Here is a 54927-nt window from a genome sequence, read left to right as displayed (position 1 = left end):
TGATCGGCAGGAATGCCATACAAATGAGTTTCCGTGACCGTCTCCTCTGTCGCCTGCCCCTCTTTATTGACCGGCTTAAATATAGCTCCTTCAAAAACTCCCCTAGGGTAGGCTTTCTTATCAAAGTATTCATCCAAAGGCAAATTTCCACCTTCGCTTCCGTTATTTCTCATATCTTCTTCCGGCAAAATGAAGATATCATGCTCTCCAGCCACGTATTCCACTAATAGCTTTGAACGGTCATACATTGGGCTGGCCACAACCTCAACGGTCGTTCCCCCTTCCCCCAGCTTCTGCTGCAGCTTTTGCTCAAGCTCTTGGCTAACGGATGTCGGGTCCCCCTGATTATCAATAATAAAGATGGAAAATGTCGTGCTTTCATCCTGTCCGCAGCCTGCCGCCACGAGTAAAAATGCCAACACACCGAACAGCTTGAACAGCCTCTTCATCTATGTACCTCCCTTTTCCCATGCATCCAATATAGCACAGGTTGTGAATGCAAAAAAAGAAGACCCCGGAGGGTCCTCGTAATAACTTGTCGCTATGTACTCCGACTGTGGCCGACATAAGCGTAACAAGATTTCATATATTCGTTAATCTTAAGATCGAGTTCACAGCTAATTTCAATCACCTGATTAGAAGTAAAAGGATTCCCCTGCTCAAATATGCGCACCATTTGATCCCGCAAGGAACAGATTTCATCCTCCAGGGGGTTACTGCTTGTATTCCGAATCAGCGGGCTATACTCAGTGCAAGACAAGAACTTCCCCTCCCAGAAATCTACTCCCGATACCAAAATGGATTATATCATATTATTGGAAAAAGAAAAGAACTAAATGGTTTTTTATTCAAAAAAATCAAAGCTTAACCTTCGGCCCTCAGCTTGTGCACAAAATTCCCGATCCGTTCCAAAGCCTCCGTCAGTTGAGCAACCGATGTTGCATAGGAGCACCGCATATATCCTTCGCCACCCAGACCGAATACATTTCCGGGCACGGCGGCGACTTTCGCCTCATAAAGCAGCCTTTCGGCAAACTGATCCGAGCTTAACCCAGTGGACTGAATACTCGGAAACACATAAAAAGCCCCCTGCGGTTCATGACAATCCAGTCCCATGTCCCTGAAGCCCTGCACCATCAGACGGCGGCGCTGGTTGTACGCATCGACCATTCGGTCCTTCTCGCCCATTCCGTTCCGCAACGCCTCCAATGCGGCCACCTGCCCCATAGAAGGTGCGCACATGACGGTGTATTGATGGATTTTAAGCATGGCGGAAATGATATCCCGATGCCCGCATGTATAGCCGATTCTCCAGCCGGTCATCGCAAAGGCTTTGGAGAAGCCGCTAACGAGAATCGTACGATCCATCATTCCCGGTATTGCCGCAAAGCTGACATGATTCTGATTATAGGTGAGTTCAGCGTAGATTTCGTCTGAAATCACGATCAGATCATGCTTTTCAACCACCTTCGCAATGGGAAGCCAATCCTCGTAGGTCATCGTTGCACCTGTCGGATTGCTGGGATAGCAGAGAATCAGCACCTTGGAGCGGGGCGTTATTTTCGCCTCCAGCGCTTCCGCCGTCAGTTTGAAGTCATTGTCTGCGAAGGTTTCAATACCTACCGCAACACCACCACCAATGGCCGTAATCGGCGAGTAGGAAATATAACAAGGCTCCGGAATCAGAATTTCATCCCCGGGTGTAATGAGCGCCCGCAGAGCAAGATCAATGGCTTCACTGCCACCGACCGTTACAATCATCTCATCCTGCGGATTATAATGTACGGAAAACCGTTCGCTCAAATAACCGCTGAGCGCCTCGCGGAGCTCCGGCATGCCCGCGTTGGACGTATAGCTTGTAAATCCCCGTTCCAGAGAATACACACAGGCCTCACGCATATGCCAAGGTGTTGTAAAATCAGGCTCACCCACACCCAATGTAATAATATCTTTATTACTTCCGACGAGATCGAAAAACTTCCGAATGCCTGAGGCCGGGATGTCACGGACCAAGGGTGCCAGATAAGAACTCATGGATCTGGTGTCGGCATTCGGAGCTTGTTCTTGGTTAAGTGTCATGGGAGTCGCTTCCTTTACGGCGAAATCATAAGACGGTTATCTTCTTCCTTATCCTCAAAGATAATGCCGTCTTGCTTGTATTTTTTAAGTGTAAAGTTCGTTTTGGTCGATAATACGGAGTCAATCGGGGACAGCTTCTCCGATACAAAATTGGCTACTTCGCGCAGATTTCTGCCCTCTACCTCGACCAGCAGATCGTAAGCTCCAGACATCAAATAGACCGATTTCACCTGTGGATACAGATAAATACGCTCCGCAATGCCTTCAAAGCCTCTGCCCCGTTCCGGCGTAATCTGAACCTCGATCAACGCGGTGACCTTCTCGTCATCAACCTTGTCCCAATTGACGACCGCTGCATATTTCACGATCACATGCTTATCTTCCAGCTCTTGAATGGCCGCTTTGACATCCTCCTCGGCAGTGCCGAGCATGGTCGCCAGCAGAGCGGGCGTACGTCTGGCATCCTCTTTCAGAAGCTCCAGCACTTTTAATTTTGTCTCATTCAACTCTGTCATGCAAAGACCTCCAGCGTGTTTTCGCGGACGATGACTGAATTCATGTCAGGTCTGCGGAAAAGATAATACTTATATTACATCAATTTATAACAAGTGCATAGTAAGAAGATAGACCACGATTAACGGAAGCTTTTCTCGCGATTAAAGAGTACTTCAGCTTCACTGGAAATTTGTATATTCTTTAATCTTAAGAAAAACGCCACAGTTATTCCGATGCCGGCTTCCACTCTGCCGATTTCATCATGCCCCGCACGAAGAACCAGCCGATTACAGGGGCCGTCCCCAGGCCGATCATCAGCCATGTAATAACGTGTGGCATGCGGCTGACAGAAAGCACACCGATAAAAATAAAGGTGCCCAGCAGCCGGCCTGACATGAGACACAGCTCTCGCAATACAACAAGCTCGACCCGTTTCGCAACGTCATGATCCGTCATCCCCATTAGATCAAAGCCAAGTGTGGTGATGGGAATTATATATAACGGGATAAACAAGGACGTCCCGATGCCCATGAACAGCAGCGTACCGTACTGGACCTTCCACAACAAAGGGAACAGGACCATAACCAGCAGCAGCGCGCCCAGCAGCATGCCTGCGGAACGGTAGCGCGGCCGCAGCCATCTGCCAGCCGCCCAGAAGCTGACAAGCGATACCGCAGACGTAATCAACGAAAATTGCCCGAGCTTCCACTCCTGCTTGGTTGCCGCAAAGACGAGCAGAATGATGAGAAAGGAGAATACCCCTTCACGGATTCCTTGGGCGGCAAGCGCCAAAGAGAGTGGCCTCCAGGAGCTTTTCCTGTCATTAAGCCTGTTCCACGGCTCTGCCCAATCGTATTTCCCTTCAACCTTACGTTTCTTGAGGAAGAAGCTGAGGATCACCCCGACGGTATACACCGCAAGTGAAATACTGAAGATGATACGGTAACCTGTGTCATTTTCCATGCTTGCTATAATCCAAGCCGAGAGCCACGGACCGACGATACCCGTCAAAGATCCGAGCAAACCCACCCAGCCGTTAAATCGATCCCTATTGTCGCTGTTCGTCACCTCAAAATATACAACGTTAAAAGCAAGCCAGAACAGACCGAGCGCAATACCCAACAGTAAGCCGAGCGGCCAAATAAAATGGACAGCTCTGGGCCCGGACCATAGCACAAGCAGATAAAAGATCCCAGACAGGGCGGTACCTACGCGGAGCGCATTCATTTTATTATGCTCCTTTATCCATTTGCCCCCGATCCAGAAGGTCAGCCCCAGCGCCAACTGCTGGCTAACGGTAAACCAGCCGATCATAGCATAATCCGGTTTGGCTTTCCACAGGTATACGTTGAGAAACGTGCCTGACAACGCTCCTGCAAATACAAACAGCCCATTCATGCCAAGCAGTAGAATGGACTGTTTATTCAAGCTCGATTTCAACAGAGTCCCCCCTCTAACCGAAATCCGCCCTACGGGCTTTCCGTTAACATGCCCCAAAATGCATAAAACATGTCAGGAGGGCTGCTGTCTTTTATTTACGACCGGAACCCAGCGTATGCATCAGCCGGAGCCTGTCATCCTCGGCTAGACTTTGTTGTACCTGAAAACATCCGGTGCATACGTAAAGGTTCAAGGTAAAGGGCGCTTCAAGGACGGGTTTTCCGAGCACAGCCGGTACAGAAGGTATAAATGTATCTACCGTAACGGTTCTTGTTCCGGTCAACAGCATGTATTCGCGGCAATGCGGACACTCAGGCACCTCTTCCTGGCTGTCCAGCACTTTTTCGACACCCTCTTCATAGGCAAGCAGGTCTTCCCCGCCTTCTTCATATTTCTGCAACGTATGCAGGACCGGAAGCTTGTGAAGATCTTCCCCCTGCCAGGGAAATATCTCCTCATCCTGCACTTCCGTATCATCCTGATCATCCAGTTGACGGTCACGCGAAGTTCCATCCTCATCTTCGCCAATATCGACCGTTAACGTCCGGTACCCCTTCAACTCATTATGACAGTAGGGACACTCTTCTTCCGGGCCCAGCTCCTCATCCCAAACGATTTCCGTTTGGCACCAAGGACAAATGGTTTTTTCCATATCCATATCCTCCATTTCATTGCAATTAAAACTGTAAATTAACCGACACTGGCACCGATGACATATGACAGCGAGACGGAAATGATCATGGAAAACAAACCTACAGCCCTGTTGTCTTCTTTGATCTCCTGATCAATCGAAAATACGGGTGTTAAAAATTCAAACAAGAAATAAGCGGCCAGCAGCAGCAGGAACCCTAGAAACGACCAGATCATTGTATCGTACACTGAGGAGCTGCCGGTGATGCTGAAGCGCATAATGTTGCATATCCCGAATATTTTCCCGCCGGTGGCCATGGCGACTGCCACATTACCTTTGCGGATTTCATCCCAGCACTTATAGCGGGTCACCAGTTCAAAACAATACAAATATACAATGAGCTGAAGCACCGCAACCGAAAAATACCCCAGCAGCATGCCAAGCGGATAGGTCAGCAGTTGATCGATCTCTCTCACTTTCTCCCTCCCAATCGGCTACAGTCCAACAACAAACACTTTTTATACCAAGACGATTATTTTAACTCGGCGACAGTCACACCTGACCCGCCTTCCCCATAATTGCCTAGCCTGTAGCTTTTCACATGCTTGTGACGGCGCAGATAGTCCTGAATGCCGGAGCGAAGCACACCTGTGCCTTTTCCATGAATAATGTAGACCTGGCCCAGATTAGCCATAAAGGCTTCGTCCATGAATCGGTCCACTTCAATCAGCGCTTCCTCCACATTGGCTCCCCTCAAATCCAGCTCGCTCCGCACCCGGTCGTCGCGAGTTCGGTTCACGCCGGTAACCGGGCGTTGCTTCGGCTGAGCGGCCTTCGGCGCATCCAGCAGCTCAAGATCATCCAAGCTTACCTTCATTTTCATAATGCCCATCTGCACGACGGCCTCCTTGCTGCCGGACAGCTCCACAACATGCCCCTTCTGCCTCAGGCTGTGCACATGAACCTCATCTCCCGGCTCAATCGCCCTTGCTCTGGAGGACTGACGTGGAACGGACGATTTTTTGCGCTGCTTCGGCTCCGCCTTATCAAGCTCCTTGCGGGCCGCGATCAAACGATGTTCCTTCACTGCGGCGCCTTCCTCTTGGGCAAGCTTACGCAGATCGGTAATAATACGTTCCGATTCGCTGCGGGCCTTCTCCACGACCTGGCGTGCTTCTTCCTCCGCTTTTTCCAGCATGCGCTCACGCTGTCTTTCAAGCTTGTCGAGCTCCTCCTGATAGCGGCTGCGAAGCTCCTCATTCTCCCTGCGCACCCGTTCGGCTGCAGTGCGCTCCTGCTCAGCGGTCAGCCGGTTCTCCTCCAGAGAAGCAATCATATGCTCGACACGCTGATCCTCCTCTGTTACCTCACCACGGGCATAATCCAGAATTGGCTTGGACAGACCAAGCCGTTCCGCAATCGCGAAAGCATTGCTTCGGCCAGGCACACCAACGAGCAGGCGGTACGTCGGACTCAGCGTAGCCACATCAAACTCCATACTGGCATTAATAATGCCATCCCGTTCATATGCATATGCCTTAAGCTCGCTATAATGCGTTGTCGCTACCATGCGGCAGCCACTGGCATGAATGTGCTCCAATATAGCCACCGCCAATGCCGAGCCCTCCGCAGGATCGGTACCCGCTCCCACCTCATCCAACAGCACAAGGCTTCTCGGAGTCATCTGCCGCAGTATGCCGATAATATTCGTCATATGGCTGGAGAATGTACTAAGGCTCTGTTCGATGCTCTGTTCATCGCCGATGTCGGCATAGATGGCATCAAACACAGACAGCTCACTCTCATCCTCAGCAGGAACAAACAGTCCCGACATGGCCATCAGACTGAGCAGACCAATCGTTTTGAGCGTTACCGTCTTTCCCCCGGTATTCGGGCCGGTCACGATGATAGACGAATAGCTGCCGCCCAGCTCAACATCGATCGGCACTACTTTATCCAATGGAATCAGAGGATGGCGACCTTTCTTCAGCCTTACAAAGCCACGATCGTTAATCATCGGAAGCGTTGCCTTCATTTCCCGGGCCAGACGCGCTTTCGCGAATATAAAGTCAAGGTTACCGAGCAGATCGAGATCGTAGAGCAGCAATTCGGCCTGTTCTCCCACCTGTGCGGTCAGCTTTTGTAAAATGACCTCAATCTCCCGTTCTTCCTTCAATCTCGTTTCACGCAGCTTGTTATTCATCGTGACGATCGATTCAGGCTCAATGAACAGGGTAGCGCCCGAGCCGGACTGGTCATGCACAATGCCGCCGAAGTAGGAACGGTATTCCGCTTTGACAGGGATCACAAACCGGTCACCGCGAATCGTAATGATCTGATCCTGCAGCATCTTGGATACCGTAGAGGAGCGGATCATGGAATCCAGCTTTTCACGGATTCTTACCTCACCCGAACGCAGCTCACGGCGTATTTGGGCCAGCTCCGAGCTTGCCGTATCAAGCACCTCGGCATTATCGTCGATACATGCCTTGATCGCATTTTCCAGCAGCTTCTGGTCGGAAAGCTGTTCACTGATAAACAGCAGGGATTCAATGGTATGCTCCTCATGCACGCCCTCGATGTACACCTTGATACGCCGTCCTGCCTGAATCGTTGTCCGAATGCCGAGCAGTTCATGCGGATTCAATGTGCCGCCGATGCGCGCACGCTTTACGGCAGGCGATATGTCAACCACTCCGGTAAACGAAGGAGTTCCCTTCAGACGATCTACAGCGAAAGCCTCATCCGTTCCTTTCAGTAATGCTTGTATATGAGCCGCATCCGAGCTGGGGCGAAGCTGCATGGCTGCATGTTTACCCAACGGCGTTTGCGTGTAATTAGACAATGAGCTTAAGATTTTACCATATTCCAGTGTTTGCAAAATTTTTGCGTCCAACGTTACAGCTCCTCTCAGTTATATCTGTATTATAACGAAAGCTGGCAGCTTTCGCTATTTACAGCCGTTTGCATCCAAACATGTTTTTGCTCTGAATGCATTATAGACGCATCACACATAAGACGGACGTCCACGTAACATACTAATGCTTGCATATGCGCGGATTTTTAAAGAAACCCGCGGCAATCTCCAGCCTGCCATTCGATTTGCAGGTTGAGAGCAGAACAGGAGGCAAATCATGAAAATTCTAGGCACTATTGTACGTTTTGTAGTTGCAGCACTCGTGATTCTCGTTGTCGGGTGGATTGTACCTGGATTCAGCGTGGGCGGTTTTTGGAGCGCTCTGATTCTCGCCATCGTGATTGCCGTCATCGGCTTTATCATCGAAGCCATGTTCGGCCGCAGAGTCAATCCGTTCGGGCGCGGCATAGTAGGCTTTTTAGTCAGCGCGCTAGTCATCTACATCGCACAATTTATCGTTGGCGGTGTGGAGGTTTCTGTGCTGGGTGCTCTGCTTGCTGCACTTGTTATCGGACTTATCGACCTGTTTATTCCGGTTTCCACGCCTTTTGAAGCCGGACGGGGCAGCAACGACCGTGCTTAGATTTATCGAAGAAACTACAGCAGGCAAAAGAGGCCTTCCCAAACGCCGGGAAGCGCCTCTTTTTTTACAGCTTGAATATCTTTTTCGAAATTTCTTCACACTCTTCCCAGGACAACTTGCGGTATGATGGCAAATAGAATAAGCCAACGAATTGGAGGAGAGCATGTGGGAATCAAGCTCGTTAAAAGGAATGCATCCTTACTGGTAGCAGCAGGCCTGCTGCTTCTGTTCCTGTCTGCCTGCGGAAGCGGGGCTTCTCCGGCTTCATCCGGACAGCAAACGACAGACGAAGCAGCCACTGCCAGTGAAGAAGTCGTGATCAAGGCCAGCAATTTTGCATTTGACCAGCAGGAATACCGTGTGAAACAGGGCGTCCCCGTAAAAATCTCATTTGAGAACACAGAGGGCACACATGGTGTCATCATCCAGAATCTTAACGTTCGACTGGATAGCAGAAATACGTCTCAGGTAATCACGCCCGAGCAAAAAGGTGAATACGCGATTGACTGTTCCGTGTTCTGTGGCACCGGTCATCACACCATGACCGCCAAACTCATTGTTGAATAGACAAAACAAGCCGTCCTGACCTGCAACCGGGCCGGCTTGCCTTATTTTTGCTCATTGCTATTGGTCCTGCTCAATGAGCTCGATCCACTCGTTATACTCCGTTTGAAGCTTTGAATACTCATCCTGAAGCTGCTCAAGCTTCTCAGCCAGATTCTCCGTTTTCTCACGCTCCATATCGCGTTCCACCTGCAGCAATCTTAGTTGATGAGCAGCCAACTCATAACGATCGCCAATTTCTGTAAGTTGAGTCTGTAACTCCTCGCGGGCTTGCGTCACGGTCTGCAGTTCGGCCAATGTATCCTGCTGCTCCCGGGTCACATCAGCGACCTCCTGCTGGAGCCGCTCGCGGACCTCGGATGCGGATGCAATCTGCTGCTCCCATGCCGCCAGTTCTTCCTGACGGTGTGCCTCCTCCGCAGCGATATGCTCCAGTTCGGCGAGCTTCTCCTCGTACTTGACCTGCCACTCTATTGCTTCTTCCTCCGCCTGTTCGAACTCAGTCCGCTGCTCTGCAGCCTGTCTATTCAGCCGTTCGAGTTCAGCCTGAAGCTGTTCCGACTGCTGTTGCAGATTTTCGGCCTCCTCGCGCAGAAGCTCGTATCGATGATCACTCTGTGCGGCAAGCTCCGCAGCCTGTTGCGCCTCAGCACGCGCTAGCTCAAGGGCGTTACGCTGCTCGTCCATCTCCGTCTGTTGCTCCGCAAGCTGGCGCTGCAGGCTGCTGTTCCGGCCTTGCAATTCCTCCGCTTGCTTGAGCGCGGCGACCATGTCTTCCTCCAACTGCTCGATGGTCCGCTCAAGCTGTCCGATCCGATCCGTCTTCACGATCAACTCCTGCTGGCGCTGCTTAAGCTCTGCCACATGCTTGCCGGCCAGCTCGCGAGCCGTCTGCTCTTTCTTGGATAGATCAGCCATTTCAGCCTGCAGTTTGCGTACCGAGACATGTGCCTGTTCAAGCAGCTTCTGCATCCTTCTCTGCTCTTCCTCCGCTTTGGAGGAAGCCTGCTGCATCCGTTTCAGCTCAGTATTCTTCTCATTTATCTCACCTTGAAGAGATTGGAGTCTGCTAGCAGACTTTTCCTCTGCGGCCGCTGCCTCCTTCAAGCGGTCTTCAAGCTCCTGACGGGCAGCTTCGGCTTGCTTCATCTGTTCTGAGGTACCTTGCAGTTCCTCGGTGAGTAGCTGTTCACTTAACTCAAGCTCGTCCAAACGGTTTCGGAACTGCTTGAGCTCTTCCTCGTACTCTTGCCGAATCTCTTCTTGAAGGGTCTCAGCCTGTTGGCGCAAGGCCTGTTCTTCTTTTAATGAAGTGAGGATCTGTCCTTTCTCATCCTCCAAGCGCTTGCGAAGGGCCGCCAGCTCGGATTGCCAGGCTGCTCTTGCCTTTTGCTGTTCTTCGTTCAGGCTGAATTGCAGCTGCTCCTTCTCCGATTGCAGTCTTGATTTATATTCCTTCTCTGCAGCGGCCAGCTTGGTCTCGACCTGTCTGGCGGCTGTCTGTGTCCGCTCCTTCTCTTTAAGCAGCTCGGCCTCTTTCTTCATCTGTTGCTCCAGCCTGCTCTTCAGTTCAGCCTTTTCCCGTGCCGCATTCTGTTCGGCTTCCGCCAGCCTCGCCAACGCCTGTTCCTTCTCCTGTACGATACGGTCGCCTGCTTCCAGCAGTACGGCATTCTTCTGCTGCTGCTCCCCGAGGAGGGTTTGCAGCTTTGCCAGGTCTTCCCGCAATTCAGAACGTTCCTCGACGATTCGGTTCATTTTCCTCTCGATTTCCTGGGATTTAACTGCTTCTTCCGCCATGTGAACTGCAGCGAGTACCGCAATGCGCGGAATATCCAGATGAGCGTGAGCCTGCGCTATCGTATGCATTCTATCATTTACATAGCTTGCAACCTGCTTCATATATTCTGTACTGCTTCCAACAAGCTTATAGGAATTTCCGTATATTTCAACGGTAACGCGTGTGCGATCCGGTGTAGTCACAATTATGCCCTCCTCCAGTTCTGTGTGTTGATTCTGGGATGTCTGTTGTTCGTTTTCAACTCCCGTTCGGACTGGGAATTCTGTTCATTATCTATTTTGCAACTTATTTCATCATCAATCAAGTGAAGCGAGCGAACGGCGCTAGCGAAGAGAAAAAAAGCCACACCGAACCTCTTCACCTTAGATTCGATGTGGCTTGACTTATCTCCTGCTACTTTCTTAATTCAGCGCCAAAAGTTTGTTCCAGTGCCTCAACGATCCGGCTGTGCGTGCCGTTAATTTCTTCATCGGTCAATGTACGTTCACGGTGACGGTACAGCAGCGCAATGGCAATGCTTTTCTTGCCTTCTCCAAGCTTGCTGCCTGTGAAGACATCGAACACCCGAGCTTGAGTCAGCAGCTCGCCGCCGTTTTCGCGAATCACACGCAGCAGCTCGCCTGCTTCCACCGTTTCGTTGACAACTACCGCAATATCACGTTCGACGGAAGGGAAGCGGGTCAACTCCTGATAACGGATGGCGCCATTTTGGTGACGGATTACCGGCTCTAGAGCAATTTCCGCTACATACGTGTCCTGTAGGTCGTATTGCTGCTGCAGCTCAGGGTGAACCTGGCCCACCGTGCCGATCAGTTCCGCTCGCCCTTCGATCTCCAGATATACGGAAGCGGAACGCCCCGGATGGTATCCTGCCGGACTATCAGCGGTATAACGTACCTTACCTGCCAGACCCACATAGTCCAACAGCGTTTCAAGAGCACCCTTGATGTCAAAGAAATCGACAGCCTCCGCCTTAATGTTCCATTGCTGGCTGCGGCGCTTGCCTGTCAGAAGCAAACTGAGCACAAGAATCTCCTGCGGCTGCTTAGTCAACGTCTTCTCACCGCTGAAGAACACACTGCCAATTTCAAACAGGGCCAGATCTTCCTGCTTGCGGTTCATGTTGTATACGGCGGCATCCAGCAGTTGGGGAATGATGCTGGTACGCAGCATGCTCCGATCTTCACTCATTGGCATAGCCAAAGCTACCGGGTGACTGCCTTCTGTAAGAGCAGGATACAGTCCCGTACGATCCGGATGAATAAAGGAATAGCTGATGATCTCCTGCCATCCGCCATGAACAAGCAGGCCGCGCAGAGAACGGCGCAGAGCTTGTGCAGGAGTCAGCGCACCAGGCGTTGTAGGGCCCTCGATAGCTGTGGTCGGAATATTATCGTACCCATAGAGGCGGGCAACCTCTTCGAACAAGTCCACATCCAGCGTAATATCACCGCGCCGTGTCGGAACCTCCACTTCCAGCTGGCCATGCTCAAGGTCCCCGCAAGAAAAATGAAGCCGACTGAAGATCGTCTTCACTTCCAGCATAGATAGGTCAGTCCCCAGGTAACGATTCAGCTTCTCCAGCGACAAGGTAATGATCCGTGGAGCGATATTCGCTTCATTATACTGGACAATGCCCTGCTGTACCGCTCCGCCTGCGTAGCGCTGGATCAGCGCTGCCGCACGGTTGAGCGCAGGGATGACTGCAGCCGGATCAACTTCTTTTTCAAAACGGAGGCTTGCTTCGGAACGCAGCCCTAGTTGACGGGATGTCTTACGCACGCTTCCGCCGTCAAATTTCGCCGACTCCAGCACAATATCGACCGTGTCCGCAGTAACCTCCGAGTTGGCTCCGCCCATGACACCCGCCAAGGCCAACGGTTTCTCTCCGTCAGTAATCAGCAGCATATGAGGCTCAAGCTTGCGTTCCTGATCGTCCAGCGTTACAAGCGTTTCGCCTGCACGCGCCAGACGCACGTCAATCCGTCCGCTCAGCTTGGCCGCATCAAAAGCATGCAAAGGTTGTCCGTATTCCAGCATCACGTAGTTGGTGATGTCGACAATGTTATTGATCGGGCGGATGCCGGCTGCCATCAAGCGGTTTTGCATCCACAACGGGGAGGCTCCGATCGTTACTCCGGTGATTACGCGAGCCGCATAGTGGCTGCACAGCTCGGATGCCGCCACGGATACTGAAAGATGTCCCGCTGCGGATTCAGCCGTTTCAATCAGGTCCTGCTCCGGATCGGGAACCTTGATGTCTCTTCCGAGAATCGCGCTCACTTCATAAGCAGCTCCCAGCATACTGAGGCAGTCCGAGCGGTTCGGAGTCAAGTCGAATTCCAGAACCTTATCGTCCAGGCCAAGCAGCTTTTCGATCGGAGTGCCCAGCTCGGCGTCTGCCGGAAGAACAAGGATACCTTCCTGCTGCTCTTTCGGCAGCAGCTTGTCGTTCATGCCCAGCTCCTTGGCGGAGCAGATCATGCCCTGGGACTCGACGCCGCGCAGCTTGGCTTTTTTAATTTGGAAATCGCCGGGCAGCTTGGCCCCAATCATCGCTACCGGCACCTTCTGGCCCACATCCACATTTTTAGCGCCACATACGATTTGCAAATCCTCGCCTTGCCCTACATCGACGACACAGACGTTCAGCTTATCCGCATCCGGGTGCTTCTCCTTGCTTTTAACGTAACCTACAACAACTCCCGAGACACCCTTGTTCCGGTTCTCCACCACATCGATTTCAATACCCGCCCGGGTAATGCGCTCAGCCAGCTCCTCAGCAGTCACCTGCTCAAGCGATATATAGTCAGACAGCCATTCGGTTGATACTTTCATCTACGCTCACTTCCTTTTATCCGAGTATTAATTCCGTGCGAACTGCTTCAGGAACGCCATATCGCTATTATAGAAATGGCGGATATCGTCAATGCCGTATTTCAGAATCGCGATTCGCTCCACGCCCATGCCAAACGCAAACCCGCTGTATTTCTCCGGATCGTATCCTCCCATTTCCAAAACCTTCGGATGCACCATACCGCAGCCCAAAATTTCAAGCCAGCCTGTCTGCTTGCACATCCGGCAGCCGCTGCCGCCGCACTGCACACAGGTCACATCCATTTCAGCGCTTGGCTCAGTGAACGGGAAGAAGCTCGGACGCAGGCGAATCTGTGTCTGACTGCCGAACATCTCCCGGGAGAATTGAAGCAGCGTCCCTTTAAGATCACTCATACGGATATTTTCGCCAATAACGATACCTTCAATCTGGTGGAACTGAAAGGAATGGGTAGCATCATCATCATCACGACGGTACACCTTGCCCGGGCAAATGACCTTGAGCGGGGCTTCTCCGCGCATGGACTGCATCGTCCGCACCTGCACCGGTGAAGTATGCGTACGCATCAGCAGCTCCTCAGTGATATAAAAGGAATCCTGCATATCGCGGGCCGGATGGTTTTTCGGCAAATTCAGCGCTTCAAAGTTAAAATAATCGGTCTCAACCTCCGGTCCTTCCGCCACACGGTAGCCCATGCCCAAAAAGATATCTTCAATTTCAGCGATCACCTTGTTCAATGGATGAACGCCGCCCTGCGGCATGTTACGGCCCGGCAGTGTGACATCCACTCGTTCCGCGCGCAGTCTTTGCTCTGTCTCGGCACGCTGGAAAGCCTGCTGCTTGGATTCAATAATCTCTTCAATCGCGCCGCGCACATCATTGGCCACCTGGCCAATGATTGGACGCTCTTCCGCACTCAACCCGCCCATGCCGCGCAAAACTTCGGTCAGCGCTCCCTTCTTGCCTAAGTACTTGACACGCAGGTCGTTCAATGTCTGGGGATCGGATACCTGCTCCAACTGAGCCAGGGCCTCAACCTTCAATGCTTCCAGTTTTTCCTTCATCATTCCTGATGCCTCCTTTGTGTAATCACCCGGTAGCTTCCGGTATGTACGCAACAAAAAAAGGCCTTCTCTCCCGTAAGGGACGAAAAGACCGTGGTACCACCCTTGTTAGACGATCGGGAAATCCAATACGGATTCCAATTCCAGCATTTCATCAATCGTCTCGCTCAACACGCTGTAACGGTCGTGAACCGGTACCCCCTACTGTCCTGCCGCGCAGTATATACGGTCAAGGTTCAAGGGACTGCTCCAGAGTGAACTTCAACAGGTCTGTGTCTGCAGAAACGCTCTCAATCCACGGCGTTTCCTCCCTGTGCACCAGGCACTGCCTACTCTCTCCATCAAGGCATTTTCATTTTCACGAGCTACAAAAAAACTGTGACCCATTCATTATAGGTCAAACTAACTGTGCTTGCAACCTGTATTAGCCCTTGTGGTTCAATTCATCCAGCCTGCTGCGGATCTTGCGAATTTCCGCCAACACAGACTTCTGATCAACAGCCTCACTGTCCGTTGTTCCCAACAGTTCAGTAAGCCGCCATTCAAGCCTCATCCGCTCTTCGCCGTCAGATCCTGCCGACACAACACCAGCAACACGCGATTCCTCCCGCTCCTTGATTCCACCTTCATACCATTCGTGCCCCCCTCCAGGCTGGAGCTCCAGCAAACGGTTGGCGGTTCTGCGAATCAGCTCCCGGTCATGCGAGACCAGGACAAGCGCTCCTTCATACTTCAAAAGCGCGTCTTCAAGCACCTCTCGCGTGCTGATATCCAGATAGTTGGTGGGCTCATCCAGAACGAGCAGGTCTGCCCCGCTGAAATAAAGACGCAGGAAGGCAGCTCTGCACTGCTCACCCATGCTTAGGTCTCCAATCTTTTTATATACAGACTCCCTGGAGAAGAGAAAGCAGCCCAGAAGGGTACGTGCTTCCGTCTGGGTCATGGAAGGCAGCTCAAGCAGACTGTCAAGCAGCGTCTGATGATAGGGCAGCTCCTCAAGCTCCTGTGAAAAGTACCCGATCTTCAACTGCGGATGTCTTAACACATCTCCCGCAATCGGCTCAATCTCACCAACCAGCAGCCGCAGGAGGGTGGTTTTGCCTGATCCGTTAGGACCCAGTACCGCGAGCCGGTCACCTCGGCCTAGACTCATGGTCAGGTCCTGAAAAATAACTGTATCGCCGAACCCGAAGTGAACCCTTTCCATCCGCAGCAGCGTCCTAGCTTGAAAGCCGGTATCTTCCAGCCTGATTTTCAGCCGCTGCTCTTCCCGCGGTTTTTCAACCCGGTCCTGCTCCAGACGCTCCAACTCCTTTTGCTTCGCATGATAACGGGAGATGTTTTTGTTGGCTTTCGCCTTGTAATAACTTTGCGTAATCTTGACCTCAACATCGGTGGCGGCACGATGAGCACGATGGAACCACTCCCTGTAGTTCCTTATGGAGGCTTCCAGAGCGGCCCTTGCCTGCTCCTGCTTGCGGTATTCGGTTTGCTGCTCCTTGATCTCTCTTTCCTTTTGCAGCCGATAATCACTGTAGTTTCCCTTATAGCACTTCATACCGCCTGACGACAGCTCATAAATGCCGGTTGCTATTCGATCCAGGAAGGTTCTGTCATGGGACACAAAAATCAGAGTCCCCCGATATTCCCTGATCCACTGCTCCAGCCATTCTAGACCGGCACTGTCCAGATGATTGGTCGGCTCATCGAGCACGAGTACCTGCGGTCTGCGAAGCATTAGCGACGCAATGCGCACCCGGGTCTTCTGGCCACCGCTCAGCTTGCTATAAGGCACAGACCAAGTATCAGCAGGCATACCCACCCGTTGCAGGACCGCTTCCGTTTCGGCCTCCCAGTTGTAGCCCTGAAGCGAGGCATACTCTTCCAAAAGCTCGCCGTACCTGGCGGCCTCCCGTTCCGTTTCGGCTCCTGTAAGACCTTCCAGCACTAGCTCTTGCTTACGCAGCGCCATTTTCAGCTCCCAGCACCGGCCGCTTTCCCTCTGTGCCACCTCGATAGCCGTCAAGCCGTCGGCTGAAACGTCGTGTTGCTTCATCCACCCCCATTCTTCAAGAGGCAGCGAGCGTTCAATCATGCCCGATGTGCAGACTTCTTCGCCAAGAAGCATGCGCAGCAGTGTAGTCTTTCCACATCCATTTCTTCCGTGAAGCGCAATTCGCTCACCTTTCACGATGTGAAACGTCACATTTTCAAATAGCGGCTGTCCGTTCCATTCTTTCTTTATATTTTTTACACTCAAAAGAGTTGTCATTAAGGCATCATCCTCCCTTGTCTCTTAAGCAGCCGCCCTGATTCCGATCACAGGAACGGCGAATAACCGCAGACGGACTGCGGCGCTTACTGCGTACAAAGAAAGGTTCTGCCAAGGGCTTGCCTGTAGAATGAGCAGCACAAAAAAGCCTAAATCTGCCCATCCTATCCCTTATGAGATATGGATTTCCGTCTATGGTAAAGCAACCATCTCATCCGCAAGTCAATTTTCAGCACACCTGTCCCTTTGCAGCCGCAGCGGCCGCCTGCCTATCACATGCAGTTGGACTGGAAAATCGATGTGCTTACTTCATCGGACGTGTGGTTACCTTCCTTTCGGCAAATTTACGCTTCGTCATTCAGTATAATATCCGAGCGATATAGAAAAAGCCCCTGAATTCACAAGGACTGGTCGCTCGAAGTCTAGATGGAGCGGGTGATGGGAATCGAACCCACGCTACCAGCTTGGAAGGCTGATATGAGGCTTATTCCTGACATGTCACCGCCGCCAAATTGACTGGTGAATACCTGTTTCTACTATAATATATGTGTCATTGTTATGCAAACAAAATGATGTTTTTGAAATATGTTTGCCCCATAATTGCCCCATGCGCCACTTAAAATCCCAAACGCTTGGGATTTTGAAACAATCACTTTACAATGCGCATTGATGCGTGTTATAATATATTCAGGAGGTGAGGAATAGGAATGAAGGGTTACTCTTCGCGTGAAGTGAAACGGATACTGGAAGCTAACGGATGGTTCGTGGTACATGTCGTTGGCGATCACTTCCAATTTAAGCACCCTACGATTAAGGGGAAGGTTACATTAACCCACCCCGTTAAGGATGTAGCAATACACATCATGAAGGATATCGAAAAGAAGACAGGGCTGAAATTCTAGCCCTCCTTCTTAGAACATAAATGATAATTAGATACTGAAGAAAGGATGGTTATCAAGATGAAGAAAAGCTACACCTACCCTGCAATACTGAACTTTTCAGGCGAACATATCGAGATTTCATTTCCTGATCTGGAGGAAGCCCTGTCGCAAGCCGAGACCGTTGAAGAAGCGCTCAGACGGGCCAATGAAGTGTTGAAGCTCACAATTGAAAGCCGATTAGAGGATAAAGAGGAAATCCCTCCAGCTACACCTTTGAATGAGTTAGAGCTTACTACTGGACAACGCACGATTGTAGCCACGGTCAATCTGGATGAAAAGATCAGGTACGTCAGTAAAAATCTAACGATTCCGGAAGACCTAAACGAAGCTGCAATAGATGCAGGGCTTAATTTTTCCCAGGTCCTACAACGCGCGCTCCGGGAAGAACTAAGCAGCAAGGAATAATATAACTACAAAAAAGGGGCTCTGCCAGCTATATGCCGGTAGAGCCCCTTTTTACCAATGCTTTCGGATTTGACCTCAGTATATTCTATTTTGATTTATCCGTCAATGAGGCCGTTTTGTTCTGGTTATCCCATCCAACCTGCAGGTCTAAAGCATCGCCGACTGCCCGCAGCGGCACAAATACCGTCCCGCCGATCAGCACGCCGTCCTCAATCTTCTTGCCATTTACCGTAACTGCTGCTTTGTCCATCCTTTCTTCAACCCCTTCCCCTATCCGCTTCATAACCGTCCGAATCTGCGCCTGGCTTGGTCGTTTTCCAGCCCGGTATTGGGCCGTGGACAGCCCAAAGGTCATTTGGAAATGTGGTAGATCCCTAAAACTTGTCCAATCGCCTCCCCACTCAAAACCCAGGGCCTTACCAATAGAGACAACCTGCATCCAGTCCGCTTTACGATCGGCATTCCCATCCCTCGACGTGTCCCAACTCACCGAGCGACCATCCGGCAGCAACAACGCAAAGTCCACGGCCACGCCGAAATTGTGAAATGAGTAGCCTCCACTAGCGTTTGTGACAACCTGTCCCGGCTTGCTCCGACCCTGAGCATAAAGCTCATTTTGCTCTGCTACGGTGCGTAAGCCCTGCGTGATGACGATAGGTATTCCGGTAGCAAAAGAGCGCTGGATAAGCCGCTCTGTGGCTGTGCGGACAACAGGCAACAAACCCTCAAGCTTTTTTGCCGACTTGGACATTACATATTCGAGTGTCAATGTCATTGCTTATCAGCTCCTCTCTCTACATCACCGCCTTTGCCCTTGAGAACTTCCACCGCCTGGCGGATTACCGGAGGGATTGGCGCCCCCAGCTTGCCGCCGTTTTCAACAATGGACAGAAGCTCGTTCGCGATATAAAAAAACGCGATCGTATCGCGGAACAAATGAGAATCCCCGAGCACACCGTCAACCAAATGGCCGATGGCCACCATAGCGAAGATAAACACTTTTCGAGCGATACCGATCAGACCAATTTTACTTTTGAGCTGACCTAAAATAAAAGCAGCCCAAATACCGGTTAGGTAATCAATAGCGACTAGAAACAACAACGTCCCAAGGATGCCAGACCACCCGCCGAAAAGGTATGACGCCACCCCGCTTGCTGCAACCATAATCCATTTACCTACTAAACTCCAATTATCCATTCCATTTCCCCCATTCTTTTTTTAAAAAGCAAATAAGCCTCCGGGAATCCCGCAGGCACAGTCTATTTAAATTCAATTAAGCAACTACATAAGCAATCACCTCCGTACCGGACTATAAAACTTTTGCCGTAATATGCCGTAATAATGGTATAATCTATGATAAAAAGGAGCTGCACTCCCTGTGAAAAAGATGGTTATTGGTTTAGTTACTGGTATGCTGATTGGATCGGCCACTGTTACCGCCGCAGCTACTACACCAACAGTACAAGCAACGTTGAGCAAATTCAGTTTTAGTGTTGATGGAGAGTCGAAGAATCTTAAGTCTGACCCTTTGGTGTACAAAGGCACTACATACCTGCCTGTCCGTGAGGTTGCTGAAATAACCGGCTATGACCTCACGTTTGATTCCAAAGCGAAATCCATTGAATTAGAATCCAAATCCGAAGGAGACGTGACCGTGAGCGACAATACAAGCCCTGCAGCATCAACTGATTCATTGACATGGATCACCGCTAGGGACGCAAAAAAGCAATATGACATCTCTATTGTTATGAGTGATACAACAACCGTAAGTCATGACGGCAAAGAAATCAGTTTCCCGTTGTCTATGCGCGATACTTCCGATAAAGGAGGAAAGATATACAAGAGCACAGACAACAGCTCTAGCCTAAAAATACAGGACGGGGCCATCTATTTAGGAAGTGATACCCTGCAAGCTCTAGGAATAGCTAATTAATAATTACCGCCACCCCTCGACTGGACAAAAAGCTGTGTAACGACATTAGCCACGATACGCCCCAAACTATTTGGGGCTATTTTTATTTCATGCCAGTTTCCCCGTGTGATTTTCCCCTCTCCGTCTTTTGCGAGATACGGGATTATGTTAATGTCATTTCCACTCGTACCACTCACAGGAACCTGATTTCCATCAACGGTTATCGTTACCACTGTAGGGCTCGGCCCCTCGTAAATACCGTATTCAATCTGATGTGTGTGAGGCGGAATGGTAATACTGTGTGTATGGTCCATATCATGTGTATGGTTTGGAAGTGTGAGCTCGTGCTTGTGTTTCGGTATATCAACTTTATGGTTATGGCCTGGTATCGTAACGGTGTGATTATGCGCCGGAATTGTAACATTGTGCCTATGGTCGGAAGTAAGAGCGTGCGAATGATTTCCCGATTCAGAAAAAGTAACTGTTTCGCCAGAGGTAGTCACCAAATTAGTCCCGTCTGGTATACCATGATTATGCTTCCCCTCGACACTCACAGCTTCTGGAACATCGAGCACATACTGATCCCAATCATCAGAAGTTGCCGATGATTCTATAACAGCTTGTTTCGTCGACGTGGTTGGCGTCTGAGTATCTGTTGTTGAAGTGGTTTGCACAGAAGCACCGCCATCAGACGTTGTTGTTGACGTCCCTCCGCCAGCCGCTGTCGTTTGGGTGCTGCTTGGACCGGACGTCGTTTGTACACCCCCGCCACCCTCAATTGCCTTCGAATAAGCTCTGAATGGCTCTGTCTGAAAATTCAACATCACCTTATTAATCCGAGCTGTCTCCTCCGGTACGTAAAACTTAAGCACTGCCGGATGCTGTGGATCGCAGTTGTCTGCAAAATCCCGTGTATCCAGGTTAGTAGAGCCTTGAGCTGAAACCTGACTAATATACATACGGTCCCTTAGGTTTGCTATGCTACCAGCAATGTCTTGCACCTTGTTTGCAATCTCCAGCGTCACCGCACCCGGCTGCCCCAACACATCCCCTTTGCTCACCTTCATGACCCGCGCAACGATATCAACGCCCATTTCCTGATCGATGACCCGAACCATTGCACCACAGGCAAAGCGGTCAATAGGGTCATTGGTCAGTGCGTAGATTTCGGCGGCATCCACAGAATAGGACACCGCAGGCACTTTGGATTCCTGCAGCATGGCCTGGCAGACCGCAAGCAGTGTTTCCGGATACTCGTAGCGCCGATCGACAAAGATAGATGATACTATGCCATACTTGGCGATATACTCCGGCTCAGCGTCGATGTATGGCTGTCCACCGTTGATGTCGGCAAACGTCAGTTGATTGACACCCTCTCCGTACCCAAGTCCGTACAACCGCGTGACAACGTTTGACGGGTCAGATACCTTGCTGATACCCTGCAAATTGACACCATAGCGGATGTACGCCTGCTCCCGCGTAGAGGGCTGCACCAGATTAAGGGTCCATGGCGTCGTCGTCGTGTCCCAGGTCCACTGATACTCCTCAACAAAGGGCTGCGGGACGCTAAACAGTGCTCCCAGCAGGTTTACGTTTTCCCAGTTATATTCGAACTGGCGGCTAAACTGGACGGTGCCCAGCTTCCAGCGTTTAACCGTCTGTCTGTCAAGGATGTACTGCAGCACATCCCGAGTGTGAACGCCCAAATTGCCGATCGTATGGTATTGAAACAACACATCATCAAGCAGTGTAGCCAGGACATGCTCACATTGATATGCGACCGTCTCCCCGTCGCTCCCACGCTGGGCGGTATTCGGTAAAATCCTGAACAGCTCCAGGCGTTCGCCCCCGTCGAAGATCTCCACAAAGTAGAGCGGCTTGCATTCCGCGTTCTTTTCATCGTCGACCGGAAGCGAGAACTGCGCTGTCCACAAGGCGTTATATTCCTGTGAATAGCCTATGTCAAAGGCATTTTCCAGCAGCGCCACCTTGCGCATTTGTAGGTCATATACGGTTACATAAGACTTCGGCATGGTTCCTCCTTATACAAAACGATCAGACCACGTAATCCGGCACAACACCTGTCTGCCGGTCTCTGAATCGGTCCAGGTTAGTGTGTTATCGCCTAAATTCAGGTCAAAAAAATTGCCCTGCATCTCATACAGGACATTCTGACCGTTTTTGGTTATTTTCAGCTTGTTGGAATCTATAATGATGCGGTCGCCTGGCGCGAATCCGCCAACAAACTCTATAAAGTCGGTATGATATCGGTTGGCATTTGCCGCGATAACCCGGCCCTCCCCCGACATTTTAGCCCCCGTAAGAATATCCCGGATGAAATCCACCTGCATTCTCGCCTCACCGGACATCCCATCTGCCTCAAGAGTGTATTCCCGAGTGAAATCCGCCTGCATGCTTCCCTCACCCGAGAGGCTGGTTGCTGCGGTCATATCCAAGGCAAATTCCAGAAAGTATTCAAACGACGTTCCTTCGTCAATGACATTAAAGGACATTTGGTTAAATGCATTATTATAGTCGTCCGTATCGGTTTGTACTTTTCGGGAGTAAACTGTTCCCGAGCCGGAGAGATGGGCCGAGAAGTCCAAAACATTCCCCTCTTCGGCCCCGGTGTTAAATCCTAAGCTACTGTATCCTCCACCAAACATAGCGCCCTCCTTTTCCCAAGCGCTTGGGATTATTGCGCGAAGTCTACGCCTGTAATGGTTTTGTACTCATCAGGTGTAATCTCGCCGTATGGGTTAACATCCGTCTTAACGGCCCCCTTCAGACTATCTGCGTCAACCCAACCCCATACAAAAGCCATCTGCCAAAACATCATGCCTGCCCAGCTCCTTTCATATTGATGATCTCCAGTTTAGCCGCAGCCAGCTCCTGACCAAGTGCGCTAATGGTTGTCTGCTGCTGAATGCCCTGCAGCTTCATTTGAGCCAACTGCCGCCCGAGCAATTCCGTTTCTGACGGCTTGGCCGATCCCTTTACGATCAGTCCGCCGTCCGGGGCCGTCTCAATCTCCCGCTGCTCGATAACTGCACCTTCAGGCATAGGGTTGGTTACCCGGTCCTCATAAACAGCCTCTTTCGTGACATTGCCCTCTTCGTCTCGCTCTTCAGGTGAAACCAAAAAGGGTCGTATTTGCTCATCCCACGGACCGATATTGATTACCTGTCCATCTAATGCCACAACATCCTTTATCATCAAATCGCCCTCCATCCTGTGTTGCCTGATCCGGATTCCTTCACGTAAAGCGTTGACCCAGTGCCGCCGTCCCATCTCCGATACAAACTACCAACCGGCGCGGGCAGTGCACCCTCTGGACTACCGTTCCCCGAAAAGCTGTTTGCCTTTAAGCTCCGTAAAGATGTCCACGTTCCATCGGCATTTCGGAATAGGACGTCATCCCCTTGAAACCTTAGCACGGCCTGATCGGTGGAATCTGTAACACGTTGTAAGTCTATAGCAGTAGATTCCCAATTAGTGCCGACAGCAGTGCGCACTGCTTTTGTTATCAATTTGACAACGTTCCCGCCACCTACATAGATTGTCGATGCGCTTATATCTTGCGCAGAGTTAGCTGCTCCCGGTAGAGTTATCGGACTATTAACTGTGAAAGAGCCGTTAATCGTTCCGCCCGATGTGGTGAATACCTCGTTCCACCCACGCCATGAGCCACTACCGTTTTCTCTCCAAAAGCTTTTACCTGTACCGGCTCCGTCAATGTAAGTGAGTCTTTGAAAAGCAAGTGACCCAACACCAAACACAATTAATTCGACCCGTCTTGCCCCTGTGTTTTGAAAGGGCTCGTTTATTCTAGGTGATGGCCATACGCCCTGATAGTTCCCGGGCGTTGTCATGCTGTTCATGTCTACGTCCTGGGGGAGGTCTTGATATTTTTTAGGAAATGCGGCAGCAGCCAAGTCATTCGCAGCCTTTACCGCTGATGCACTGGCTACCTGAGTTGTACTTGTATTGTTTGTCGCTGTGCTGATAGGCAATTGAGCAGCAGGCACCTTTTTGTCCGTGCCTAGTGTAGCCACCCCGTTGGCAGCTCCTTTTTCTGAAGATGGGATGGCCGCATCTGCCACAGCAGCAGCATTTGCAAGTTCCGTCTCCAGTTCCTCTATGTTAGCCTTAAATGAATTGTGGTCGTAAGCCGTGAAATTACGCGCTACACGGGTCCCGGCGATCCAGGCGCGGGCAGTCCCCTCAAACCCACGCACACAACCCTTCAGCGTATTGCTGTCTATGGACGTATAGTTTATGGTCTCGGCAGCGTCCCCGTTGCCAATAACCGCAATACCCTCGCCCTGTAGCAACACGGAGGCATCAGTCACCGCAATATCCGTTTGTGTATCGGTGATCAGCTCTGTCAGCTCTGTTTTAGGAGAGTTGACCACCGCAGCATACATTTTTTCCAAGTCAATCACCCCTCATCAATCTTGATTTGCCCGGCTAAAAACCGAAGCGTGTCATTGGTTTGTACTGTGCGTGGTGTCGTCACTGCTCCGTGGTAAATCAGGTTGCCGCCTGTAACAGCGTCACGGATCCCGATGTGTGTGATCAACCCCCACTCAGCACCAGCAATCGGAAAAGACACATCTGCCGTGCTGGATACCGCCGCCCTGCGGTCCTGAAGCATTGGAGCCGAAAACGTCACAGCTCGGCGTGCATACCCTGCTCCGGTTACCTCCTGGCCCGTGTCTGCATCGGTTGGATCGCTGGTATACAGAGCAATATACACCTGAGACGGCGACGTAAAGGCGATACCACGCAGAGCCGCATTGATACAGGCTGTTTTCCAATAATTTGACTTACTCAACAATACATCCACCAAAGATAAAACCTCCTATTCTACTAAGTACTCATTTGCTATCCGGAACCGCCTGATCGTCGTTGTACCGGTATTGGTTAGAATAATCTCCGGCGCAGCTCGGATGTCACCTTCCGATCTCACTGAAATGACTTGAGGTGACTGCGTAATAATAAGCTCCTGGAGCTTCTGCGGCCCATATGCGAAAGGATCAAAGGCTGTCAGCGGCAGACTGAAATCTCCCATCCCAACCAGTCGCTCAATCGAAAGACTTCCGGAATATCGAACCTTATATGTCCGGTCCGGATGGTCTTCAAAGGACAAATCAAACGTTCTGGGCTTCCCATAGGAATCAATCAGCAGCCGCGCCAGGGTTTCCGCGCTGTACTGTAGTTCTGCAGGCGACTTGGCTATGAACCGACAGTTGAGAGAAAAGTTCTTCACATCCAAGTCAGCACCATAATCCCATGCGCCTACCCGGCCGGGAATGGTCAAAGTCCTGTCCCGCGTTCCGGATAGGATCGGACGCTCGGTCCCGCGCATGACTAATAGGCCAATGGAAATCGGCCGGATTCCTGCTATTTTATATACCGTCAATTAAACATACCCCCTCGCAGCTCCCACACCACGGGCAGCAGTATCCGCATTAACTTTAATGGCCTTGGAAACCTCTTTAACAATGGCCTGAATATCGGCGTCCTGGCGTACTACAAAAGTAGCTCCAGACATCATACCTTCAAAACTAAAGGTGTTTTCCGTTTTGGCACCTCCGCCCGCCTGGCCGTCGCCACTGGTCAACGTTCCACCTGTCACTTCACCGTTGATTTGCTGCATGGCCGCGCTCACCTGCCGGGTACTGTCCGTGATTCCCTCCGCCATGCCGAGACCGATCATTTTGCCGACCTCATCTCTCATGACTCGTGAAGGAGAATGAATGTCCAGTGCATCCTTCATCCCATCAACAATGCCTGTAGCGAAGTCGGAGACTTTACTTTTCAACCACCCGGCCATGTTGCTCATGCCATCCCACAAGCCCCGAACGATATCCTTCCCGATCTCCAGCATTTTCTTCGGCAAATCTTTGAAGAACTCAATCACTGAAGTGATAAACTTCGGAATCTCGGTTTTTGCGGTACTGAGCAGGTTGAATGTCCATCCCTTAACCTTTTCTAAAGCTGAAGACAACTCTGCGGCGATTTTCCCTGGCAGTTGGGCGAAAAAATTAGTGATATTGCTGATCAGTTGCGGAACGGTGCTGGATATCCAGGAAGCAATGCTGCTCCCCCATGCAATAATGTTGTTGATGGCCGTCGTCAGAATCGTTTTCAGCTTGCCGGGCAACTCCTGGAAGAACGTCACAATGCTAGTGATAAGCTTAGGAACTTCAGTTATGATCCACTTAGCCGCATCCACATGCCACTTGACAAATGTCCCGAGCGCTTGTCCAAAGGCATAACCTAATTTCCCTGGAAGTTCGTTAAAAAAATTAATGATACCTGTAACGATCTTTGGGACTTCGGTCGTTACCCAGGAGACTGAATCCGTACCCCATTTTTTCATATTGCCGAACAGGTCGGTGAAGAACTTGCCCACCGTGGCCGGCAGATTCTTCAGGGTATCGACAATGATACTCCAAAGCTTGTCAACCCATTCTTTGAACTTCGGGTTGTTGTCGTACAGTAGCTTTAAGGATCCGGTAACCGGGCTTGTCAGCATCAACAGTAGCCCTTGCCAGTTGTTTTTTACCCAGTCAAATACTGCAATAAATGCGTTCTTGATAGCCTCCCAGGCGCTGATAAGAGCATTCCGGAATCCGTCATTCGTGTTCCAAAGCGTTATAATTCCGGCTACCAGCGCAGCCACTACCGTAACCACAAGACCTATCGGATTCGCAGCCATGACCACGTTCAGTGCGGCCTGCGCAATGGACAGGCCCACCGTAGCCTCACGCCAGAGCTTAAAGGCACTCACCAGCCCGGTAACCATCGAAACTACATTCCAAGCAAGCATTCCCGCTGTGATAGAAGCCGCAGCAGCTACAATACTGCCCGCATTGTTAATAATCCAACCAAGCCCGGTAATGATCGGGGAAAAGTCCATTCCCTGTACCGTTTGGATCAAGTTCGTAATCGCCGGGATAATCGTAGTCTGCACAGGCTCAGCCAGACCGGAGACAATTTGCCGTTTTAATCCTTCTAGGGCCGAACCGATATCGTTATACTGCACACTATTGAGTTGCTGCAGTGTATCCCGGGTCATATCAGCGTTGTCGTCAATGTCTCCGAGCGCTTTAATCGCCTCGGGCCCCAAGTCCTCCCACATCGTACCAAATAGTGCAACACCCGCCGTATTTCGGGCAATTGGGTCTTCTATGGCTCCGAGCCGCTCAACCACGTCGTCAAACGCAGCAGCAGCTCCTGGACCACCTGCCGCCAACGTCTCAAAGACTTTGGACGCATCCAGCCCCATAGATGTCAACGCGGCACGAGCTTCGTCTGTACCGTCTCGGGTGATGATACCGAATTCTTTGACAGCATCACCAACCGTCGCCATTTCAAACGCACCGGATGACGCTCCTTGGATCAGGGTATCCGTAAATTCGTTCGCATCCAGGCCTAACTGCGCGAAATGTGGGGCGAACTCATTCATAACATCGAGCAAGTCCCCGCTAGCGTTAGCACCCATCTGTGTACCCTGGGCAATCAAGGTATACGCCTCATCAGCAGAAATCCCGAAATTGTTCATCAAGTTGTTAACAGTTTTAATACTGTCAGCAACCTCGAAGCCAAAGACATCACGCATGAGTAAAGCGTTCTCGGTTGTACGCTTCAGCTCATCGCCCGTTAACTTCGTGACCTGGTTAATCACAGCCATCGAATTAGCAATGTCGTCTACACCATCTCCAAAATTGTTAGCGTAGATGGACTCTGCTATGTCCCGAAACTCTTCCATTTCTTCGGCGGTCGCGCCGGTCTGCGTCTGCAAATGGTTCATGGCCTTGTTCGACTCGTCCCCGAATTTCACCAGACTGGCTATAGCAGCCAAGGCCGCAGCACCAATGGCCGCAATGCCTGCCGCTGCCGCCATCGCTACATTGCCGCCCATTTCCTTCAGTTGGTCCGCAGCCTCATTGGTCGAATCAGCCAGTTCATCCGTGCTGTCGGTTGTATCATCCGAAGCATTTTGCAGGTCATCAAGAGCGCCGGTCACACTATTCAGCTCACGCAAATTCCGGTTAAGTGCTTCGGTCTCCCGGTTGATTTGCACCTGGAGAGTCTGTGCTGCCCTGCTGTTTTCACCTTGTTCGGCTGCTATACGCTGGTACTGCTCGGTCAGGTTGGCCACTTTTTGCTGTTGCAGATCCGTAATTTGATTCAAGGCGTTGATCCGCTGCTGTAGACCCTCTTCCGACTTCCCCCAGTCGTCCATTCCGGCCGCAGCAGCCCGGAATCCAGTGTCTATGACTTGAATTTGCCGGTTCAGGGCAGCAATCGATGCCTTGAATTCTGTCGTATCGAGACTGACACGCCCGCCAATATCATTTTCGTTTGCCAATTTATCACATCCTTACAACCAGCTTGGCGGCTTGGTCGCTCGATGATAGGTTTTTCCGTTAATCACCCGAACGTTCGGGTCATCCGATGGCTTAAAGTGAATAAAGGCCATTAAATTATTAATATCTGTCTCGTCGATGTCGTACAGGGACCAGCGTAGTTCTCTTACTACTCTCGTTTTCAAGCTCAAAATGATGCTTCTATAGGTTGCCGGGGAATCGTCTTTAGGTTGATCCCCCGGATTTAGTTTTTTCTGACGCCGCCCATCACGTTTTCACAGAGCTTTTGGAACACCTTCAGCAGTTCATCGTTCTCAACGCCTTCATTAAGTTCGTCATAGGTAAATTGACGCCCGAAAGCAGCGACAATAATAGCCCTCAAATCCCTATAAAACCCCCGCACATCAGCTATGCTGGGAGTTTCTTTCTGCAAACTCTCAGCCCGTTCAGCGATATCGAAAATGTTATCCATCATGCCTGTTTTCAAAGAACACGTTGTATACGTTTTCGTCTTTTTTCCATTGGCATCTGTAAAATTAATAAATACCGGTTTCATAGAAACTCCTCCTTGAAATGCGAAGAAAGACGGGTTTCCCCGTCTTCTCCGTTAATCAGATTTTATGTTGTAACTGGCCCGGCAGGCTCAGGCGGCGTTTGTACTTTATCAAACCAGCCCGTCGGGTCAAATTTTTCATCCGTTGTGTCTCCAAAGCGCCGTTTAAGCCCCTTCAATTTCCCTTTAACTGTGAACTTCTTCGTCGTGGCAACCCCAGTGTAAGTAAGCTGGTAGGTACGAATATCAACATCATTCGATTTCGTCGCCGCTTCTTCGGCACCGCCAGAGAAATTCCCTTTGAAATACCATGTGTACCGATGGTCTGATTTACCAATGCCTGCCCGGTAGCCGAGCGCACAATCAGGTGGGTTCGGAATACCATCATCAATGACCGTCCCCGTCGCCTCGTCATAATCCTTACCAAGGATTTCAGCGGCCAACGCTGCAGGCACCCCGGAAACAGTAATGGTCAGCGTGGTCACACCTTCCGTTACATAGTTGTTGCCAGGCTGGTTATCATAATAGGTCGGGGTGTTATTGACTTCCGCCTCTGCAGAAATTTCACCAGCAGGTGCCAAATATTTAGGAGTTTCTGCTGTATACTCTCCTTCGGTATCGGCCTTTATTTTGGCGAAATAGAGACTATCGACGCCGACAAACTCCCCATATTTTCTATCCATATAGTTATTCCTCCTTCAAATTCCCAAACGCTTGGGATTATGCTTGATCATAATATCGATAATCGCAGGTATAAGCATAATGACCTGTCGCCTGTGAGTAAGGCAGATCACGTCCACCGATACGCATAAAATCAGCAGGGAGCATAACGTCTCTGATCGCGGCCTCTGCTCCCTGCTTGATTGCTGGTTTCTTACTGTACAACGCTACCTGGATCCGGACTGTCCAAGCTGTGGGCAGGTTATCCGCGTGACTGACATCAGGCGTATCAATGACTTGGTAGGTGACAAAGGTCTCAGGCAGCACCTCTCCCTCAGCATAGGTCCCCTGCTCTCTCACGGGATACCCAAGCTGCAGCAGCGTGTCATAGATCAAAGCGTACATATTAGTCAAGCGGCATCCCCTCCCGCTTCAAAACATCGCGCTGAATCTTCTTGACCTTCGATTTATTCCGCTCAAAGGCGGTCCGGATACCAGGATCAGCGGGCTGATTGGGAGTCCCGTGTTCAACGAAGGTCGCATGCCAGGCTCCAGGTGATTTCTCATCATTGATCCCGACAGCAACAGTAATCTCATTACCGTTTTGAACCGGTTCAGCAAGGTCAACGCCTGCCAATGTAGTCCCTGTTAATTTATGTTTTTCCGCCCAGGCTTTAATGTCTTCCTGGATCGGTTTCGCACTCTCTACCAAGGCCGTTTTAACCGCATCATCCACATTTTTTCCTGCTGCAGCGATGTTCTGCAGATAATCTTCAAACCCTGACACATCCAGCGTAATAAAACGGGAATTGGTATAACGACGTCTTGCCATTAGGCATTCACCGCCCGTTTGACCTTGAGAAGAAGCCACATATGCCGCAGCTCAACATCCTCAACACTGACAATCTCGTAAAGTTGGTTAACATCGTCATTCAGTAGTAGCCTATCCTTTTGCGTTATGCCTGACCTATACCACATCACGACTTCAGCCGTATCTTCAACAACCAGCGTCCCGGATTGCGTGCTTTCTGTCCCGCCCTTCCCCTTCCAGCTACAAAATTCAAGCGGGTCGGCGGCGATATCTTGGTATGAAATTTCCGGAGCACCGTTAACCGTCTTCTCGATCCGTTTTTGGATGCGGACTTGTGTATTCATTTGCTGAATATCTGGACGCCACATCAGCTATCACCTACCAAACTTCTACCTGCTAATTGAGTAATCATGGTATAAAAAACAGGCGAGAATTTGATTTCGCCTGCGCTTAAATTCCATATATCCGTTACCCCTACCACAATTGCACCCACGGCCAGCGGATCATCAAGCATCTTTTCAGACACTCCGGCTCCGCGCATTATGGATTTCACCGCCAGCATCTTCTGTTCAATGACCCCATCCATAGCCGTCGTGGACGGCGACATACCCAATCCAATCCGGCAAGCCCGCAGCAGGTCTTCTTCAGGCATCTGCCACACCGCTGGCGGTAGGTTGGTCATCTTTAGGTTCAACTGTCTGCTGCTCTTCCTCCGACTGGGCAGATTGCTGCTGTTCCACTGTATCTGTCCCGATTTCTACATCGACCGAATTAGGAGCCAGCATCACCTTTACCCCCGTCCGCTCTTGCTCAGCCTGAAGCTTTCGTGCAAGGTCCTCATGCTGCTGCTCAGACAATGGGCGGTTTGCCCGCCAGATGACCACAGGAACCGTTGCTTGTACAGTTACGAGTTTTTCAGCATCACTTTTCTTTCTTGCCATTGAAAACACTCCTTTCGAGATTATGGGCGGTTTCCCGCCCGCTTCATAAAATCAAATTAGGTCGTGCTGCCTGCCTCGGCCTTCTTGATGATTACAACACCGTTAGGGTCGAGCAGTTTCCCGTCAGCAATCAAAATCGCTTTGTCTACCCACTGGTTCGTGTCATGATCCAGGTACCGGAACATCGTCAACTGCATGTTGCTGTTCACAGCATAGTTCGACAAATCACAGAAAATAGCAATCACATCATCCGACGCCGCCGTGTCATAGGGCTGGATCAAGTCATCCTCAACAAGAATAACTTCCTTGCCTGCAAAACGCTCCTGGATACCGTTCGTAATGCCGAAGTTTACGCGACCAATCGGTTGACCAGCATCATCAACCATACCATCGATATACGTTTCGAACGTACCAGACGCCATAAAAAAGACCGCTCCGGCCTTATAGGCAAGCGGCATTTTCGCAAATACTTTCTTCTTCCATGGTTGATATGCGCTGATCTCCGTCTCATCCATCGTAACAATTTGAGCAGCAGGAACACGGGTATCTTTCGTAATCCCAAGCGGTTGGCCTGAGCCGGTGCCGCTGACAACGGCTGATTCAAGTGATTTAATCATCGCCTCAACGATTAAATCGATGACAAGCGTCTCAAAGCCTTCAAGTGTAACCGTGTCTGCCAAAAGCGAAACGGCAACCTTGCATTCCAGTCCGTAATAAGAAAACGAAACTTTCTCTTTCGCCTGAACCTTTTGGCGATCAGAAGGAGTCGTTTCCGTGATCCAAGTTGCAACCGGCTTGACCGAAAGGATTGGAACATCCACGCCTCCTTTAATGTTCAGCTTGCGAACCCGGCCCCAAACCCGTCCGCGAACCTCCAGCTTCCGGATGATTTCATTCAGAATCGTCGTCGGAATAACGGCTGAAACATCCGCAGTCGTAGTCTGTGCATTCGCACGAAGTTCCGGCCTGATTTCGCCATGAACGGCAAACGCCATAAACGCTTGCCGATATTCAAGGCTTCCATACGGGTCAGTCGGCGTATCAGATCGCTGATTTGCCGGGTTCGTCATTCCATACGACGACATTACTTGCGCCAATTGCCCAGAAGCTCCAACAGGTGCGCCTGGAACTTGCTGGCTTCTCCCTTCTGCTGGCGGTGTCGCGCCTCCGGCAATCGGATCGTCCGGAAGGGTGTCGATTTGCTGGCGAAGCTCCATAATTTCCTTATCGATTTCTTCAATTTCCCCGATGATCGAACGGACTTCTTGCACGTCTTCGCTCTTATCGCCCCGATGCTTCAGGGTCGAACGCTTTTCTTCTTTCTGCTTCAACAGTTTTTTCAGCCATTCTTTCATAATGAATATCCTCCCTTAAATTACCTCAGTTTTAATTTAGCTTTCAGCAACTCCAGCTCGCTTTTAGGACTCACCAGTCCAGACCGCGCACTCTCCAGTGTCGCTTTCGCGCTCTCCAGCGCTTGAAGATCACGAGCTGCTTGTATGTCAGTCCCTGCATAAGCGGGGAATGATACCGCCGATACTTCATACACACGGGCAATATCCTTAATGCGCCTAATCGGAAGCTCTGTATCAAGCCCTTCCCAGAACACGCCGGAAGCTCGGACAGCAAATATAAACGACATTCCAGAAATATCGCCCCTGTTAATCGCACTATACAAGGCCCTTGCCTCCGAATTGTTTTCAGTGTCCAGACTTGCTCTTGTAAGCAAGCCAGCATCATCTATACTTAGCTGCAATGTTGAATTGGCATTGTTATTCCGGCTTCGCGCAAGCGGGATTTGCTGTAGGTTATGGTTTAAACTGAAAACCACGTCCCTGAAGTCTGTTTTATCAAATGCGCCGCGCTCGATGATTTCAATAAACCAACCACCTATGTTTGCCTCCTGCTCAAACACGGCAGCATGCCCCTGAATAATACCGTCTTCTCCATCTGCCCGAAGATCAGGAACGGCAAATGACCTACGTTCCCGTTCAGTTCCATCCGGCAGCTTCTTACTCATCCTCACTCACCGCCTTCGTTTTGTTTTGCATTTGATACTGATTGATCAGACGCACATCGATGTAATTCAGCGATTGCGTAATACGGTCACCGCCCGGAATCGGCGGATAGCCTAACAGCGCCAGCTTTTGATTGTCCGTTAACAATCCCTGTTCCCCCATCGTCTTGATCAAGTTCAGCTTGGATGTCGTCGAAAGGAAATTCATGTCCCGCTGATACCAGGCGATTTCGTTCCCTACATCCAGCTCTCGCTCGGTGAACAGCACCTTAGAATATTTCTGGCCAAAATAAATGACGAGCGGCTCCAGCGTCTTTTCATAAAACGCTTGGTACTGCTCGTCAGTAAATTCTCCGGTCAGGATCGGAAGCGATACCCCAAACCAGTTCAATACGCTTTGCTGCAAGAAGGCCATCGTATCCTTATCGATAAATTTCACGTCGCCTTTGACCTGTGTAAACTCCCCTTTAAGGTCCATCGGCAAAATGCCACTATCTCCAGATTCAACAAGTTTGGTAAAACGGTCGCGCTCAGCACGCTGCGTCGCATCATCCATGACGGTGTTAATTTTGAGTATGCCTTGAATCGCCGCATTGATCTTCGCGGCCCGCTCTAGCCCTTGACTAAGAGCATGATTCGTTTGCAACACCTTCAGCAGCGCGGCATTATCCGGCTGTCCAGCCTCACCGCCGCCCATCATTTCATTCACAGAAAACTTTTTCCGCAAATGGATTACGTCGGCGTACCGGAATGTGAAGTTAACGCCTGCCGGGAAATAGAATTGAATCATAAGCTCACCGGTCGGGTCCTGAAGAAAATCAACCCTCGACGGATTGATCGGATACAACGCTCGGTATGTTCTCCGCTCAACGCCAGAACTAAAATCCGAATCGAAGATTGGAATAACAAAAGCATTGTAATTCATCATCAACAGCCACAGCTTTTTTTCGATAAATTCACTTGTCGTCATAAGCGGATTCGGACCAAAGCGCAGCAGACGATTCAGGTTCCCATTCGGAATGGCTTGCTCATTCTCCCGCGTTCTTATGTGTCGCGGCTGAAGCTTGCTCATTTCCGTTGCAATCACATTGATGCAGTTTTGCACGATATCAGACGCATAGATGTTTGTCCCAAACTGGCTGAATATCGGCAAGCCGCCATTCATCATTTGAAACCATTTGGCCTCCCGTCGCCCTCCCGCCCAACGGCGAAGCACGTCCATCAGGATCATATCACCCCTCCTTTCCTAAGCAGCGCTCAGACGGACAAAATCGCTCCGGTTATCGATGTACACCCGATAGCAAATGATAAGCGTCACCGCGCCGTCAATCTTCTTGTCATCCTTGCCTTGTATCTTAACCGGCATTTGCTCCATCTTGGAGTTTACCTGGATGGATGTGTTCTCCAGGCACCACTTGTCCAAGCTGTCATTATTGTAATAAATCAAGTTGCTTCGCAAGTCCGCTTCTACGAGCTTCATCGGCTCCGACATTGGTGCCCAATCCTGCACGACACGAACCATATCAAAGCCCGCTTCCTCCATCTCCTTGACCCAATAGACGGCAGACCATTTATCATAGCCGATCTTCAGGAAGCGAATGCCGTACTCCTTGACCAGTTTGATGAACCAAGCCGTCACGAGGCGGAAATCATTTTCGTTGCCATCGCAAACGGTAATTCGATCATCCTTAATCCATTCCTTAAACCGCTCCAAATCCTCTTTGGGGAGCTGGGTCAATTTTGATTCAGGAATGAAATACTGTGAAACGGTGTATTTCTTGCCATCCTTCAGGAACAGTGCCCTCGCACAAGTGAGGTCACCGGACTTGGATAAGTCCACACCACCAATGGCGACACGGCCGCGCATCTCCTCCAAATCAAACGGCTGATCATTTGCGTTTGCGATTTCCTCAGCAAGCAGCCATGCTGCAGCATTATTGGATTTTATATTGAAGTCTTTAGACAACATAAAAACCCGCTCGGCTTTGTCACGCTGGGCCTTACGGATTTGATCTTTAATGTATTTCACCTTTTTAATGGTCCCAAGACTAGGATTGGATTTCTGCCATGTCCCGGGGTCCTGCCATATTTCCTGCTCACTGTCCTGGGTGTAAAACCAGGGTAACAATGTTGCATCCTCGATCTCTTTAGCCAGCACCTGGCGGGCATATTTAAGCTCCTGATCCAAGTAACCGTCATTCACAAATCCCTCGGTCGTAATATTGATGAACCAAGGCTCATCTTTTGTGGACTGAGACTGATCAATCGATTTGGCGATGACATTGGTTTTCATCTCATGTGATTCATCCAGAATCGCGCCGTCAATGTTCCGGCCTTCTTTGTTCCGGGTCTTGTCCGAGATTTTGAAAACCCTGCTCTTGTTCTTCAGGTTGAAAATTCCCCTTAGGTTCTTGTGGGTTCGTTTTCCTTTGGCATCGAACTGCTCCCGCATGTTATTGATCTCACCAAAGATTAGATCGGCCTGGCTATCATCATTGGAGGAGCAGACAATATCATTCCCTCCAGTCCCCACCATAAGCTCCGTGAGGCAAAGAGCAGCGCACAATGTAGATTTCCCATTCTTCCGCGCTATGAGCAGGATCGCCTTTTTGAAGCGGCGAAGCTTCGGCTTCTGGGGTTCCTCTTCGTAATACTCCCTGTATCCCTCATCTGACCACTTGAACGAATAAAAGACCTCAATAAAAGCCTTCTCCCAAAGCTCAAGGTGAAATGGCAGGCCGTAAAAAGGGCTTTTCGTATGTCGGCAAAAGTTTTCGATAAACGAAATCCGGAAATCAGCATCAGAAGTGTCGTAAATGTACGCCGGATTGTCCAGGTCATCAACAAGGTTGTTCAGTAGCTGCTTCAGTTCTTGGCCTGCAATGATTTCGCCTCTGTCTATTGCAGCTTTATACTGAAGAAGGTAATTACTCGTTCTGACGTTCACGCAGGAACTTGTCGAATTCGTCTTCATCTTCGATCACGTCCTTCATGAGCACACCGTTCAGTGTTTTAACAATTACAGCATAAGAATTGACATTCTTGAGATACTGTTTTGCCGCCTCTACTGTCCGCTGCAGCCTGGGATTGGAGGGATGAAATTCAACCATTCCCGTTATAGCCATGCGTGTGCGCAGCTCGAAATTCTCCGCTTTTAAGAAGGCGGCGTCCTCAATCAAGCCATCAACCAGATCTGCTTTTTCGGGGTCTATTTTTTTAAATATCTCACGAAGTTTCGCCAGTTCTTTATTGAGCACGTCATTTTTGTCCGGAATTTTAATCACCTCACCGAATTTCAATTTTTTTGGTTTGTGCAAAATTCGGGTCCCCTCTACGGTTACCCTAGCCCCCTCCCAGAAATTTGACCGGGGGGGCTACTAAAATAGCTATCCTTTATTCCTGATATTGTTCAAACCATTTATCAATGTAGGCACGCCACTCATCCTGCCTATGTCGCAGCGCTTCTTCACTCTGAAGCCTGGCAATGCATTGATCGTAAGCAGCAGCACAATAGATTAACTCGGCTCCTGTGTCTTTTGCCAGCCGTTCCCGTTTAAACTTCTCAGGATAGCCGCCGACAATCCACGCGTTGCCCCACTTGCCCAGCCTCGTCTTGATATTATCTATCAGGAAGTTCTGCACCCCTGCCACATTGGAGAACAGAGCATTAGGCTTGTCATACTCAGGCAGCCCCGACAATGCCACATATAAGCCGTCCATATTAACAATCAAGTCGCCACGGTGCATATGCTGCCGGACAAGCTCCATCTTGCCAGCCAACGGCGGACCGTATACCAAGTACACACTCTTCGTATGCTGGTATCCAAAGCGTTTATGCTCCTTGTTGTGGCAGTCATAGCAAATCAGTTCGACCAGCTCAGGGTTAAGACTCACGCTATGATCATTGACCAGTTCAGGCGTCAGCTCCACCTTGTGGTGCCCGATGATATCAATGGACCTAGCTATGATGTTCTCGCAGTGTGCGCAACGGTTGCCACGCTCTGCAATCAGAGACAGGCGGAAACGACGCCACTTGTCCGATGTGTAGAAATTCTGCAGTAATGCATGTCTTGCCATCACCACGCCTCCGATCTAAGCTTATTAACTTCAAGCTGCATCCGCTCCACCTTGAGTTTCAGTTCCCCGGTTGTCAGCTCATTACGGTCAAACTGATCAAGCATTGTCACGCAGCGCATCTTCCGACCCTGTACGGCCGTGATCGCATTGTGTATTTGCAGTATGCGCTCCAGCTTCTGCGGCTCTTTCGTCTTCTCTTCAACAATCTGCTTCTGCACAACCTTGACAGGTTTGAACTGTGGAACACCATCTACAAACCGAAGCGTCTCTGCCCCGCCTGCATCCGCGTCATCCTCTTCAAAGAACTGGTACTTCCGTTCAATACTAATCCGATCAAGCCCCGCCTCAATCTCATTCATGTTCTTCATCAACATAAACTCTCGATATTCCAGCAGCGCTATCTCATTAATGAGAATCTGTCGCGGATCGGTTTCCATCTGCATGAGCTTCAACTTGTGTTCAGCAGCAATCTGGCTCATCCACATGGATTCATACATACCATGCTTCCAGCCATTCTTGTTCCCTGGTGGAGCACCACCGCCTTTATTGCCAGCGGCATTCTGGTTTCCCAGTTGACCACCGCGCTTACGGCGTGGTCTTGCCTCCCATGCGTCCTCATGCTTCCACTTGCGCACTAAGGAAGCTGAAACTCCCAAGCGCTTGGCAATATCAACAAGCGGCATCACTCTCCCGCTTTTTTCCCACAAATTAAATGCCTTGTCGCGGTTTTCACTTCTACCCCTGCTCACCTCATCATCACCACCTCCGAACGGCATTCGTGTTTGCATAGTACACTTTTAACAGTTAATACCAAATGTAACTTTATCACACTAAAGAATATCCTCTGTTTTCTGCTAAATAATGGTTCTTGAGTGCACCACAACGGAATTCTGTTGCAGTCATTCACCCTCTCTGTTTTTCTGTTTCTTCATATATAGCACTCAGCAAGAAAAGGCGACTGCAACAAAACGATAATTATGGTGCGTAGAAATCAATGCATCCGCAAGGTTGCACGGTCTAACAGGTCCTGTGTGAGCCCAATATACCGTAAAGTTACCCGCATATCGCTGTGTCCGAAAGCATCCATTAGTAACGCTAGATTTCGCTCATCCTGGCGATATAGACGGTACCCCCACGTTTTACGAAGGGTATGGTTTCCGATCTCTTCCAGTCCGAATTGTCTTGCCGCTTCGGTCAAAAAACGATAGGCCGTTGATCGGTCTATTGGCTGGTTTTTAAGCTGGCTAATGGTCTTCCTTTGCCTACTGGCGAACAAATATTCATCATCGCTTTTACCTTCGATAAAGCTATCCAGTTCATCCCGAATGCTCGGATGAATGATAAATCTCTTGTTGTTCTTGTTCTTTTTTTCCATCTTGTTCACGTGGCTGCTTCTGACCTCTCCGACGATAATGGTTAGTAAATCGGATACCCTCAGGCCGCTGTAAATGCCAAGACAAAAGAACAAGTAATTCCGCATGCTCCGATTACGGAAGTAGTGTTTCATTCCTTCAACTATTCGATCATCACGGATCGGCTGAACGTACTTCATATCACCACCTCTTAGAAACGGGAGTTACTTTTGGCATTTGGGTAACATACACATTTGCTTGTCACCCGTCCAAGACCCCCAGATGCATCCACGACAAAGAACCGGCTGCAGCTTGGAGCTGGCCGGTACAGGCGGAGGACGCTTGACAGATTTTAATGCCATAGTGTTCTCCTTTCATATATTCGGGTATGGCTGGCTGCGGAATTGAACCGCACGAAGCACCTGTGCCAGCCGTAAACCCCGGACTTGCCGGGGAAAGCAGCTATTTAAGTCGTTTAACCAAATCGAGCAGATACTGCGGTACTGGACGCTTCTCCTTTTCCGTACCATCGCCATAGACAACCAATTGATCTCCGTCTACTACGGGATATCCGTTCTCATAAATAAAATCTACTTCCTCATATTTGCCGTCAGAACCAGTAAAGCTCTGTGCTGTATCCTCGTCAGCAACGACGTGCAGCACCTCCAAATTCGTGTTGTCCAAATACGCATAACCTTTCATATGAATCCCTCCAATTTGATTTAGCTATTAAATAGTTGTAAATAATAGCTTTCACCTATAGGTGGCATTCGCGGGACAAAAAAGCTGCTTTCAGCGACAAGGGTTCACTGTATCAAAAAAAGACTGCTTTCAAGCTCATGAGATATTTTTTTCTGTGCCCGGCTTATATACTCCGTTACGCTATCCTTACTGATATTTAGCATAGAAGCTATAGCACTGTGAGAGAAACATTCACCGTGTGCAAGGACATAGCACTCTCTTTCCCGTGGGCTTAGTACTGATAGGGCATCTTTGATTTGATACCGTTGATATTCGGATAAATTGGAAGGACTTCCGGCAGTACTCCGCTGAACGTATGCCTGCATTCGAACCGGGTCCATCAATTTTTCACGCTGGTATGCGGCCCGCCGCTCGATTCCCCTCCGATTCCCTGGCCTGCGTCCTGTATGTAGCCATTCAATAACATAATTACAGTCGGATATCATTTCCTCAATCATATCAATATCCCCGTCCCCTGGTTTCAACTGCTTCAATTTTCGCTTAAGATCCCGGACTGTACGCCGGTAGGATAACTTCAATTTCCGGAAGCTGAAATCTTCTTCATCTTGTTTCATAATATTCTCTCCCCTCTCCGTTCATCTGTAATTCGGAATCGGGGATCTGCTCGGACTGAGGCATGTTGTGAGTACGTTCATAATTGGCAAATTTGTTGTAATTCTTCATAAATACTAGTTCCACTGTTCCGACCGGGCCATTACGCTGTTTGGCGATAATGATTTCAATGATGTTCTTCTTTTCAGTCTCTTGATCGTAATAATCATCCCGGTGCAGGAAGGCTACAATGTCGGCATCCTGCTCAATGGCTCCGGATTCTCGCAAGTCTGATAGCATAGGCCGCTTGTCCTGGCGCTGTTCTACTGATCGATTGAGCTGAGATAGAGCAATCACCGGAACTTGAAGTTCCCTTGCAAGCTGCTTCAGCTTCCGGGATATATCGGATACCTCTTGCTGCCGGTTTTCGCGTCGGTCTCCAGAAATAAGCTGCAGGTAATCAATGACCACCATATCAAGACCGAACTTCTGTTTCAGTCTCCTGCATTTATTCATGATTTCTTGAACAGTCAACGCCGATGAATCATCTATATAAAGCTGCGCTTCAGACAGGCTGGAGATAGCCAAAGTTGCCTTGTCCCAATCTTCCGCTCGTAGGAACCCGGTACGGATGCGGTTCGCATCTACATGCTGCTCGGCGCTGATCATTCGTAGCGTCAATTGTTCTCCTGACATCTCCAGACTGAACAGAGCTACCCTTTTCCTTGCTCTAATGGAAGCATTCTGTGCAATATTCAGAGCAAATGCCGTTTTGCCGACGGAGGGCCTTGCAGCTACAATGATCAAATCACCCTCCTGGAAACCGGACGTCATCTTATCCAGATCAACATATCCTGAAGGAATACCAGTTACCTCATCCCCCGAACATGTGTAGCGGTTTTCCATGATATCGAAAGCTGCCATGGCTACTTCTCTCACAGGACGGAATTCATTCCCTCTTACTGCCTTGTCTGATAAATTGGTAGCAGCAGTCTGCACACTGGCCAGCGCCAACATGCCGGTATCTGATTTCCAGGCGTCTCGCAACTGCGCTTCCAGCGACAAGATTGTTTCACGATGCAAGTAACGATCCTTGACGATTTCAGCATAGTCGGTAATATTCGCGGCAGTAGGAACGCTTTTTGCCAGCTTGCCTAAGTAGGAAACGCCTCCGGCAAGTTCAATATGCTTTTTCTCTTGCAGCCTGGCGGTAACAGATACTAAATCAATGGGCTTCCCTTCGTCAGACAGATCTGTAAAGGCTCTATAGATTAGTTCATGTTGCATGCTGTAAAAATGGTCAGCCGACAGAATATCAGCGGCATACATATAAGCTTGAGCATCCAGCAAGATCGCACCAATAACAGCCTGTTCAGCCTGCAAATTGTTTGGCAGGTCAACGTTGTTGCTCAAGCAGCTCACGCACCTTTCTGCGCTGTTCTTCCGTAGGACCAACTGCATCTTCGCGCAGCGATTCACTTGTTTGCAACATGACGGCACCAGCCTTTTTCATGCCTTCGTGATAGCGTTCACTCTCTGTCACAACTGGCCGTTTAGCCAATGCCCCTGGATGTGGAGCATAGCGGTTATCTGGATCAGCAACGTACTTGATCAGGTTGCTATGAGCCAGGGAAAACGAAATATGTTTTAAGGCTTCATGCCAGCTCTGCAATTTGGACATATCCCCGGTAAAGGCCGGATAAAACTCAATGATCTTGTCAAACAGCTCCCCTACCTCTTCCAAAGTCATGATTCAGTCCCCCTTGCCATTTCCGCGAAACTGCGGACTTTCCCGACCTGCTTGCGGATAGGCTTTTGCTGTCGGTTATCAAATTCCCGATCTATCGCAACAGCCTGCTCCAGCTCGCGGACCCCGGATTTAAAATAGTCATCCAAAATCTTGGTAATAAGCTTGAAGTTGTAGCCTGCTGCTGCGTTTCCCGCACGTTCAATGGCTCGTATAACCACGGCTTCTGACATGCCGTCTTGATCGATGTAAGATGCCAATTGGCTACTCTGGAATGGATTGCAGTCAAATCCGAATACTCGGTTATGTGCCGCATAAAAGGACTCATATCCCTTTTCAACCTCCCCCGTGCCAGATGAAGAAGCAGAAGCAGATTTAAAATCTTTTATAATGGACGCGCTTTGTGGCGCAGGTTGTGATGTGGTTTGCGCTCGGATTGCGACGCGCTTTGTGGCGCTTAATACGCCGCTATCTCTGTTTGAATCAATTTGTGTCGTTTTTTGAGCCGCAACCTGAAATGGAATAATGCGATAGATTGCTGATTGCTGACCAGAACGGCTCTGAAAATCAATGCGCCCCACTTGTTGCAGCCGGTTCCTTGCTCGGTTAATCGCATCCTTTTTTAACCCTGTTTTGTTCGAAAGGGTCGATATAGCTACTGCAAACTCATCCGGCCATCCCGCCCGATTGCATGTGTGCATCAAAGCGTGCCAAAGTACAATCGCGGAATCAGTCAATGTGTTTGTTTCGAGCCAATCATAAAAGGAGCTTACTTCCTTGATGTATTCCATCTGTTCACCTACTTTGCTGCTTATATCCGTACACCCAAGCAAAACACCTTTTGTTTCGCCAATCATCTTCAATGATGTAGGCCAATCCCTTACGTACATTAAATCCTGGTTCGATTCTAAGCGTTCCGAATCGCGTGTTCATGCTTTGGTACTGAACAATTTCTGACTCCCTGGAAACGATCAACGCCAGCCGCTCAATTGGTGCCCCTGATTTAATCAGAGGCCCAAGAGCTGCTTCAACAAGTTCCTGGGCCTTGCGGGAAATATGGCTCATTAGCTTTACCTCCCAAACAATCTGTTCAAATATTTACAATTGGAGCAAGCTTCACTGGATACACGGTATAGCTGACTTCAATATGTCGTTCAAATTCAATCACGGAGCCGCAACCCGAGCACTCAATAGTGTCGTCATCTTTGCGCTCCCAGGCATCCTCATCCACAGAAGAGCAATATGGACATTTAAAGTCACCGAACTCCTCTGCCTCCGGATCATGATTAATGGAAATTTCAATGACGCAGAACACTTTATTAGCAGGGCTTTTAGCACGCCACTTATATGTTTTTTCGCCAATTTGCAGTATTGATTCGTAGTCCGGCTCCGATTCAACCTCTTTGACCAAAGGCATCTTGTCATATTCTTCATTCCAAAAATGATTATGATCGTATAGTCTGATTTGCCACATGCGAATCCCCTCCTTTCATTGAATTAAAACATTCTTGCTCTCCAGTATCTCTCGCCCCATCCATCCCTTTGTTCGGGGATGTCATTTGTAGCTTCAAGTGCATTGGGAGGATAAGGCGTCAACACACACACTGGGTCAAAATCAATAACATACTGGCCCTTGCGATTTACGCGATACGTCACAGGCCGATTATCATAACACCAAAGCATGTTTTCAAAAATCTGATGGACAACCACCCGCCTCCCTTCATCACTCCCGCCTTTCACCCGACAGACCATACCAGGCTCAAATTGTTCGAAGAAGAAAAAGAACATGTCATATCACAGCTTTGCCTTCATATCGTCACAGACCTTCGCAACACGTTCGGAAATGGCCTTTTTCTGTTCTTCATTCTCCAATTCTGCGATTGATCCAATCAGATTGTTGAAGTTGTTAAGCAGAGATTCAAAATTCACCTTTACCTTAATGGCCGCTGTATTGTTGTTCTTCCGAAGCTGCTCCTGCAGCTCTGCCACCTGTCTGGCTGATTCCTCCTCACGCTTCCGGGCCTGCTCAGCCATTTCCTTCTCTCGTTCCTTGATGGCCGCATCTACCTTGGCATTCAGCTCAGCTTCCTTCGCCTTCATCTCCTCTTCCAGAGAAACCAGACGCTGTTGAGATTCGGACAAAGCCTTTTCTGCCTTCCTCAGTTCAGCCTTGGTCTTAGCATCTGTTTTGGCCGGAGCCTTCTCAGATGCAGTCTGTGCAGCGGTCAAGTCGGCCTCTAATTTCTGCCTTTCTTCTAAAAGGTTCTGGTATTGTTTCCGTAACACTTCGCGCTGTTTCTGCTCTTCCTCGCGGGCCAACTCAGCAGCTTTCAAACGCTCCCGCTCCTCAGCAAGCTGCTTTTCAATCTCCTGCCGTTCCTTAATTGCCGCCTTCAACTCCCGCGTCGTCATTTCAGATGCATTATTTTCTTCAACAAACGATTCTCGTTGAGCTTCTGGCAGAGCTAATACTTCCACAGCCTGAGAGTATGACAAATTCATAAGCGTTTGAGAATTTGCGAATTCAGAAGCTATACGCATGAAGTTATTTGCAGTGGATTGACTATAATTCACATTATTTTTCAACCAATCTCCCCATTCTCCGTGGTTGACCAGTCCTTTAGCTTCGATTAGCTTGGTTCCAATATCTATCACGTTCTCCTTGAGCTTCTGATCTATACTTCGAATTTCCTCCGCAATAACATCAGGAGTCCGATTGGCAATAGTTGTTTCGGTTGCTGGCACTACAGTAACGGGTGGCTCTGCCTTTTTGGTGGATTTGCGAGTGGTCATACAGCAATACCTACCTTTTCATTAGATTTGGCAAGCTTAGTTTTCTTGAATTTCTCTATGAACTCTCTGACTTCGCTAGTAGGAGAACAATGCTTCAACCCTTGAACTTGCCTTATTTCATCATTCCGTACTTCAATGGTATAAAACGGCTTGTCAGGTTCCTGCTTCTTGCGGACAAGCAAAATAATAGTGTCCCCCTTGGCATATCTGTCCGCATATGTTCCAACACAAATGCTTAGTTCCTTGCCTTCATTGATTAATTCAAATGTTGACCGAGCTGGCCTAATGATCAGGTCAGCATCCTCAAATACATATCTGCTGAGTTGCTTTTGCCTGTTCTTGATTTTCCGGTCAGTCTCTTCGTTCTGCTTATGAGTAACCATTTTCATGGTTTTCTGGTGGGATGCGAAGAGATTTGAAGGGAAAATGATCCGTTCATTGAACAAATCAAACTCTAAGGTATTGCATTCAATCAGATAGTCTCGCCAGGCCGTCAAGATGTCCTTGTATGTCCGGTATTTTCGTTTCTCTGGACGATTAATCTGCTTTTTCATATAGTTAATGACCTTGCCGACATTCGTGTATTTCATGATGTATTTCATTTCGCTCATAACATCACCGGTACCCTTAAATGCTTCGATGATCTGAGCTAACGAAGGTCGGTTGCTGTCCTTACGGGATAATTGGTATAGCCTAAGTTGTATTGGATTGACTTGAGTGCCGTATTGGAGAACCTCTTTAATCTCCGACTTATTCAGCCGCAGGATGCTGTTAATGTTCTTTCCGGTCCAATTGATGCAGTTGAACGTCTTATGGTCGAACAGTTTTGCACCAACAAAATACTTGAATCCAAGCTTTGTTAGGTACTCCACAGTTGGATATTTGCTGTATAAGGCAAAGAATTTTACGTAGTCCCATTGAGGCTGGTCATGCTGATCCCAAGTGCTATATTGATAAGGCGTACCTTCAATGGCCTTTTTGATGCTTTCTTCAGAGCACTGATTGTTAGCATATTGCGATTTAAGCTCTAGAGAATGAACTGAAGCGCATTTTACATATCTGTCTTCCTTGTGCCACCAATAGTGCTCATACATTTCCGCATTACCAGGCTCAAATAGATAAAGTGCTGTAGTGTTATATTCAGTCTCTACCCTCGTGTAATCTCCTCTATAGTCCCGAAATACTCGGAAAGCACGTGCTATGATGGCATCAGGGTTCACCCGAGATTTTTCATAGTAGACGACAAAAGCATTATCCACCATATATTTGCGACTCGTCCCATGGTTCTTGACCTCGCAACGAGAACCACACTTTGGACAATCAGTCATTTCGTTATGTTTTAAAGGGGATGAAGTCATGAACCGCTCGTTACAATGCGTACAGTATCCGAACTGAATTCCTTTTACACGGCGGATAAAGATATAGCGACTGCCCTTCAAAACATGATTTGTGACATAATCACGAATGTTATTACCGATTACTTTCGGAAAATGCTTATAAAATCTGTGAAAAGCCTTGTCCTTTTGGCTCATGCTCGATCACCTCACAGTAAATCATCTAATGAAGCCTTCAGCACAGGAGCTGCAACAGCAGCCTTATCCTGTTGCATCGGCACTCCGAAATATTTCAGAACGATATCAAAGCCCTCTTGATCCGAAAGAACCCCGACACGATTGGACTGTTTTTTCCGGGCTTCCTCCTTCATCGCAGCCAGGCTTCCAGTGATCGTTTTGCCCTCCGTTAAAATGAAAGCAGCATGCTCCTGGTGCTGCCGTACATATCCCATCAAAAATGCCCCTACATGCTGAACATAGGCATCCTTGGAGTGCTTTCCTATCTCCTGCTGTAGCTTTTGCAACGCTTGCTGTAACATGTCCGTCCCTCCTATGATTTACCGGGAAGGTTTCCCCTCCCGGTATGTAGTCCTGGATAGATTAACCGATAATGACCACCTGGCCGGATTCAATCAATTCCGAAAGATGCTCGTCCAAATAAACCTTGATTCCAGCGATTGCACGCAACTTCCACTCGCCGCCGTCCGCTTCGAAAAGCGCAGCGGAAGGTCCATCCTTCATTCGAAACACAAACGCAGATTCCGGTTGCTCGATCTCGACAAATGTCCGGAACGGCTTGAGAAATACCGGATTCGGTAGCTTCACTTGCTCCACCGTAGCAACCCCAGCCTTCGCAGTAACCTGCTGGCTCGTCCCATCATCACCGAAATTGACAACCTTTTCGTCCTTGACATTGCCGACAATGGACAGCAGCGCGGCTCGTACATCTGTCGGCACAAAGCAGCTTTGAAGAAGGATATTGAAATTTTCGATGTCGTAAAAATACCCAAACCTAATCTCCGGTAGCAGAGCGTTTGCTTCGATCAGCGCATTACGCCGTAAATCACGGTTAAACCCGGTAACTACACTCACCTGAGTTGGTGATTGAATATGAACGATGACCGGAAACTTGTCGTCAAAATTGCTGGTGATATAGTCAACAACTCCAGTCAAGTTCCGCACCTGGATCGTATCGGTCATGGCTTCGCTTACGCGCTTCAAATCTGAGCTGGTGAAAACCTGGTCACCGATTTGGGTTGTCCGAATTTCTGCCAGGCTCAGAACTTTCTCGATTGCTTCTTTAATCATTTCAATTCCTCCGTTTATTAGATTTTCAAAGGACGATTACTTATACAAACCAACTACCTTGGCACTAGGGCTTGTCCCTGTGCCGTCAACAACATCCCCGGCATCATTCATAGCCATTTGGTTCCTGTCGTTGCTCAAATTCAGTTCCTTCATGACTGCTTTGCCTTCCTTGTCGAAATCAAAGACAAATTGCGTCGGAACGCCCTTGGCCGGAGCCAGCGACGACTTGACTTCGATTTCTGTGTTCCCGATTTGGCGCGCGTCGTTCGGTTTGATTTTGATTTGAACGGTCACGGTTCGAACGGCATCGGCCTTGGTATTAGGGTCCATGACATTCTCGGCAACCTTCTTTAATTCCCGGTTAATCCGCTCAGCCATAGCTCCCCCAGCCAGATTGTTAATGTCCACATTCATGCATATCACCTCCTCTCCCGTGGTGATTTCCGTTTAGGACGCTTAACAATCTCGGCAACATCCGTTTCAAGGGCATAATGGATCCCGACACCCGACTGTATACGCAGCCATGCCCGGGCAACTCCCCACACGTCCGTGACTTCTCCTGTAACCCCGGAGCTTGTCCGCACTATGTCCCCTTTAAGCACGATCATGTGAGCATCCCCTTATCAGAGCGTCAATATTGTGTTATAATAATGCCGTATAATTTTTTTCAAGCCTGCAATCTTCCGGCTCCTACCCCGGAGGATTGCTTTTTTATATCCACTTGTAAATCACTGATTTCCTTGTCAAGCCAATCATTGGCCGCGTCATGCGTCTGACCGCTGGCCCGGAAACGAATCAGCTCCTGCAGGTGTCTCCAGGCCCGCCAAAGTTGCAGCAAATCGCTTTTCATGCGCCCTACCCTGCAAAGCGCAACTGAATTGCCTTCAGAGCGATTGCCTTATTGTTGCTATCTAAATAATCCATGCCCGACAAATTGACGTTGTTCTTTTCGTTGAAAAGGTGTAATGCAAGATTCAGCATGAATTTTTCGCTTTCTGACCAAGGCTTAGAAATGCGTTTAAGCCCTACACTATCAATCGTGTACTCCTCAAAATCGATGTAAGTGCCAACGTAGCGCTGCAATTTTTCACATTCAGTGAAGATATACAACGCCCCCCGCCAGTAACGATCTGCCAATAAGTGTTGTGGTATCATGTTCCTTTCCCCTTCCTCAGAATTGATTATCGACAAATTATTCCAGTACGTTGTTGCCTCATTCGGGTATACTGTTGCTTTGTTCGAATACATAGTTCATTAGCCATATTGATTCATGAGCTTTTCTCGTTTTTCGTAATCACTTCTTGTTCCTGGGCCCACTTGTCTAAGGAAATTTGCCTAAAATAAATTTTTCCACGCTGCTTGTAATGCGGTATGTTCGTTGTCCGGAGCATCCGCCTCAAGGTGGACTGAGACACCTTGAGGTAGTTACATGCTTCAGCAAAATCAAAAATATTAGCGTATAACTGCTGTTGTATTGCTGGTTGAAGCTCCGATAAAATTTCTTGCAGCAGCTCATTTTTAATATCTGACCTGAGCGATGTAATAAGATCTGCAGTAGTCATTAACAACCTCCTTTCTCCCTAACTTACGCAATACGTAAGTTAGGGTTAAAAAAAATTAATCCAGCTCGTTCTGGTGGTATCTTTAATGATTCCACCAATTTTTGCATTACGGAAGCTGATGGCTGTATTTGGCCATTCAGGACCTGAGACAAGGTATTCCTACTTATGCCTGTTGAGCTCGACAACTGTATGATCGTAGAAATGCCATTGTCAATCATTGCTTTTCTTAAGGCTACCGTGTCAGTTCTATAGATAACCTTCAATTTGCTCACCTCCACCAAAACTTACGCCTCAAGTAAGTCCATAGTATCATCCTATCTGCCTCTCCGTCAATACTTAATGCGTAAGTTTTTTATCAAAATGCACAAGTTTTATTGCATAACTCGTAAGTAGGTGTTATTATACAATCAAGGAAGGTGAATTTTTAATGCCCGTTCTTAATGATCGAATAAAAGCCAGACGTATAGCCCTTAATCTTACTTTGCAAGATGTTGCTGATTTTTTAGGTGTGAAAGAAGCAACTGCTCAAAGATATGAGAGTGGAGAAATAAAAAATATCAAACACGAGATTGTCGCTAGTCTGGCTGAACTCTTTAAGTGTACACCCGCTTACCTTATGGGATGGAGTGATGAAATTTCAGAGCCTTCAAAACGATCGGCACTCTCATCCTCAGAGATGCAGTTACTAAAGAAATTTAATTCTCTCGATGAAAAGGGAAAGCATACAGTCAATACTGTATTGGATATGGAGTATAACCGGATACAGAAACCATATTTAGAAGTTGTGGCAGCTCATAACGAGGACTACTCTGAAGAACAAATTAAACTTATGCAAGAGGATCTGGACGATCTATGACGGGGATGGAGCAATGGAAAAATATGAACTACTACTTGACGAAGCAGCAAATTACGGATTAAACGTCATTGAGAAAGACTTTAGATCAGGTGCCAAGGGATTGATTAAGGGCAATAAAATCGGAATTAGAAAAGAACTGACTTTAGTCGAAAAAGGATGTACCTTGGCTGAAGAGGTCGCTCACTACCTAACAAGTGTCGGGAGTATCCTTGATCAATCCAATATTAACAACCGCAAGCAAGAGCTACGTGCCAGGCAGTGGGCCTATCAGTGTATGATCCCGATGGATCAGATCATAGAGGCCCACAAGGCACGCATTTCAGGGAGATATGCTTTAGCCGAATATCTTGGTGTAACTGAAAAGTTTCTCCAGGCGGCCATTGATCGATACACCAGTAAATATGGTATTTTTCTCAAAGTAGATGAACGATTCACGATACGTTTTGATCCACTTGGCGTAATAGAATATTTTCCAACTCACTGAATCTTTGCGCTTTCCAGTCGCAAGGCTGTTTACATATACCACAAAACAGAACATATGTTTGGAGTGATGAAAAAAATGGCTTGGAGAGAGCATCTGGGCGGCAATAAGTATAAACTAGTCGCCCGCGATCCGTCCAAGGCCTCCCGCCCGAAACGATCCACGGTCGTGGAGGTGCCGGCGGACATAGCTAAGTCAGTTAAGAAAACGGAAAACTGGCTTACGCTAGAGCTTGCAAAATGGGAAGAAAAAGTGGAGTCAGGCCATATTAAAAAAAAGGCTGAGAAAATCAGTTTTGCCGACTTCATCCCAGTGTGGAAAAAGGGTTATGCCAATGAAGAAATGGGGGATTACACAAGGAAAAATGTAATGTCAATCGTTAACAGTCGGCTCCTCAAAGAATTTGGTACAATGCGTCTGGATCAGATTCAAACGCTTCACCTTGTCACATACTTTGCTGAGCTTACTAAAAAAGATGGTACGCCGCTGGCTACTAATACGAAACTGAACATCTATAAAGCTTTGAAGTCCGTTTTCGATGCCGCACACGATTGGGGGGTTATCGCAGACAACCCTATTTTGGGAGTTAAACGCCCCTCACAATCAAAAAAAGAAAGGAAAAGCATTCGCTCCAGAAAGAAGGCTTATGATTGGAATGAGGTTGAGACGCTCCTAAAGGCCCTCAGAGCGCTTCCAACGCGCTGGAGGATATATTTTACCGGCTGCATGATTGGAGGCTTCAGAAGGGGCGAATTGTTGGCCGTAGAGTGGACAGACATTGATTATGAGCAAGGGGCTATCTGGATTGAAAAACAAATCACCTTTAAAGAGTCGGGGGAGAAAGTTGAAGGGGAAGTTAAAACTGATGAATCTGAGGGCTGGATACCGATGCCCCGCTGGTATATGGACCAACTGAAGGAATACGAGAGAATCTGGAAAAAGGAGAAATTGCGCTGCAAAAAGTGGCTGGGTGGCGACAAGCAGTATATATTCCACGGCGGGCGTGGCATTATGTACTATCCAACCACACCGACCGTTACATGGAGGAAGTTCTTAGCCAAGCAAGGGCTACCTCATATAAAACTCCATGCACTGCGTCATACTGCCGGAATGCTCTTGAGAGAGAGCGGAGCTGATCTCAAAACGATCCAGGAACGTCTGAGACACACCAAGCTCGACACTACAGCAAATGTCTACACTCACAAGAGTGATGTAATCAGTAGGGCTGCTGCTGACCAATTGGAGCGGTTAGACCCTCAGCAAATTCGGGCTGAAGATAAAACTTCAGATTTTGCCCCATGAACTGCCCCATGACCAAAAAGGAGACAACCCTTTGTCGAAAAATTTGCAAAGGAAAAACCCTTGTGGCGCAAGGGTTTTGGGTAAAACATATTGCAAAGCGGGTGATGGGAATCGAACCCACGCTACCAGCTTGGAAGGCTGGAGTTCTACCATTGAACTACACCCGCAAAATGAACTTAAACTGTTGAAGTTGCTTAGTCAGTATAACTGAACCACATACGAAATGCAATAGGTCAAATACCTAGTCCGGTGTTGTATGTTTTGAATACCCGCATCTAGTTCTTAAGTCTCCATAAAAAAAGCACATGATCCGCGGATCATGTGCTTCTTCTGCCCGGCAGAACTATTTTTTCTCAAAAGATACTTCAGGTGTAGTGAGCTTATCGTAAAAATCAACAGAATTATCTTTGTCATCCGTAGCACGCAGAGCCATCGCCGAACGTGGATGCTCGTCCAAAGTACCAGTGATCATATAAGGGATGATGTATCCCCATTCTTCCTTCTCACGGAGAGGAATCATCAGCTTCTCAAGCACCTCAAGCACCGGACGCAGTTTATATTGCGTATGCTTGAGATGGGTCACGAGAAGCTCTGTTGGACAGTTACCCGCTGCTCGTCCCATTCCATACACGGATGCATCCAGCAGCTCTACGCCCTGCTCGGAAGCGATCAGCGTGTTGGAGAAAGCCAGTTGAAGATTGTTGTGCGCGTGAATGCCAAGACGCTTGTTCGGTAAATGTTTTTTGAATTTCTCGGTCAGATGCAAAATGTCTTTATGGTCCAGACTTCCATAAGAATCCACAATGTAGACAATATCCACCACACTGTCTTTCATGAGCTCGAACGCTTCAAGCAGTTCATGCTCCATCACATTGGACAACGCCATAATATTGATGGTGGTTTCATATCCGCGCTCATGGAAGATATTAACCAGTTCAATCGCCTTATCTACATCCTTGATGTAGCAGGCAACTCGAATCAGGTCGAGCATGCTTTCACTGCGGGGAAGAATGTCATTCTCGTCTACACGGCCGATATCCACGAGGGCAGACAGCTTGGTATGTCCCTTCTGAGGGATAACCTTGCGCAGAAATTCATCATCCAAAAAGCGCCAAGGCCCCGCTTTGTCCGCGCCTTTCAGCAGCTTCGGAGAATTTTTATATCCGATCTCCATATAATCAACACCGGCATCATTCAATCCGGCGTACAATTGTTGAACAAATTCCACGCTGAAATCCCAGTTGTTAACCAAGCCGCCGTCACGGATGGTACAATCCACGATTTTACTATGATTCGTCTTCATCTGTCTGCTTCTCCTTCCACAAGACCAAGTCTATTTCCACTCATCATACTTGAACGGGTCCGCAAAAGTAAAGGTCAAATCAAAAAGGACCTCCCTCAGCTTGGTAGCTTTTTGGGAATGGTCCTGTCTTTCTTTCCACGCTATTGTACCAAAGGTAGAGATATCCGGAATTCGGTTCCTTCTCCCTGATTGCTGTTCACATGGATAAATCCACCGTGATTTTTAATAATTCTGTAGCTTACAGATAACCCCAAGCCTGTCCCACTCTCTTTGGTCGTAAAGAACGGATCGAACAACCTGGATAGCGTATGACGATCCATCCCTTGCCCGTTATCCGCGATCGAAATACCCGCATAATGTCCTTCTTTGGCCACAGCGATCTGAATGGTGCCCGGACGCACATCCTCGACGTTTTGAATGGCGTCCATCGCATTTTTGATAATATTCAGAATGACCTGTTTGATTTGTTTTACATCAATGGAAACCTGGAGGGGATCAGGGTTATCCACCAGTATAATTTCGCAGTCCTTCATCAAGGCTTCGCTCTCGGTCAGCAGGGCCACTTCCTTGAGCAAGTTAGAAACGGGAAGTACAGTTTTCTGAGGCGCCGAAGGCTTGGACGAATTCAGAAATTCATAAATAATATCATTCGCCCGGTCAATTTCCGAGAGGATGATCTTGGCATATTCATCCTTGCCAAGCTGCAGAAGGTGAGGCCTAAGCAGTTGAATAAAGCCCCGGATAGCCGTAAGGGGATTCCTGATCTCGTGAGCAATGGAAGCGGATATCCTCCCGAGCATGGCCAGCTTGTCATTCTGGTAAGCCGTCTGCTCAATATGCTTATAGTCCGTAACATCCTTGACACTGAACAAAATATCGCCATCCAGTTGATCACCGTAGGTTACCGTGATTAGCCAATGACGTCCGGATTCGTCAATCAGCTCGTGGTAGCGCTTACGGTGGAAGATGGTTTCGCGATAAATTCGGAGTATCTTCTTTCTTCTGAAACGGTTCAACTCAGGATGCTTTAAAATCTGAACAAGGCTGCACCCCGTCAGCGCTGCTCTGGAGACTTCAAGAAGCTTGGCCATCTGAACGTTAACGAATGTTACCACACCTTCGTGGTCAAAAAGCATAATACCGCTGTCTAGATGCTCCAAAACATTTTCATATTTGTTTTTGACTAATTGGGTGGATTGAAAGGCTGCGATCGAATGAACCATCGTTTCATGAAATCCGTTGATCATGCCGGGGTCCCCCTTGTACCGGTTGATAAACTGGCCGTTTCGGGCATGTGCAATGCTAAAGATAAATGAACCAACCACCTATTTCCAATTACCTCTTTTTTTATGATAGTCAACATTCCTATTTTCAGTCAATCGAAAATCCTGTCGAATGTATAAATTTTTTTGAGATATTTTTTTGCGCAATTACGAAAAAATGAAGCTCTCGCTTAGCGAAAGCTTCATCCTTTTGCCTCTTGCACAAATCACGGTCTAACTATAAGTTAGCTGTTGTTATGCTGAAGGCGTGAACGTCGTTGGCTCATTACTGCCAATCTTCTTTTCAACTCTCCTTGCCACTTTTCATCTTCGATCTGTTTGGCAACGGTAAGCAAATCCAGCGATATATCGATCTGCCGCTTTACAGTTTCAAGCGGGTCCTCACTTTCCCTGCTGACACAGTTCTCAAAGATGGTGTCCTCGTCTTCCATCACGTAATCCTGAAAATCAATTTCTGTTGCACCATCGCCATGTGCATACTCCGCAAGAATCTCGTACTCGTTCTCCACACGGTAATGAACTTCAATACGCTGGCACACCGGGCATACCAGCAAGGGCACGTTATGGACCTGCGTACGGTAATGCTTCAGCGTCCCCTTGGTTCCCACCATACTTGCTCCGCAGCAAAAACTCATCTGGCGCTCACCCTCCTCTGAACATAACCTGATTTACTTCGATCGTCCAAACATGTATCCGGTGCAGCAAAAGCGGCATTGTCACTCTTTCGGTATTTGCTTTTTCTAACTACCCTATTCGCTCTAAATGCTCATAATTCCTTCCGGCCTTCTTAAAACGTATAATTCTTATTTCAACGATTTGCCGCAAATTCAAACAGGATTAGACAGGACTGCATCAATTAGGCAAGCAAGCCCCCAACAGCCGATTTACACCGGTGATGGGGGCTTTGGAAAAATATTCAAATCATATTACAGA

The 54927-nt window shown here is 48.8% G+C and carries 68 protein-coding genes and 1 tRNA gene (2 of these 69 cut by a window edge); 8 read left to right on the top strand and 61 right to left on the bottom strand.

What is annotated here, in order from left to right; translation table 11 throughout:
* The 8 genes from OIN60_RS01670 to OIN60_RS01635 all read right to left on the bottom strand — a co-directional run.
* On the bottom strand, nucleotides 1-449 hold the 5' portion of the coding sequence (locus tag OIN60_RS01670; RefSeq protein ID WP_305753126.1) for a hypothetical protein. Its footprint begins 115 nt before the window's first position; 449 of the gene's 564 nt are visible here — the first part of the coding sequence; it begins with the start codon at nucleotides 447-449; its stop codon lies beyond the left edge, outside the window.
* Between the two features lie 92 nt (nucleotides 450-541).
* Nucleotides 542-760: an aspartyl-phosphate phosphatase Spo0E family protein gene (locus OIN60_RS01665; RefSeq protein ID WP_305753125.1), complete on the bottom strand. Its 219-nt coding sequence runs from the start codon at nucleotides 758-760 to the stop codon at nucleotides 542-544.
* A 104-nt stretch (nucleotides 761-864) separates the two neighbouring features.
* A complete protein-coding gene (locus OIN60_RS01660) occupies nucleotides 865-2079 on the bottom strand; it encodes an aminotransferase class I/II-fold pyridoxal phosphate-dependent enzyme (protein WP_305753124.1) in 1215 nt (404 codons plus the stop codon).
* Nucleotides 2080-2093: 14 nt separating this feature from the next.
* Nucleotides 2094-2594 carry an Lrp/AsnC family transcriptional regulator gene (locus OIN60_RS01655; RefSeq protein ID WP_305753123.1) on the bottom strand — a complete coding sequence of 167 codons (501 nt, stop codon included), beginning with the start codon at nucleotides 2592-2594 and terminating at the stop codon, nucleotides 2094-2096.
* A gap of 205 nt (nucleotides 2595-2799) precedes the next feature.
* The gene (locus OIN60_RS01650) at nucleotides 2800-4014 is read right to left on the bottom strand and encodes an MFS transporter (protein ID WP_305753122.1); all 1215 of its coding nucleotides are present in this window, start codon (nucleotides 4012-4014) and stop codon (nucleotides 2800-2802) included.
* Nucleotides 4015-4105: 91 nt separating this feature from the next.
* Nucleotides 4106-4666 carry a hypothetical protein gene (locus OIN60_RS01645; protein WP_305753121.1) on the bottom strand — a complete coding sequence of 187 codons (561 nt, stop codon included), beginning with the start codon at nucleotides 4664-4666 and terminating at the stop codon, nucleotides 4106-4108.
* A 38-nt stretch (nucleotides 4667-4704) separates the two neighbouring features.
* Nucleotides 4705-5082 (bottom strand): DUF350 domain-containing protein, encoded by a 378-nt coding sequence (locus tag OIN60_RS01640; RefSeq protein ID WP_305753183.1) that lies wholly within the window; start codon nucleotides 5080-5082, stop codon nucleotides 4705-4707.
* Nucleotides 5083-5177: 95 nt separating this feature from the next.
* Nucleotides 5178-7541 carry an endonuclease MutS2 gene (locus OIN60_RS01635; RefSeq protein WP_305753120.1) on the bottom strand — a complete coding sequence of 788 codons (2364 nt, stop codon included), beginning with the start codon at nucleotides 7539-7541 and terminating at the stop codon, nucleotides 5178-5180.
* A gap of 238 nt (nucleotides 7542-7779) precedes the next feature.
* Between OIN60_RS01635 and OIN60_RS01630 the strand changes: the two genes are divergently transcribed.
* Both OIN60_RS01630 and OIN60_RS01625 read left to right on the top strand, forming a co-directional pair.
* Nucleotides 7780-8145, top strand: coding sequence for a phage holin family protein (locus tag OIN60_RS01630; protein WP_305753119.1), 366 nt, complete (start codon nucleotides 7780-7782; stop codon nucleotides 8143-8145).
* A 165-nt stretch (nucleotides 8146-8310) separates the two neighbouring features.
* A complete protein-coding gene (locus tag OIN60_RS01625; RefSeq protein ID WP_305753118.1) occupies nucleotides 8311-8712 on the top strand; it encodes a cupredoxin domain-containing protein in 402 nt (133 codons plus the stop codon).
* Between the two features lie 57 nt (nucleotides 8713-8769).
* On the opposite strand, the gene OIN60_RS01620 is transcribed toward OIN60_RS01625, so the two are convergent.
* From OIN60_RS01620 to abc-f, 4 genes are all read right to left on the bottom strand, one after another.
* Nucleotides 8770-10692, bottom strand: a complete 1923-nt coding sequence (locus tag OIN60_RS01620; RefSeq protein ID WP_305753117.1) for a cell division protein ZapA — start codon at nucleotides 10690-10692, stop codon at nucleotides 8770-8772.
* A 211-nt stretch (nucleotides 10693-10903) separates the two neighbouring features.
* On the bottom strand, nucleotides 10904-13348 hold the full coding sequence (gene pheT, locus OIN60_RS01615; protein WP_305753116.1) for a phenylalanine--tRNA ligase subunit beta: 2445 nt from the start codon (nucleotides 13346-13348) through the stop codon (nucleotides 10904-10906).
* 27 nt (nucleotides 13349-13375) lie between these two features.
* A complete protein-coding gene (pheS, locus tag OIN60_RS01610; RefSeq protein ID WP_305753182.1) occupies nucleotides 13376-14410 on the bottom strand; it encodes a phenylalanine--tRNA ligase subunit alpha in 1035 nt (344 codons plus the stop codon).
* A gap of 424 nt (nucleotides 14411-14834) precedes the next feature.
* On the bottom strand, nucleotides 14835-16682 hold the full coding sequence (abc-f, locus tag OIN60_RS01605) for a ribosomal protection-like ABC-F family protein (RefSeq protein WP_305753115.1): 1848 nt from the start codon (nucleotides 16680-16682) through the stop codon (nucleotides 14835-14837).
* A 707-nt stretch (nucleotides 16683-17389) separates the two neighbouring features.
* On the opposite strand from abc-f, the gene OIN60_RS01600 reads away from it, so the two are divergent.
* The gene (locus tag OIN60_RS01600; RefSeq protein ID WP_305753114.1) at nucleotides 17390-17584 is read left to right on the top strand and encodes a type II toxin-antitoxin system HicA family toxin; all 195 of its coding nucleotides are present in this window, start codon (nucleotides 17390-17392) and stop codon (nucleotides 17582-17584) included.
* Between the two features lie 57 nt (nucleotides 17585-17641).
* Complete coding sequence (locus OIN60_RS01595) at nucleotides 17642-18028, top strand: type II toxin-antitoxin system HicB family antitoxin (RefSeq protein WP_305753113.1); 387 nt, start codon at nucleotides 17642-17644, stop codon at nucleotides 18026-18028.
* Between the two features lie 85 nt (nucleotides 18029-18113).
* Here the strand turns inward: OIN60_RS01595 and OIN60_RS01590 are convergent, their stop codons facing one another.
* Complete coding sequence (locus OIN60_RS01590; RefSeq protein ID WP_305753112.1) at nucleotides 18114-18803, bottom strand: M15 family metallopeptidase; 690 nt, start codon at nucleotides 18801-18803, stop codon at nucleotides 18114-18116.
* Entirely contained in the window at nucleotides 18800-19225 is a 426-nt protein-coding gene (locus OIN60_RS01585) for a phage holin family protein (RefSeq protein ID WP_305753111.1), read from the bottom strand. Before OIN60_RS01585 ends, OIN60_RS01590 begins: the two co-directional genes overlap by 4 nt.
* Nucleotides 19226-19415: 190 nt before the next feature.
* On the opposite strand from OIN60_RS01585, the gene OIN60_RS01580 reads away from it, so the two are divergent.
* Nucleotides 19416-19961, top strand: coding sequence for a stalk domain-containing protein (locus tag OIN60_RS01580; RefSeq protein WP_305753181.1), 546 nt, complete (start codon nucleotides 19416-19418; stop codon nucleotides 19959-19961).
* Here the strand turns inward: OIN60_RS01580 and OIN60_RS01575 are convergent.
* From OIN60_RS01575 to OIN60_RS22545, 42 genes are all read right to left on the bottom strand, one after another.
* Nucleotides 19958-21973 (bottom strand): phage tail protein, encoded by a 2016-nt coding sequence (locus OIN60_RS01575; RefSeq protein ID WP_305753110.1) that lies wholly within the window; start codon nucleotides 21971-21973, stop codon nucleotides 19958-19960. The genes OIN60_RS01580 and OIN60_RS01575 overlap by 4 nt on opposite strands.
* 9 nt (nucleotides 21974-21982) lie before the next feature.
* On the bottom strand, nucleotides 21983-22606 hold the full coding sequence (locus tag OIN60_RS01570; protein WP_305753109.1) for a phage distal tail protein: 624 nt from the start codon (nucleotides 22604-22606) through the stop codon (nucleotides 21983-21985).
* A 29-nt stretch (nucleotides 22607-22635) separates the two neighbouring features.
* A complete protein-coding gene (locus tag OIN60_RS01565; protein WP_305753108.1) occupies nucleotides 22636-22779 on the bottom strand; it encodes an XkdX family protein in 144 nt (47 codons plus the stop codon).
* Nucleotides 22776-23156: an XkdW family protein gene (locus OIN60_RS01560; protein WP_305753107.1), complete on the bottom strand. Its 381-nt coding sequence runs from the start codon at nucleotides 23154-23156 to the stop codon at nucleotides 22776-22778. Before OIN60_RS01560 ends, OIN60_RS01565 begins: the two co-directional genes overlap by 4 nt.
* Nucleotides 23156-24367 carry a phage tail protein gene (locus OIN60_RS01555; RefSeq protein WP_305753180.1) on the bottom strand — a complete coding sequence of 404 codons (1212 nt, stop codon included), beginning with the start codon at nucleotides 24365-24367 and terminating at the stop codon, nucleotides 23156-23158. Before OIN60_RS01555 ends, OIN60_RS01560 begins: the two co-directional genes overlap by 1 nt.
* A gap of 14 nt (nucleotides 24368-24381) precedes the next feature.
* Nucleotides 24382-24792, bottom strand: a complete 411-nt coding sequence (locus OIN60_RS01550; RefSeq protein ID WP_305753106.1) for a phage tail fiber protein — start codon at nucleotides 24790-24792, stop codon at nucleotides 24382-24384.
* 12 nt (nucleotides 24793-24804) lie between these two features.
* A complete protein-coding gene (locus OIN60_RS01545; RefSeq protein ID WP_305753105.1) occupies nucleotides 24805-25365 on the bottom strand; it encodes a distal tail protein Dit in 561 nt (186 codons plus the stop codon).
* Nucleotides 25366-28323: a phage tail tape measure protein gene (locus OIN60_RS01540; protein WP_305753104.1), complete on the bottom strand. Its 2958-nt coding sequence runs from the start codon at nucleotides 28321-28323 to the stop codon at nucleotides 25366-25368.
* A 12-nt stretch (nucleotides 28324-28335) separates the two neighbouring features.
* Nucleotides 28336-28506 (bottom strand): hypothetical protein, encoded by a 171-nt coding sequence (locus tag OIN60_RS01535; protein ID WP_305753103.1) that lies wholly within the window; start codon nucleotides 28504-28506, stop codon nucleotides 28336-28338.
* Between the two features lie 59 nt (nucleotides 28507-28565).
* Complete coding sequence (gene gpG, locus OIN60_RS01530; protein ID WP_305753102.1) at nucleotides 28566-28877, bottom strand: phage tail assembly chaperone G; 312 nt, start codon at nucleotides 28875-28877, stop codon at nucleotides 28566-28568.
* Between the two features lie 62 nt (nucleotides 28878-28939).
* Nucleotides 28940-29557: a major tail protein gene (locus OIN60_RS01525; RefSeq protein WP_305753101.1), complete on the bottom strand. Its 618-nt coding sequence runs from the start codon at nucleotides 29555-29557 to the stop codon at nucleotides 28940-28942.
* 37 nt (nucleotides 29558-29594) lie between these two features.
* Complete coding sequence (locus tag OIN60_RS01520) at nucleotides 29595-29948, bottom strand: hypothetical protein (protein WP_305753100.1); 354 nt, start codon at nucleotides 29946-29948, stop codon at nucleotides 29595-29597.
* Nucleotides 29941-30366 carry an HK97-gp10 family putative phage morphogenesis protein gene (locus OIN60_RS01515; protein ID WP_305753099.1) on the bottom strand — a complete coding sequence of 142 codons (426 nt, stop codon included), beginning with the start codon at nucleotides 30364-30366 and terminating at the stop codon, nucleotides 29941-29943. The genes OIN60_RS01520 and OIN60_RS01515 overlap by 8 nt, the downstream gene beginning before the upstream one ends.
* Entirely contained in the window at nucleotides 30366-30713 is a 348-nt protein-coding gene (locus tag OIN60_RS01510) for a head-tail adaptor protein (protein WP_305753098.1), read from the bottom strand. Before OIN60_RS01510 ends, OIN60_RS01515 begins: the two co-directional genes overlap by 1 nt.
* Complete coding sequence (locus OIN60_RS01505) at nucleotides 30713-30997, bottom strand: hypothetical protein (protein ID WP_305753097.1); 285 nt, start codon at nucleotides 30995-30997, stop codon at nucleotides 30713-30715. The genes OIN60_RS01510 and OIN60_RS01505 overlap by 1 nt, the downstream gene beginning before the upstream one ends.
* Complete coding sequence (locus OIN60_RS01500; protein ID WP_305753096.1) at nucleotides 30990-31286, bottom strand: hypothetical protein; 297 nt, start codon at nucleotides 31284-31286, stop codon at nucleotides 30990-30992. The genes OIN60_RS01505 and OIN60_RS01500 overlap by 8 nt, the downstream gene beginning before the upstream one ends.
* 56 nt (nucleotides 31287-31342) lie before the next feature.
* Entirely contained in the window at nucleotides 31343-32641 is a 1299-nt protein-coding gene (locus OIN60_RS01495) for a phage major capsid protein (RefSeq protein ID WP_305753095.1), read from the bottom strand.
* A 20-nt stretch (nucleotides 32642-32661) separates the two neighbouring features.
* A complete protein-coding gene (locus tag OIN60_RS01490; RefSeq protein WP_305753094.1) occupies nucleotides 32662-33306 on the bottom strand; it encodes an HK97 family phage prohead protease in 645 nt (214 codons plus the stop codon).
* Nucleotides 33299-34534, bottom strand: a complete 1236-nt coding sequence (locus tag OIN60_RS01485; protein WP_305753093.1) for a phage portal protein — start codon at nucleotides 34532-34534, stop codon at nucleotides 33299-33301. Before OIN60_RS01485 ends, OIN60_RS01490 begins: the two co-directional genes overlap by 8 nt.
* Nucleotides 34535-34549: 15 nt before the next feature.
* Entirely contained in the window at nucleotides 34550-36277 is a 1728-nt protein-coding gene (locus OIN60_RS01480; protein WP_305753092.1) for a terminase large subunit, read from the bottom strand.
* Entirely contained in the window at nucleotides 36231-36620 is a 390-nt protein-coding gene (locus OIN60_RS01475; protein WP_305753091.1) for a hypothetical protein, read from the bottom strand. The genes OIN60_RS01480 and OIN60_RS01475 overlap by 47 nt, the downstream gene beginning before the upstream one ends.
* Nucleotides 36621-36696: 76 nt before the next feature.
* Nucleotides 36697-37380: a hypothetical protein gene (locus tag OIN60_RS01470; protein WP_305753090.1), complete on the bottom strand. Its 684-nt coding sequence runs from the start codon at nucleotides 37378-37380 to the stop codon at nucleotides 36697-36699.
* A complete protein-coding gene (gene terS / locus OIN60_RS01465) occupies nucleotides 37380-38129 on the bottom strand; it encodes a phage terminase small subunit (protein WP_305753089.1) in 750 nt (249 codons plus the stop codon). Before terS ends, OIN60_RS01470 begins: the two co-directional genes overlap by 1 nt.
* 242 nt (nucleotides 38130-38371) lie before the next feature.
* Nucleotides 38372-38932: a tyrosine-type recombinase/integrase gene (locus OIN60_RS01460; RefSeq protein WP_305753088.1), complete on the bottom strand. Its 561-nt coding sequence runs from the start codon at nucleotides 38930-38932 to the stop codon at nucleotides 38372-38374.
* 262 nt (nucleotides 38933-39194) lie between these two features.
* Nucleotides 39195-39434, bottom strand: coding sequence for a hypothetical protein (locus tag OIN60_RS01455; protein WP_305753087.1), 240 nt, complete (start codon nucleotides 39432-39434; stop codon nucleotides 39195-39197).
* A 104-nt stretch (nucleotides 39435-39538) separates the two neighbouring features.
* The gene (locus tag OIN60_RS01450; protein WP_305753086.1) at nucleotides 39539-40048 is read right to left on the bottom strand and encodes a sigma factor-like helix-turn-helix DNA-binding protein; all 510 of its coding nucleotides are present in this window, start codon (nucleotides 40046-40048) and stop codon (nucleotides 39539-39541) included.
* On the bottom strand, nucleotides 40035-41438 hold the full coding sequence (gene dnaB, locus OIN60_RS01445) for a replicative DNA helicase (RefSeq protein WP_305753085.1): 1404 nt from the start codon (nucleotides 41436-41438) through the stop codon (nucleotides 40035-40037). The genes OIN60_RS01450 and dnaB overlap by 14 nt, the downstream gene beginning before the upstream one ends.
* Nucleotides 41422-41775 carry a replicative helicase loader/inhibitor gene (locus tag OIN60_RS01440; protein ID WP_305753084.1) on the bottom strand — a complete coding sequence of 118 codons (354 nt, stop codon included), beginning with the start codon at nucleotides 41773-41775 and terminating at the stop codon, nucleotides 41422-41424. The genes dnaB and OIN60_RS01440 overlap by 17 nt, the downstream gene beginning before the upstream one ends.
* On the bottom strand, nucleotides 41772-42563 hold the full coding sequence (locus tag OIN60_RS01435; RefSeq protein WP_305753083.1) for a DnaD domain-containing protein: 792 nt from the start codon (nucleotides 42561-42563) through the stop codon (nucleotides 41772-41774). The genes OIN60_RS01440 and OIN60_RS01435 overlap by 4 nt, the downstream gene beginning before the upstream one ends.
* 4 nt (nucleotides 42564-42567) lie before the next feature.
* Nucleotides 42568-42837 carry a hypothetical protein gene (locus OIN60_RS01430; protein WP_305753082.1) on the bottom strand — a complete coding sequence of 90 codons (270 nt, stop codon included), beginning with the start codon at nucleotides 42835-42837 and terminating at the stop codon, nucleotides 42568-42570.
* Between the two features lie 25 nt (nucleotides 42838-42862).
* Nucleotides 42863-43246: a hypothetical protein gene (locus tag OIN60_RS01425; protein WP_305753081.1), complete on the bottom strand. Its 384-nt coding sequence runs from the start codon at nucleotides 43244-43246 to the stop codon at nucleotides 42863-42865.
* A gap of 23 nt (nucleotides 43247-43269) precedes the next feature.
* Nucleotides 43270-43524: a hypothetical protein gene (locus tag OIN60_RS22755; RefSeq protein WP_503122962.1), complete on the bottom strand. Its 255-nt coding sequence runs from the start codon at nucleotides 43522-43524 to the stop codon at nucleotides 43270-43272.
* 42 nt (nucleotides 43525-43566) lie between these two features.
* Nucleotides 43567-44565 carry a DUF3102 domain-containing protein gene (locus OIN60_RS01420; RefSeq protein ID WP_305753080.1) on the bottom strand — a complete coding sequence of 333 codons (999 nt, stop codon included), beginning with the start codon at nucleotides 44563-44565 and terminating at the stop codon, nucleotides 43567-43569.
* Nucleotides 44562-46097 carry a PcfJ domain-containing protein gene (locus OIN60_RS01415; RefSeq protein WP_305753079.1) on the bottom strand — a complete coding sequence of 512 codons (1536 nt, stop codon included), beginning with the start codon at nucleotides 46095-46097 and terminating at the stop codon, nucleotides 44562-44564. Before OIN60_RS01415 ends, OIN60_RS01420 begins: the two co-directional genes overlap by 4 nt.
* Nucleotides 46098-46108: 11 nt before the next feature.
* A complete protein-coding gene (locus tag OIN60_RS01410) occupies nucleotides 46109-46438 on the bottom strand; it encodes a hypothetical protein (protein WP_305753078.1) in 330 nt (109 codons plus the stop codon).
* A 61-nt stretch (nucleotides 46439-46499) separates the two neighbouring features.
* Entirely contained in the window at nucleotides 46500-47207 is a 708-nt protein-coding gene (locus OIN60_RS01405; protein ID WP_305753077.1) for a hypothetical protein, read from the bottom strand.
* A 36-nt stretch (nucleotides 47208-47243) separates the two neighbouring features.
* Nucleotides 47244-47621: a YfdP family phage-associated protein gene (locus tag OIN60_RS01400; RefSeq protein ID WP_305753076.1), complete on the bottom strand. Its 378-nt coding sequence runs from the start codon at nucleotides 47619-47621 to the stop codon at nucleotides 47244-47246.
* A 5-nt stretch (nucleotides 47622-47626) separates the two neighbouring features.
* Nucleotides 47627-47815, bottom strand: a complete 189-nt coding sequence (locus OIN60_RS01395) for a hypothetical protein (RefSeq protein WP_305753075.1) — start codon at nucleotides 47813-47815, stop codon at nucleotides 47627-47629.
* Between the two features lie 59 nt (nucleotides 47816-47874).
* The gene (locus tag OIN60_RS01390; RefSeq protein WP_305753074.1) at nucleotides 47875-48057 is read right to left on the bottom strand and encodes a hypothetical protein; all 183 of its coding nucleotides are present in this window, start codon (nucleotides 48055-48057) and stop codon (nucleotides 47875-47877) included.
* 5 nt (nucleotides 48058-48062) lie between these two features.
* Nucleotides 48063-48362, bottom strand: coding sequence for a hypothetical protein (locus tag OIN60_RS01385; RefSeq protein ID WP_305753073.1), 300 nt, complete (start codon nucleotides 48360-48362; stop codon nucleotides 48063-48065).
* Nucleotides 48363-48475: 113 nt separating this feature from the next.
* Entirely contained in the window at nucleotides 48476-48769 is a 294-nt protein-coding gene (locus tag OIN60_RS01380; protein ID WP_305753072.1) for a helix-turn-helix domain-containing protein, read from the bottom strand.
* A gap of 23 nt (nucleotides 48770-48792) precedes the next feature.
* On the bottom strand, nucleotides 48793-48987 hold the full coding sequence (locus OIN60_RS22545) for a helix-turn-helix domain-containing protein (RefSeq protein ID WP_370872343.1): 195 nt from the start codon (nucleotides 48985-48987) through the stop codon (nucleotides 48793-48795).
* Nucleotides 48988-49196: 209 nt separating this feature from the next.
* Between OIN60_RS22545 and OIN60_RS01375 the strand changes: the two genes are divergently transcribed.
* From OIN60_RS01375 to OIN60_RS01365, 3 genes are all read left to right on the top strand, one after another.
* Entirely contained in the window at nucleotides 49197-49625 is a 429-nt protein-coding gene (locus OIN60_RS01375) for a helix-turn-helix domain-containing protein (RefSeq protein WP_305753071.1), read from the top strand.
* 13 nt (nucleotides 49626-49638) lie between these two features.
* Nucleotides 49639-50109 (top strand): ImmA/IrrE family metallo-endopeptidase, encoded by a 471-nt coding sequence (locus OIN60_RS01370; protein WP_305753070.1) that lies wholly within the window; start codon nucleotides 49639-49641, stop codon nucleotides 50107-50109.
* Nucleotides 50110-50184: 75 nt separating this feature from the next.
* Nucleotides 50185-51408 (top strand): tyrosine-type recombinase/integrase, encoded by a 1224-nt coding sequence (locus OIN60_RS01365; RefSeq protein WP_305753069.1) that lies wholly within the window; start codon nucleotides 50185-50187, stop codon nucleotides 51406-51408.
* A gap of 96 nt (nucleotides 51409-51504) precedes the next feature.
* On the opposite strand, the gene OIN60_RS01360 is transcribed toward OIN60_RS01365, so the two are convergent.
* The 5 genes from OIN60_RS01360 to OIN60_RS01340 form a co-directional block, all read right to left on the bottom strand.
* Nucleotides 51505-51575: transfer RNA gene (locus OIN60_RS01360), tRNA-Gly, on the bottom strand.
* A 176-nt stretch (nucleotides 51576-51751) separates the two neighbouring features.
* Entirely contained in the window at nucleotides 51752-52711 is a 960-nt protein-coding gene (locus OIN60_RS01355) for an aldolase catalytic domain-containing protein (protein ID WP_305753068.1), read from the bottom strand.
* Nucleotides 52712-52851: 140 nt separating this feature from the next.
* Nucleotides 52852-53958 carry an ATP-binding protein gene (locus tag OIN60_RS01350; RefSeq protein WP_305753067.1) on the bottom strand — a complete coding sequence of 369 codons (1107 nt, stop codon included), beginning with the start codon at nucleotides 53956-53958 and terminating at the stop codon, nucleotides 52852-52854.
* A gap of 260 nt (nucleotides 53959-54218) precedes the next feature.
* Nucleotides 54219-54629 carry a hypothetical protein gene (locus tag OIN60_RS01345; protein WP_305753066.1) on the bottom strand — a complete coding sequence of 137 codons (411 nt, stop codon included), beginning with the start codon at nucleotides 54627-54629 and terminating at the stop codon, nucleotides 54219-54221.
* A 291-nt stretch (nucleotides 54630-54920) separates the two neighbouring features.
* A protein-coding gene (locus tag OIN60_RS01340) for a peroxiredoxin (RefSeq protein WP_305753065.1) crosses the window boundary here: on the bottom strand, nucleotides 54921-54927 show its 3' portion. It continues 533 nt past the right edge of the window; the window shows 7 of its 540 coding nt (coding positions 534-540); the start codon falls outside the window, past its right edge; it ends in the stop codon at nucleotides 54921-54923.

Origin of the sequence: Paenibacillus zeirhizosphaerae (assembly GCF_030705605.1) — a bacterium.
GTDB classification, from domain to species: domain Bacteria; phylum Bacillota; class Bacilli; order Paenibacillales; family Paenibacillaceae; genus Paenibacillus; species Paenibacillus zeirhizosphaerae.
The sequence above is the reverse complement of the archived record's forward strand: the minus strand, read 5'-3'. Positions and strand labels throughout refer to the sequence as shown.

What these genes read in the sequence shown, in the direction of transcription:
- OIN60_RS01490 (WP_305753094.1), bottom strand. Translation starts at nt 33,306, where the DNA reads ATGAGTAAGAAGCTGCCGGATGGAACTGAACGGGAACGTAGGTCATTT.
- OIN60_RS01640 (WP_305753183.1), bottom strand. Translation starts at nt 5,082, where the DNA reads ATGCTGCTGGGGTATTTTTCGGTTGCGGTGCTTCAGCTCATTGTATAT.
- OIN60_RS01655 (WP_305753123.1), bottom strand. Translation starts at nt 2,594, where the DNA reads ATGACAGAGTTGAATGAGACAAAATTAAAAGTGCTGGAGCTTCTGAAA.
- OIN60_RS01660 (WP_305753124.1), bottom strand. Translation starts at nt 2,079, where the DNA reads ATGACACTTAACCAAGAACAAGCTCCGAATGCCGACACCAGATCCATG.
- OIN60_RS01425 (WP_305753081.1), bottom strand. Translation starts at nt 43,246, where the DNA reads ATGTGGCAAATCAGACTATACGATCATAATCATTTTTGGAATGAAGAA.
- OIN60_RS01455 (WP_305753087.1), bottom strand. Translation starts at nt 39,434, where the DNA reads ATGAAAGGTTATGCGTATTTGGACAACACGAATTTGGAGGTGCTGCAC.
- OIN60_RS01355 (WP_305753068.1), bottom strand. Translation starts at nt 52,711, where the DNA reads ATGAAGACGAATCATAGTAAAATCGTGGATTGTACCATCCGTGACGGC.
- OIN60_RS01580 (WP_305753181.1), top strand. Translation starts at nt 19,416, where the DNA reads ATGGTTATTGGTTTAGTTACTGGTATGCTGATTGGATCGGCCACTGTT.
- OIN60_RS01525 (WP_305753101.1), bottom strand. Translation starts at nt 29,557, where the DNA reads ATGGATAGAAAATATGGGGAGTTTGTCGGCGTCGATAGTCTCTATTTC.
- pheS (WP_305753182.1), bottom strand. Translation starts at nt 14,410, where the DNA reads ATGAAGGAAAAACTGGAAGCATTGAAGGTTGAGGCCCTGGCTCAGTTG.
- OIN60_RS01485 (WP_305753093.1), bottom strand. Translation starts at nt 34,534, where the DNA reads ATGATCCTGATGGACGTGCTTCGCCGTTGGGCGGGAGGGCGACGGGAG.
- OIN60_RS01420 (WP_305753080.1), bottom strand. Translation starts at nt 44,565, where the DNA reads ATGACCACTCGCAAATCCACCAAAAAGGCAGAGCCACCCGTTACTGTA.
- OIN60_RS01585 (WP_305753111.1), bottom strand. Translation starts at nt 19,225, where the DNA reads ATGGATAATTGGAGTTTAGTAGGTAAATGGATTATGGTTGCAGCAAGC.
- abc-f (WP_305753115.1), bottom strand. Translation starts at nt 16,682, where the DNA reads ATGACAACTCTTTTGAGTGTAAAAAATATAAAGAAAGAATGGAACGGA.
- OIN60_RS01430 (WP_305753082.1), bottom strand. Translation starts at nt 42,837, where the DNA reads ATGAGCCATATTTCCCGCAAGGCCCAGGAACTTGTTGAAGCAGCTCTT.
- OIN60_RS01575 (WP_305753110.1), bottom strand. Translation starts at nt 21,973, where the DNA reads ATGCCGAAGTCTTATGTAACCGTATATGACCTACAAATGCGCAAGGTG.
- OIN60_RS01440 (WP_305753084.1), bottom strand. Translation starts at nt 41,775, where the DNA reads ATGACTTTGGAAGAGGTAGGGGAGCTGTTTGACAAGATCATTGAGTTT.
- OIN60_RS01555 (WP_305753180.1), bottom strand. Translation starts at nt 24,367, where the DNA reads ATGTATGCTGCGGTGGTCAACTCTCCTAAAACAGAGCTGACAGAGCTG.
- OIN60_RS01365 (WP_305753069.1), top strand. Translation starts at nt 50,185, where the DNA reads ATGGCTTGGAGAGAGCATCTGGGCGGCAATAAGTATAAACTAGTCGCC.
- OIN60_RS01515 (WP_305753099.1), bottom strand. Translation starts at nt 30,366, where the DNA reads ATGGCAAGACGTCGTTATACCAATTCCCGTTTTATTACGCTGGATGTG.
- OIN60_RS01390 (WP_305753074.1), bottom strand. Translation starts at nt 48,057, where the DNA reads ATGAAAAGCGATTTGCTGCAACTTTGGCGGGCCTGGAGACACCTGCAG.
- OIN60_RS01505 (WP_305753097.1), bottom strand. Translation starts at nt 30,997, where the DNA reads ATGCCTGAAGAAGACCTGCTGCGGGCTTGCCGGATTGGATTGGGTATG.
- OIN60_RS01345 (WP_305753066.1), bottom strand. Translation starts at nt 54,629, where the DNA reads ATGAGTTTTTGCTGCGGAGCAAGTATGGTGGGAACCAAGGGGACGCTG.
- OIN60_RS01560 (WP_305753107.1), bottom strand. Translation starts at nt 23,156, where the DNA reads ATGATAAAGGATGTTGTGGCATTAGATGGACAGGTAATCAATATCGGT.
- OIN60_RS01630 (WP_305753119.1), top strand. Translation starts at nt 7,780, where the DNA reads ATGAAAATTCTAGGCACTATTGTACGTTTTGTAGTTGCAGCACTCGTG.
- OIN60_RS01500 (WP_305753096.1), bottom strand. Translation starts at nt 31,286, where the DNA reads ATGGCAAGAAAGAAAAGTGATGCTGAAAAACTCGTAACTGTACAAGCA.
- OIN60_RS22755 (WP_503122962.1), bottom strand. Translation starts at nt 43,524, where the DNA reads ATGGTCTGTCGGGTGAAAGGCGGGAGTGATGAAGGGAGGCGGGTGGTT.
- OIN60_RS01375 (WP_305753071.1), top strand. Translation starts at nt 49,197, where the DNA reads ATGCCCGTTCTTAATGATCGAATAAAAGCCAGACGTATAGCCCTTAAT.
- OIN60_RS01595 (WP_305753113.1), top strand. Translation starts at nt 17,642, where the DNA reads ATGAAGAAAAGCTACACCTACCCTGCAATACTGAACTTTTCAGGCGAA.
- OIN60_RS01645 (WP_305753121.1), bottom strand. Translation starts at nt 4,666, where the DNA reads ATGGAAAAAACCATTTGTCCTTGGTGCCAAACGGAAATCGTTTGGGAT.
- OIN60_RS01590 (WP_305753112.1), bottom strand. Translation starts at nt 18,803, where the DNA reads ATGACATTGACACTCGAATATGTAATGTCCAAGTCGGCAAAAAAGCTT.
- OIN60_RS22545 (WP_370872343.1), bottom strand. Translation starts at nt 48,987, where the DNA reads ATGATTGACAATGGCATTTCTACGATCATACAGTTGTCGAGCTCAACA.
- OIN60_RS01395 (WP_305753075.1), bottom strand. Translation starts at nt 47,815, where the DNA reads ATGATCGTGCTTAAAGGGGACATAGTGCGGACAAGCTCCGGGGTTACA.
- OIN60_RS01410 (WP_305753078.1), bottom strand. Translation starts at nt 46,438, where the DNA reads ATGTTACAGCAAGCGTTGCAAAAGCTACAGCAGGAGATAGGAAAGCAC.
- OIN60_RS01460 (WP_305753088.1), bottom strand. Translation starts at nt 38,932, where the DNA reads ATGAAGTACGTTCAGCCGATCCGTGATGATCGAATAGTTGAAGGAATG.
- OIN60_RS01385 (WP_305753073.1), bottom strand. Translation starts at nt 48,362, where the DNA reads ATGATACCACAACACTTATTGGCAGATCGTTACTGGCGGGGGGCGTTG.
- OIN60_RS01450 (WP_305753086.1), bottom strand. Translation starts at nt 40,048, where the DNA reads ATGAAACAAGATGAAGAAGATTTCAGCTTCCGGAAATTGAAGTTATCC.
- OIN60_RS01510 (WP_305753098.1), bottom strand. Translation starts at nt 30,713, where the DNA reads ATGTGGCGTCCAGATATTCAGCAAATGAATACACAAGTCCGCATCCAA.
- OIN60_RS01435 (WP_305753083.1), bottom strand. Translation starts at nt 42,563, where the DNA reads ATGGAATACATCAAGGAAGTAAGCTCCTTTTATGATTGGCTCGAAACA.
- pheT (WP_305753116.1), bottom strand. Translation starts at nt 13,348, where the DNA reads ATGAAAGTATCAACCGAATGGCTGTCTGACTATATATCGCTTGAGCAG.
- OIN60_RS01600 (WP_305753114.1), top strand. Translation starts at nt 17,390, where the DNA reads ATGAAGGGTTACTCTTCGCGTGAAGTGAAACGGATACTGGAAGCTAAC.
- OIN60_RS01470 (WP_305753090.1), bottom strand. Translation starts at nt 37,380, where the DNA reads ATGGCAAGACATGCATTACTGCAGAATTTCTACACATCGGACAAGTGG.
- OIN60_RS01400 (WP_305753076.1), bottom strand. Translation starts at nt 47,621, where the DNA reads ATGAATGTGGACATTAACAATCTGGCTGGGGGAGCTATGGCTGAGCGG.
- OIN60_RS01565 (WP_305753108.1), bottom strand. Translation starts at nt 22,779, where the DNA reads ATGATGTTTTGGCAGATGGCTTTTGTATGGGGTTGGGTTGACGCAGAT.
- OIN60_RS01405 (WP_305753077.1), bottom strand. Translation starts at nt 47,207, where the DNA reads ATGATTAAAGAAGCAATCGAGAAAGTTCTGAGCCTGGCAGAAATTCGG.
- OIN60_RS01480 (WP_305753092.1), bottom strand. Translation starts at nt 36,277, where the DNA reads ATGAAGACGAATTCGACAAGTTCCTGCGTGAACGTCAGAACGAGTAAT.
- OIN60_RS01570 (WP_305753109.1), bottom strand. Translation starts at nt 22,606, where the DNA reads ATGTTTGGTGGAGGATACAGTAGCTTAGGATTTAACACCGGGGCCGAA.
- OIN60_RS01370 (WP_305753070.1), top strand. Translation starts at nt 49,639, where the DNA reads ATGGAAAAATATGAACTACTACTTGACGAAGCAGCAAATTACGGATTA.
- OIN60_RS01350 (WP_305753067.1), bottom strand. Translation starts at nt 53,958, where the DNA reads ATGATCAACGGATTTCATGAAACGATGGTTCATTCGATCGCAGCCTTT.
- OIN60_RS01380 (WP_305753072.1), bottom strand. Translation starts at nt 48,769, where the DNA reads ATGACTACTGCAGATCTTATTACATCGCTCAGGTCAGATATTAAAAAT.
- gpG (WP_305753102.1), bottom strand. Translation starts at nt 28,877, where the DNA reads ATGAAACCGGTATTTATTAATTTTACAGATGCCAATGGAAAAAAGACG.
- OIN60_RS01415 (WP_305753079.1), bottom strand. Translation starts at nt 46,097, where the DNA reads ATGAGCCAAAAGGACAAGGCTTTTCACAGATTTTATAAGCATTTTCCG.
- OIN60_RS01495 (WP_305753095.1), bottom strand. Translation starts at nt 32,641, where the DNA reads ATGAAAGAATGGCTGAAAAAACTGTTGAAGCAGAAAGAAGAAAAGCGT.